The 56,665-nt window shown below is 60.7% G+C and carries 53 protein-coding genes and 1 pseudogene (1 of these 54 cut by a window edge); 32 read left to right on the forward strand and 22 right to left on the reverse strand.

Going from position 1 to position 56,665, the window contains the following annotated elements; genetic code table 11:
- Positions 1-189: 189 nt before the first annotated feature.
- Positions 190-552 (forward strand): annotated as a pseudogene (locus LCF40_RS15140) (transposase); the annotation flags it as partial.
- A 28-nt stretch (positions 553-580) separates the two neighbouring features.
- Positions 581-724 carry a hypothetical protein gene (locus tag LCF40_RS15145; protein ID WP_224829080.1) on the forward strand — a complete coding sequence of 48 codons (144 nt, stop codon included), beginning with the start codon at positions 581-583 and terminating at the stop codon, positions 722-724.
- A 9-nt stretch (positions 725-733) separates the two neighbouring features.
- Here LCF40_RS15145 and LCF40_RS15150 read toward each other — a convergent pair whose 3' ends face one another.
- The gene (locus tag LCF40_RS15150) at positions 734-1,780 is read right to left on the reverse strand and encodes a hypothetical protein (protein ID WP_224829081.1); all 1,047 of its coding nucleotides are present in this window, start codon (positions 1,778-1,780) and stop codon (positions 734-736) included.
- A 214-nt stretch (positions 1,781-1,994) separates the two neighbouring features.
- Between LCF40_RS15150 and LCF40_RS15155 the strand changes: the two genes are divergently transcribed.
- The 5 genes from LCF40_RS15155 to LCF40_RS15175 all read left to right on the forward strand — a co-directional run bounded on the left by LCF40_RS15155 (position 1,995) and on the right by LCF40_RS15175 (position 5,165).
- Positions 1,995-2,453 (forward strand): RDD family protein, encoded by a 459-nt coding sequence (locus tag LCF40_RS15155; RefSeq protein WP_224829082.1) that lies wholly within the window; start codon positions 1,995-1,997, stop codon positions 2,451-2,453.
- 167 nt (positions 2,454-2,620) lie between these two features.
- A complete protein-coding gene (locus tag LCF40_RS15160) occupies positions 2,621-2,839 on the forward strand; it encodes a zinc ribbon domain-containing protein (protein WP_114577124.1) in 219 nt (72 codons plus the stop codon).
- On the forward strand, positions 2,839-3,000 hold the full coding sequence (locus LCF40_RS15165) for a DUF8143 family protein (RefSeq protein WP_224829083.1): 162 nt from the start codon (positions 2,839-2,841) through the stop codon (positions 2,998-3,000). Before LCF40_RS15160 ends, LCF40_RS15165 begins: the two co-directional genes overlap by 1 nt.
- Before the next feature lie 179 nt (positions 3,001-3,179).
- The gene (locus tag LCF40_RS15170; protein ID WP_224829084.1) at positions 3,180-4,838 is read left to right on the forward strand and encodes a potassium channel family protein; all 1,659 of its coding nucleotides are present in this window, start codon (positions 3,180-3,182) and stop codon (positions 4,836-4,838) included.
- A gap of 90 nt (positions 4,839-4,928) precedes the next feature.
- Entirely contained in the window at positions 4,929-5,165 is a 237-nt protein-coding gene (locus LCF40_RS15175; protein ID WP_157972364.1) for a hypothetical protein, read from the forward strand.
- Between the two features lie 107 nt (positions 5,166-5,272).
- On the opposite strand, the gene LCF40_RS15180 is transcribed toward LCF40_RS15175, so the two are convergent.
- Both LCF40_RS15180 and LCF40_RS15185 read right to left on the reverse strand, forming a co-directional pair.
- Positions 5,273-5,965, reverse strand: coding sequence for a helix-turn-helix domain-containing protein (locus tag LCF40_RS15180; RefSeq protein WP_224829085.1), 693 nt, complete (start codon positions 5,963-5,965; stop codon positions 5,273-5,275).
- A gap of 457 nt (positions 5,966-6,422) precedes the next feature.
- Entirely contained in the window at positions 6,423-7,532 is a 1,110-nt protein-coding gene (locus LCF40_RS15185; protein ID WP_224829086.1) for an SPFH domain-containing protein, read from the reverse strand.
- 319 nt (positions 7,533-7,851) lie between these two features.
- Here LCF40_RS15185 and LCF40_RS15190 point away from each other — a divergent pair, with 319 nt between their 5' ends.
- Complete coding sequence (locus LCF40_RS15190) at positions 7,852-8,418, forward strand: DUF4870 domain-containing protein (protein ID WP_198667892.1); 567 nt, start codon at positions 7,852-7,854, stop codon at positions 8,416-8,418.
- A gap of 100 nt (positions 8,419-8,518) precedes the next feature.
- Here the strand turns inward: LCF40_RS15190 and LCF40_RS15195 are convergent, their stop codons facing one another.
- Entirely contained in the window at positions 8,519-9,559 is a 1,041-nt protein-coding gene (locus LCF40_RS15195) for an N-acetyltransferase DgcN family protein (RefSeq protein ID WP_224829087.1), read from the reverse strand.
- Positions 9,560-9,778: 219 nt separating this feature from the next.
- Here LCF40_RS15195 and LCF40_RS15200 point away from each other — a divergent pair, with 219 nt between their 5' ends.
- The 6 genes from LCF40_RS15200 (at position 9,779) to LCF40_RS15225 (ending at position 15,251) form a co-directional block, all read left to right on the forward strand.
- Positions 9,779-10,789 carry a PLP-dependent cysteine synthase family protein gene (locus tag LCF40_RS15200; RefSeq protein ID WP_224829088.1) on the forward strand — a complete coding sequence of 337 codons (1,011 nt, stop codon included), beginning with the start codon at positions 9,779-9,781 and terminating at the stop codon, positions 10,787-10,789.
- Positions 10,789-11,457: an aspartate/glutamate racemase family protein gene (locus LCF40_RS15205; RefSeq protein WP_224829089.1), complete on the forward strand. Its 669-nt coding sequence runs from the start codon at positions 10,789-10,791 to the stop codon at positions 11,455-11,457. Before LCF40_RS15200 ends, LCF40_RS15205 begins: the two co-directional genes overlap by 1 nt.
- Positions 11,458-12,010: 553 nt before the next feature.
- Entirely contained in the window at positions 12,011-12,817 is an 807-nt protein-coding gene (locus LCF40_RS15210; protein WP_224829090.1) for an oxygen-binding di-iron domain-containing protein, read from the forward strand.
- 82 nt (positions 12,818-12,899) lie between these two features.
- Positions 12,900-13,562 carry an oxygen-binding di-iron domain-containing protein gene (locus LCF40_RS15215; RefSeq protein WP_263623721.1) on the forward strand — a complete coding sequence of 221 codons (663 nt, stop codon included), beginning with the start codon at positions 12,900-12,902 and terminating at the stop codon, positions 13,560-13,562.
- Between the two features lie 199 nt (positions 13,563-13,761).
- Positions 13,762-14,877: an amidohydrolase family protein gene (locus LCF40_RS15220; protein WP_224829092.1), complete on the forward strand. Its 1,116-nt coding sequence runs from the start codon at positions 13,762-13,764 to the stop codon at positions 14,875-14,877.
- A complete protein-coding gene (locus LCF40_RS15225; RefSeq protein ID WP_224829093.1) occupies positions 14,874-15,251 on the forward strand; it encodes a Rieske (2Fe-2S) protein in 378 nt (125 codons plus the stop codon). The genes LCF40_RS15220 and LCF40_RS15225 overlap by 4 nt, the downstream gene beginning before the upstream one ends.
- Before the next feature lie 98 nt (positions 15,252-15,349).
- Here the strand turns inward: LCF40_RS15225 and LCF40_RS15230 are convergent, their stop codons facing one another.
- From LCF40_RS15230 to LCF40_RS15240, 3 genes are all read right to left on the reverse strand, one after another.
- Complete coding sequence (locus LCF40_RS15230; RefSeq protein ID WP_224829094.1) at positions 15,350-15,559, reverse strand: hypothetical protein; 210 nt, start codon at positions 15,557-15,559, stop codon at positions 15,350-15,352.
- A gap of 290 nt (positions 15,560-15,849) precedes the next feature.
- Positions 15,850-17,193, reverse strand: coding sequence for an NAD(P)H-dependent oxidoreductase (locus tag LCF40_RS15235; RefSeq protein WP_224829095.1), 1,344 nt, complete (start codon positions 17,191-17,193; stop codon positions 15,850-15,852).
- An 86-nt stretch (positions 17,194-17,279) separates the two neighbouring features.
- Positions 17,280-18,293, reverse strand: coding sequence for an aldo/keto reductase (locus LCF40_RS15240; protein WP_224829096.1), 1,014 nt, complete (start codon positions 18,291-18,293; stop codon positions 17,280-17,282).
- Positions 18,294-18,445: 152 nt separating this feature from the next.
- On the opposite strand from LCF40_RS15240, the gene LCF40_RS15245 reads away from it, so the two are divergent.
- Both LCF40_RS15245 and LCF40_RS15250 read left to right on the forward strand, forming a co-directional pair.
- A complete protein-coding gene (locus tag LCF40_RS15245) occupies positions 18,446-19,546 on the forward strand; it encodes a zinc-dependent alcohol dehydrogenase (RefSeq protein WP_224829097.1) in 1,101 nt (366 codons plus the stop codon).
- 51 nt (positions 19,547-19,597) lie between these two features.
- Positions 19,598-20,050: a PPC domain-containing DNA-binding protein gene (locus LCF40_RS15250; RefSeq protein ID WP_224829098.1), complete on the forward strand. Its 453-nt coding sequence runs from the start codon at positions 19,598-19,600 to the stop codon at positions 20,048-20,050.
- A gap of 55 nt (positions 20,051-20,105) precedes the next feature.
- On the opposite strand, the gene LCF40_RS15255 is transcribed toward LCF40_RS15250, so the two are convergent.
- The 3 genes from LCF40_RS15255 to LCF40_RS15265 form a co-directional block, all read right to left on the reverse strand.
- Entirely contained in the window at positions 20,106-21,041 is a 936-nt protein-coding gene (locus tag LCF40_RS15255) for a 3-hydroxyacyl-CoA dehydrogenase family protein (RefSeq protein ID WP_224829099.1), read from the reverse strand.
- A gap of 120 nt (positions 21,042-21,161) precedes the next feature.
- A complete protein-coding gene (locus LCF40_RS15260; protein ID WP_224829100.1) occupies positions 21,162-21,578 on the reverse strand; it encodes a VOC family protein in 417 nt (138 codons plus the stop codon).
- Between the two features lie 167 nt (positions 21,579-21,745).
- Complete coding sequence (locus tag LCF40_RS15265) at positions 21,746-22,945, reverse strand: mandelate racemase/muconate lactonizing enzyme family protein (RefSeq protein ID WP_224829101.1); 1,200 nt, start codon at positions 22,943-22,945, stop codon at positions 21,746-21,748.
- A 297-nt stretch (positions 22,946-23,242) separates the two neighbouring features.
- On the opposite strand from LCF40_RS15265, the gene LCF40_RS15270 reads away from it, so the two are divergent.
- Positions 23,243-24,430: an iron-containing alcohol dehydrogenase gene (locus LCF40_RS15270; protein ID WP_224829102.1), complete on the forward strand. Its 1,188-nt coding sequence runs from the start codon at positions 23,243-23,245 to the stop codon at positions 24,428-24,430.
- 72 nt (positions 24,431-24,502) lie between these two features.
- On the opposite strand, the gene LCF40_RS15275 is transcribed toward LCF40_RS15270, so the two are convergent.
- From LCF40_RS15275 to LCF40_RS15285, 3 genes are all read right to left on the reverse strand, one after another.
- Complete coding sequence (locus LCF40_RS15275; protein ID WP_224829103.1) at positions 24,503-25,393, reverse strand: NAD-dependent epimerase/dehydratase family protein; 891 nt, start codon at positions 25,391-25,393, stop codon at positions 24,503-24,505.
- A gap of 106 nt (positions 25,394-25,499) precedes the next feature.
- Entirely contained in the window at positions 25,500-26,636 is a 1,137-nt protein-coding gene (gene dgoD / locus LCF40_RS15280; protein ID WP_224829104.1) for a galactonate dehydratase, read from the reverse strand.
- A gap of 311 nt (positions 26,637-26,947) precedes the next feature.
- Positions 26,948-27,712, reverse strand: a complete 765-nt coding sequence (locus LCF40_RS15285; protein ID WP_224829105.1) for an IclR family transcriptional regulator — start codon at positions 27,710-27,712, stop codon at positions 26,948-26,950.
- 437 nt (positions 27,713-28,149) lie between these two features.
- Here LCF40_RS15285 and dgoD (LCF40_RS15290) point away from each other — a divergent pair, with 437 nt between their 5' ends.
- Positions 28,150-29,286 (forward strand): galactonate dehydratase, encoded by a 1,137-nt coding sequence (dgoD, locus tag LCF40_RS15290; RefSeq protein ID WP_224829106.1) that lies wholly within the window; start codon positions 28,150-28,152, stop codon positions 29,284-29,286.
- A 164-nt stretch (positions 29,287-29,450) separates the two neighbouring features.
- Here dgoD (LCF40_RS15290) and LCF40_RS15295 read toward each other — a convergent pair whose 3' ends face one another.
- A complete protein-coding gene (locus LCF40_RS15295; RefSeq protein ID WP_157972365.1) occupies positions 29,451-30,128 on the reverse strand; it encodes an RraA family protein in 678 nt (225 codons plus the stop codon).
- A 105-nt stretch (positions 30,129-30,233) separates the two neighbouring features.
- On the opposite strand from LCF40_RS15295, the gene LCF40_RS15300 reads away from it, so the two are divergent.
- Positions 30,234-31,505, forward strand: a complete 1,272-nt coding sequence (locus tag LCF40_RS15300) for a mandelate racemase/muconate lactonizing enzyme family protein (protein ID WP_114577149.1) — start codon at positions 30,234-30,236, stop codon at positions 31,503-31,505.
- Positions 31,506-32,015: 510 nt separating this feature from the next.
- Positions 32,016-33,008: a D-2-hydroxyacid dehydrogenase gene (locus LCF40_RS15305; RefSeq protein WP_224829107.1), complete on the forward strand. Its 993-nt coding sequence runs from the start codon at positions 32,016-32,018 to the stop codon at positions 33,006-33,008.
- 11 nt (positions 33,009-33,019) lie between these two features.
- Here LCF40_RS15305 and LCF40_RS15310 read toward each other — a convergent pair whose 3' ends face one another.
- On the reverse strand, positions 33,020-34,405 hold the full coding sequence (locus tag LCF40_RS15310) for a sulfatase-like hydrolase/transferase (protein WP_224829108.1): 1,386 nt from the start codon (positions 34,403-34,405) through the stop codon (positions 33,020-33,022).
- Positions 34,406-34,681: 276 nt separating this feature from the next.
- Here LCF40_RS15310 and LCF40_RS15315 point away from each other — a divergent pair, with 276 nt between their 5' ends.
- From LCF40_RS15315 to LCF40_RS15330, 4 genes are all read left to right on the forward strand, one after another.
- Positions 34,682-36,289 carry an ABC transporter substrate-binding protein gene (locus LCF40_RS15315; protein WP_224829109.1) on the forward strand — a complete coding sequence of 536 codons (1,608 nt, stop codon included), beginning with the start codon at positions 34,682-34,684 and terminating at the stop codon, positions 36,287-36,289.
- A gap of 67 nt (positions 36,290-36,356) precedes the next feature.
- Positions 36,357-37,304 (forward strand): carbohydrate ABC transporter permease, encoded by a 948-nt coding sequence (locus LCF40_RS15320; RefSeq protein WP_224829110.1) that lies wholly within the window; start codon positions 36,357-36,359, stop codon positions 37,302-37,304.
- Entirely contained in the window at positions 37,304-38,161 is an 858-nt protein-coding gene (locus LCF40_RS15325; RefSeq protein ID WP_224829111.1) for a carbohydrate ABC transporter permease, read from the forward strand. The genes LCF40_RS15320 and LCF40_RS15325 overlap by 1 nt, the downstream gene beginning before the upstream one ends.
- A 155-nt stretch (positions 38,162-38,316) precedes the next feature.
- Positions 38,317-39,465: an ABC transporter ATP-binding protein gene (locus LCF40_RS15330; protein ID WP_224829112.1), complete on the forward strand. Its 1,149-nt coding sequence runs from the start codon at positions 38,317-38,319 to the stop codon at positions 39,463-39,465.
- A gap of 351 nt (positions 39,466-39,816) precedes the next feature.
- On the opposite strand, the gene LCF40_RS15335 is transcribed toward LCF40_RS15330, so the two are convergent.
- Both LCF40_RS15335 and LCF40_RS15340 read right to left on the reverse strand, forming a co-directional pair.
- Positions 39,817-40,671, reverse strand: a complete 855-nt coding sequence (locus tag LCF40_RS15335) for an MBL fold metallo-hydrolase (protein ID WP_224829113.1) — start codon at positions 40,669-40,671, stop codon at positions 39,817-39,819.
- Between the two features lie 97 nt (positions 40,672-40,768).
- A complete protein-coding gene (locus LCF40_RS15340) occupies positions 40,769-41,197 on the reverse strand; it encodes a DUF7522 family protein (RefSeq protein WP_224829114.1) in 429 nt (142 codons plus the stop codon).
- A 239-nt stretch (positions 41,198-41,436) separates the two neighbouring features.
- Between LCF40_RS15340 and LCF40_RS15345 the strand changes: the two genes are divergently transcribed.
- From LCF40_RS15345 to LCF40_RS15360, 4 genes are all read left to right on the forward strand, one after another.
- Positions 41,437-41,784: a winged helix-turn-helix domain-containing protein gene (locus LCF40_RS15345; protein WP_114577157.1), complete on the forward strand. Its 348-nt coding sequence runs from the start codon at positions 41,437-41,439 to the stop codon at positions 41,782-41,784.
- Positions 41,785-41,993: 209 nt separating this feature from the next.
- On the forward strand, positions 41,994-42,698 hold the full coding sequence (locus tag LCF40_RS15350) for a DUF4013 domain-containing protein (protein WP_224829115.1): 705 nt from the start codon (positions 41,994-41,996) through the stop codon (positions 42,696-42,698).
- A 227-nt stretch (positions 42,699-42,925) separates the two neighbouring features.
- The gene (locus LCF40_RS15355) at positions 42,926-43,729 is read left to right on the forward strand and encodes an E3 ubiquitin ligase family protein (RefSeq protein WP_224829116.1); all 804 of its coding nucleotides are present in this window, start codon (positions 42,926-42,928) and stop codon (positions 43,727-43,729) included.
- 562 nt (positions 43,730-44,291) lie between these two features.
- Positions 44,292-44,540, forward strand: coding sequence for a hypothetical protein (locus LCF40_RS15360; RefSeq protein ID WP_224829117.1), 249 nt, complete (start codon positions 44,292-44,294; stop codon positions 44,538-44,540).
- Between the two features lie 11 nt (positions 44,541-44,551).
- On the opposite strand, the gene LCF40_RS15365 is transcribed toward LCF40_RS15360, so the two are convergent.
- The 4 genes from LCF40_RS15365 to LCF40_RS15380 all read right to left on the reverse strand — a co-directional run bounded on the left by LCF40_RS15365 (position 44,552) and on the right by LCF40_RS15380 (position 49,284).
- Positions 44,552-45,979, reverse strand: coding sequence for an endo-1,4-beta-xylanase (locus LCF40_RS15365; protein ID WP_224829118.1), 1,428 nt, complete (start codon positions 45,977-45,979; stop codon positions 44,552-44,554).
- Between the two features lie 349 nt (positions 45,980-46,328).
- The gene (locus tag LCF40_RS15370) at positions 46,329-47,414 is read right to left on the reverse strand and encodes a metal ABC transporter permease (protein WP_224829119.1); all 1,086 of its coding nucleotides are present in this window, start codon (positions 47,412-47,414) and stop codon (positions 46,329-46,331) included.
- Complete coding sequence (locus LCF40_RS15375) at positions 47,411-48,235, reverse strand: metal ABC transporter ATP-binding protein (protein ID WP_380682580.1); 825 nt, start codon at positions 48,233-48,235, stop codon at positions 47,411-47,413. The genes LCF40_RS15370 and LCF40_RS15375 overlap by 4 nt, the downstream gene beginning before the upstream one ends.
- On the reverse strand, positions 48,232-49,284 hold the full coding sequence (locus LCF40_RS15380; RefSeq protein ID WP_345777856.1) for a metal ABC transporter substrate-binding protein: 1,053 nt from the start codon (positions 49,282-49,284) through the stop codon (positions 48,232-48,234). The genes LCF40_RS15375 and LCF40_RS15380 overlap by 4 nt, the downstream gene beginning before the upstream one ends.
- Positions 49,285-49,646: 362 nt before the next feature.
- Here LCF40_RS15380 and gyrB point away from each other — a divergent pair, with 362 nt between their 5' ends.
- Positions 49,647-51,578 (forward strand): DNA topoisomerase (ATP-hydrolyzing) subunit B, encoded by a 1,932-nt coding sequence (gene gyrB / locus LCF40_RS15385; protein ID WP_224829121.1) that lies wholly within the window; start codon positions 49,647-49,649, stop codon positions 51,576-51,578.
- A gap of 140 nt (positions 51,579-51,718) precedes the next feature.
- Here gyrB and LCF40_RS15390 read toward each other — a convergent pair whose 3' ends face one another.
- Positions 51,719-53,950: a DUF3604 domain-containing protein gene (locus LCF40_RS15390; RefSeq protein WP_224829122.1), complete on the reverse strand. Its 2,232-nt coding sequence runs from the start codon at positions 53,948-53,950 to the stop codon at positions 51,719-51,721.
- A gap of 319 nt (positions 53,951-54,269) precedes the next feature.
- Here LCF40_RS15390 and LCF40_RS23445 point away from each other — a divergent pair, with 319 nt between their 5' ends.
- The 3 genes from LCF40_RS23445 to LCF40_RS15405 form a co-directional block, all read left to right on the forward strand.
- Complete coding sequence (locus LCF40_RS23445; RefSeq protein WP_224829123.1) at positions 54,270-55,472, forward strand: ABC transporter substrate-binding protein; 1,203 nt, start codon at positions 54,270-54,272, stop codon at positions 55,470-55,472.
- Positions 55,469-56,311: an ABC transporter permease gene (locus LCF40_RS15400; protein WP_224829124.1), complete on the forward strand. Its 843-nt coding sequence runs from the start codon at positions 55,469-55,471 to the stop codon at positions 56,309-56,311. Before LCF40_RS23445 ends, LCF40_RS15400 begins: the two co-directional genes overlap by 4 nt.
- A gap of 177 nt (positions 56,312-56,488) precedes the next feature.
- Positions 56,489-56,665, forward strand: partial view of an ABC transporter ATP-binding protein gene (locus LCF40_RS15405; protein WP_224829125.1) — the start only. Its footprint extends 645 nt past the window's final position; the window shows 177 of its 822 coding nt (coding positions 1-177); it begins with the start codon at positions 56,489-56,491; the stop codon falls past the right edge of the window.

Here is a 56,665-nt window from a genome sequence, read left to right on the forward strand (position 1 = left end):
GACGTATCTCTTGGTTCTGGGTCTATTTGCTCGCATCAGGTTGAGCTTGCGCAGTCTACACACCCCTTTCCAGTGCCCCTCGCAGTGGTCTCGCTCTCCCCAGCTTTATCAACTCAGAACGCAACAGGTATTTCCCGTATTTCTCGTAAGAGTTCTCGGCGTGGTGGGGATTCTCATCTTCACACTCTGCAATTCACCGAACGACTCGCCTGTACTGCCGAGGAATACGGTATCTCGATAGAGGTTCGGTCGGAAGCGTGGACGAGTCAGGAGTGTCCACAGTGCGGTTCGACAGACCGAACGACACGGCATCAAGACACGCTCACCTGTCCGTGTGGGTTCGAAGGTCACGCCGACCTTACAGCGTCAGAAACGTTCCTGAAGCGGCATACAGAAAAAGCAGTCAGGCCGATGGCACGGCCCGTGCGGTTCGAGTGGGACGACCACGAATGGTCGGGGAGACCACACCCTCACGAAAGTCCCGAAGAACAGCGCACAGACTCGAGTACCGTCCACCGCGACGGGAATGTTGCCTTCGAGGAATCGGCATAGCCGAGACTCCCACGGAGGAAACCCCGTCGTGAACGACGGGGAGGATGTCATAGCCGGACGACCAACGCGGCCCTCGTCGTCGGGGGGAACGGCCGCCGCCGCGGGCGCCAGTGCGAGCGCCGCGAGCTGTGCCGGCGCCGGCGCGGCCGGTGGCGGCGGTGGGACGTGCTGATACGGCTGACTACGAGGACGGAGATCCGTCCTCGGGACCGGTGACCCCGGCGAGATAGCCGAAAAACGCCTTCTTGCGGGCGGTGTTGGAGTCCCACCGGACCGGTAGTGACTGGTAGCCGTGCCAGTAGTCGTTGTGACCGGGATCGAAATACCCCCACGAGGCTCCCGACTCGATGGCGGCGTCCAGATTACTGACCGAGCCGAACCCGAAGTGGTCGTCCTCGTTAAACACGATCGGCAGGGGCTCGTAGGACGGCCGATCCCGTACCTCGGCGACCATCTCGCGGATCCGAGCCGGGTCATCGACGCCGTTGCCGTGCAACAGGACGACGTCCGAGGCGGCGACGACGTCGTCCGGTGGCACCGTTCCGCCACTGAAACTCGTCCCGACCGGGTAGCTGAATCCATCCCGTTCGATGGTACGGACGCGCTCGATCAGCTCGGCGACCCGTCCGACGTCGATGACGTCGTGGTCGTAGTGGATATCGCACTCGTTGGCCACCTCGATCACGACGTTCGTGTATCCCTCGTCGAGGAGCCACTCGATGGCGTTGTCGACGGCGTTCGTTACCGCCGTCTCGTCTTCCAGCACGTCATCCTGGCCGAAGTAGAACAGCCCGAGGATCACGACCATGCCCAGCCGGTCCGCCCGGTCGAGCACCCGCCGCAACCGGCCGAGCCAGTCGGGTTTCAGGCTGCCGTCTGGCCGATAGGCCGAGACGATCCAGGGCTGGTCGCTCGAGTAGCCCTCCGGGCTGCCACACTGCAGATTGATGGTGACCGCCCGCAGTCCGTGGGCGTACCACTCCGGCATCGCGGCCAGAAACTCGCCGACGTTTCGCTCGGGATCCCAGGTGTCCGTGTCCGGATACGCCCAGTTGTCGACCGTCTCCGGGTTCGCATCGTCGAACAGGGCCTGAATCATTCGAGAGTTGAACAGGCGACCCTCGATCGATCGTCCCTCGTGGGTCCGTCCCTCGTAGGTCGGCGCGTCGTTGATCGTGACCGTCTCGTCCTCGATCCCGACTCGCGTGTGGCGGCCAGATCCGAACATACGTTCCGTCTCCCCGGGACCGCTGTATAGTTGTGGTCGGCCCGAGCACGGACTCGCCACGAGCGTCTCGTCGACACGTGCGTGGTCGACGCGAGGGAAGGCACCGATGGGCGGAGAACCGGCCAGCATCGATCGCAGCGCTCGCCGGGCGGTTTCAGGCCGAGAAACTCCGCCAGCGGGTTTTCCCCGTCGTCCTCCCAATCGCGAACTGCCAATGGACGGAACTGATGACTCGACGCAGTGTGGAGTCGGCATCCGGGGCGTCGCGATGGCGATCGATACAGTCGTCTGGTTCCTGCTCTTCATCGCCGCCATCACCCTCGTCGGACTCATCGCCGGCCAGTCGGAAACCAGCGCGAACGGCGTCAATACGGAACTCGGCGGCAGCCTTGCCCTCGTGGCGCTGGTCCTCTGGCTCGGGTTGTCGGTCGGCTACCACACGCTCCTCGAGTGGCGCTTCGGCAAAACGATCGGCAAATATCTCGTCAGAGTCCGGGTGACGGCCAGCGACGGGTCGGCGCCGTCGTTGCGGGCGTCGTTTGTCCGGAACGTCCTGCGGCTCGTCGACTGGCTGCCCGCGTTCTACCTCGTGGGCATCGGGGCGCTCGTCCTCTCGGAGCAGCCGACGCGACTCGGCGACCGCCTCGGGAACACGCGCGTCGTCCGCCCGTAGCCGGCCGCGGGGAGTCGAGGAGTCCGGAGAGGCCGTCCGTCTCGTCGAGCCGATGGCTCTCGATCACGGCGAGGAGTGGGTCGGAGGAAGCGGACGCCTGCTCGTTTCTCTTTCCGGGCCAGTAACGTTGCCCCAACCGTTTTATACATGTCATCGAATGTTGGTGTATGGGTTCCGAAGTCGGCGGCGAGCGAGGGTGTCCCAAGTGTGGCCACACGGAGACGGACGTCGGCGAGATCTCCACGACCGGCGGCGGGCTCTCGAAGATGTTCGACGTTCAGACGAACAGCTTCGAGGTGGTGTCGTGTACGAACTGCGGGTATTCGGAACTGTACCGGAACGCCACGTCCGGGTCGAGCGATATCGTCGACGTCTTTCTCGGGTGATGGCGGGTGCAGTGTTGGTCCTGTTCGGCGCCGTCGCGATCATCGCGCCCCTCGGCCTGTACCTGCTCGTCCGCGCCGAACACGACGACCGCGAGACGATGGGTCGCGAGGACGCCGAGCGCGTCGCGCGCAGGGACACGCCTGAGGACCAGTACGACTGAGCGCGGAGGGCGACACACTGCGTACCGTGTGCTGAGACCGAGCGGGCGATTCTCGACACCGACATCCGGACGATCCGGAAGTGACCGGAGAGTCCGTCTGCTACCGTTTCAGAGAGGTCTCAGGAACAGGCCGTCGTTTAATGGAGTCCGGCTGTCTTGGTGTGATCGGAGGCCACTGAATGCGCGAACTGCGGAACATCGAGGGGGTACATCCACGGGATCTCACGAACCGACAGCGACTGTTACTGGGGTTCGTGATCGGTCTCGTCTCGGTCGTCCTCGTGTTGTCGATCACCTACAACTGGGGAATGAGAACGCTCGAGGACCGTCCCCAGTCCATTTTCCGATCGGTTCAGGTAGTGGTCCAGGCGTTGACGACGACGGGGTTCGGGGGGGATGCGGGCTGGACGTCGCCGGGGATGAACGTGTTGATGACGATAATTCAGGTGAGCGGTGTCGTCATCGGGTTCGTCACGCTGCGCGTCCTGATCATCCCCTTGTACGAACGAACGCCACTGAACCTTGACGATCGGCTCACGAGCAAGTCCGACCACGTCGTCATCGCGGAGTACCGGCGTGACACCGACCTCCTCCTTGAGGAACTCGAGGAGCTCGGCATCGACTACGCGCTCATCGAGTCGGACGAGGAGGAAGCCAAGCGCCTCTCGGACGACGGCTATCAGGCGATCAAGGGAGACCCCGAGGAGCGAGACGACCTCGATCGTGCGACGATCGAGCGAGCGTCGCTGCTCATCACCGACGCCGGCGACAACACCGCGAGCATCGTCCTGACCGCACTGGAAGCAAACGAGGACCTGCGCGTGATCAGTTTCACGGAGTCGACGCGCCGCGAGCGGGCGCTTGCGGAACTCGGCGTCGACCGAAGCATCCCTCCCCACGCGCTGATCGGCCGGCGGCTGGCGGAGAAAGCGACGCTCCCGGTCACGATCGACGAGCGGTCGGATGCGGACGATATCGACGTCCGTGAGATACTCGTCCGGCGGGATAGCCCGCTCCACGGCGCCAGGGTCGACGAGTCGCCGATCACGGCCCACCCGGATCTGACGCTGGTCGCCGGCTGGTTCGACGGCGAGTTGCGTCTCCCGCTCGCAGCCGACGACGAACTCACGCCGAACACGGTCCTGGTCGTCGCCGGACCCGAAAGCGAGATCGACGACGTGGCAAACGAGATCGCGGGCGGTCGCTCCCGGCGCATCGAGCGGTCCTCGACCGTCATCGTTGCCGGCTTCGGGGAAGGGGGCACCGCAGCCCTCGAGGCGCTTCCGGAAGACGTCTCGGTGACGACCATCGACGATTCGGCCGACCGGACGCCCGACATCGTCGGCGACGTGACCGAGCCCGAAACGCTTCACGACGCCGGTATCGAGGAGGCCTCGGCACTCATCGTGACCGTCGACGACGACTCGACGGCCCTGCTGACGATCGCTATCGCCCGCTCGCTGTCGAGCGAGGTGGAGATCCTCGTGCGTGTAAACGACACGGAGAAAGTGAGACCGGCGTTTCGAGCGGGTGCCGACTACGTCCTTGCCATTCAGCGAGTCTCGGCTCGACTGGTCGCGACGGAGGTCCACGGCGAACGAGTCATGGATCCGACGAGCCAGATCCGTCTCGTTCGGGCCGAGGGCGCTCCGTTCGCCGGGCAGCGACTGGAAGAGGCTCGCCGCAACACCGAGCGTGGATGGACCGTGATCGGCCTCTCGCGCGGTGGCACCGTCCACACTGACGAGCGAACCACCATCGAGGCCGACGACGACGTGTTCGTTGCGGGCAGCGACGCGGCGATCCAGGAGTTCGAGCGAACGGTCGACACTCCTTGATCCGAGACCGGACGGCTTCGGCGCGAGAGACGGGTCGCCGGCACGTACAGGCACCACGTTCTCCCCGCCGACTCCCGAACCATCGTGTGGATGACTCCGTCCGACACGGGAGATCGCGCCGAGGCGCACGTGCTGATGGAGTGGTCGTTGTGGGACCAGCGGGACGACGAGCTGACCGGTCGCCGCGTCAGGGTCGTCCCCCACGATGGTCCCCAGGGAGCGTGGAAGGCGATCCTCGAAATGCAACCCCACGCCGAGTGCTGGGTCGAGCGGGCCACGATCGGGTACGGGGACTCGATGGAGGAGTTCGTGGTCGACGATCCCTAGAGAGCGGTTTCACACCGCACGGACAGCGAGTCCCCCTTCGGGTCGGCGGGGTTCTCGTGGCCCTCCGCCGTCTCCCGGGAGAACGAAACGCGAGCGGGGCAGTGTCGTCAGCGAGCCGCCCGTTCAGTCGTGGCGCCGCCCCGGCCGGCCTCGCCGATCTGCTCGCTGGCGAGGACCTTGTTCGCTCGCCGGAGGCGCTCGGAGAGCGCCTGATGGGAGATCCCGAGTCCGGCAGCGAGGTCCTCCAGCGAGATCCGGCGGGGAACGTCGTAGTAGCCCCGCTCGTAGGCCTCGTTGATCGCCTCCTCCTGGGCGTCGGTAAGCGCCGCGGTCGCATCCAGGTCGGCGTTGCGGCCCGCCTCGACCATCCGTCTGACGTCGACGGTGATCCCCTGCTCCTCGAGTTCGCCCACGGCCGCAGAGAGGCGGTCCCGCTCGGGGAACAGGAGGCGGACCGTCCAGTTGCTGGCCGAACACTGCGCGTCGAGGATCGTCCCGTCGTTCGAGACGATCGCCGAGTACAGCTCACCGATCCCCGAAGCGTACTCGACCCGGTAGAGCCACTCGCCGTCGTCTCCCTCGGCCAGAAGGCAGTCGAACCGCTCGACCGACGGATCGCCCGAGAGGGCGCCCTCGATCTCGGCTTTGGGCTCGCCGGCGATCCAGACCAGCGGCATCGTCTGCTTTGGTCCCTCGGCGACGACGCTTTTGATCCGCATCTCGAGGTCGGGCAGGGCCTCGAACGTCTCTGCGAGCGCGACGTCGCCGGAGGTAAGGGCGAGTTCGGTGACGGTCGTCACGCCGTCTCACCCCGGGTTCGGAGCGGCCGATACGCGAGCGACACGCCGTGACTGCCGGCTAGTTGGGTATGAGTCATGGGGAAAGCGGATAGGTGCCGGGCCGACACCGCGTGGCCACCCGGATCGATCCTGTCTTTCGATACACCACCCGCTCGGTTGCCTTGTGGCCTTGACTTGTCCGACAGTTTACGTCGGGTCCGATAGTCTGCATCGGGGACACCGAGACCCCGCCGCTCTCGGATCCGAACGGTAGCGTCGACGACACGCCAGAAACCGGAGCGTGGCTGAAACGGGATGGAACGGGCACCACGACGCCTGGACGTACCGAAAGCGGCGGAGTCGACGGTGAGACGCCGGACCAGCTCCCGACGCACGGTCCACACGCCCCAGCCAGCGCCGAGGGTCGACCCCATCGCGAACACCGGTCGTCCGCGGTGCCGGACGCCCGCCGTCCCGGCTACTCGCCGTCGCGAGAGGCCGCGTCGGCGGGGCCGGTCGGTCCGGGCGCGTCCACGCCCTCCTTGACCGCCTGGGCCTGTTGTTCGAGTTCCTCTAGGTCCATCTCGGCTTCCGCGTCGATCTCGCCGATGATCTCGGCGATGTCGTCGAGCCCGATCAGCTCGCGGGTCTCCGCGTCGAACTCGAGGCTCTCCAGACTTCCGTCGCCCTCCGCGACGTCGCTACCGGTGAGGTGTTTGCCGTAGCGCCCGACCATCGAGGTCAGCTCCTGGGGCAGGACGAACGTCGTCGATTCCGACCGGCCGATCTCCCGCAAGGTGTCCATCCCCTGGTCGATGATCGCGCGCTCGCCCATCGATTCGGCGGATTTGGCCCGGAGAACGGTCGAGATCGCATCCCCCTGGGCCTCTAAGATCTGGCTCTGTTTTTCACCCTGGGCGCGGATGATGTTCGACTGCTTGTTCCCCTCGGCGCGCTCGACGGCGCTGCGGCGTTCGCCCTGGGCCTCAAGGATCGTCGCGCGCCGACTCCGCTCGGCGGAGGTCTGTCGTTCCATCGCACGCGTGACCTCCTGGGAGGGGGTGACCTCCCGGACCTCGACGGCCTCGACCCGGATGCCCCACTCGTCGGTCGGCTCGTCGAGTTCCTTGCGAATTCGGGCGTTTATGTGCCCGCGCCGGCTGAGCGTCTCGTCGAGCTCCATGTCGCCGAGCACCGCACGAAGGGTCGTCTGTGCAAGGTTCGACACCGCGCGCTTGTAGTCGTCAACCTCGAGAAACGCCCGTTTGGCGTCCATGACCCGGATATAGATGACGGCGTCGGCGGTGACCGGCGAGTTGTCCCGCGTGATCGCCTCCTGGCTCGGGACGTCGAGCGTCTGGGTCCGGACGTCGAAGCGGTGGACCGTCGAGACGAACGGCGGCACGACGTTCAGGCCCGGCTCGAGGAGCTTGCGGTACTCCCCGAAGACGGTGAGCGCACCGCGCTCGTAGGCGTCGACGAACGTCACCGTCTGCCAGACGGTGATGACAGCGAGGAGGAGGACGAGCGTGCCGACGCCGACGGCCAACTCCGCACTCTGTAACGGAAGGGGTATCACGTCAATCATTACCGCTAAAGAAAGGTCTCAGATAGATAACTCTTCGCCCCGTCTCGGGACCGGGACGCGGATTGGCTGAATCGAGGTGCTAAGCCCCCTTCCTCAGCGAGCGCCGACCGAACGGGAGGCGCGAGTAGGGCGGGGTAGTTCACATCTCGCGTGGGCGCTCGCGAGTAGACGACTGCCGGGCGCGAGGCAGGCCTCCGTGGCCAGCCGGCGACGCTGACCGTGAGGACACCACCAAGAGCAGCCGATGAGCCTTCTTCGACAGAACCGGGCACAACTATCGTTATATTGTGTGGGAACGTACAGTGTTCGAGGGATACCAATGGGAACCGATCCAAACGATTCAATCGATAGCGAGGACGACTCGCTCAATGACGACGACCCGATCGATGACGACGACGATCTCGAGGTCGAGACCGGCGGGTTCACGGACACCGGCGAGAGTGATTTCACCGAGTCCGGGGATGACCCGACCCGGGAGCGCTCGACGGTCGTCGGCACTGAAACCGGCCTAGACGAGAACGTGGCCGGGGCACTGAGCTATCTGCTCGGGCCCCTGACCGGGATCCTGTTTTACGTCTTGGAAGACGAGAACCCGTTCGTACGGTTTCACGCCGCCCAGAGCACGATCCTGTTCGGCGGCCTATTTGTGGTCGGGATCGTCCTCTCGATGACGACCGCGGTGTTCGCGATCATTCCGGTGCTCGGGTGGCTGATCTCGGCGGTCCTCGGGCTCGCCCTGCTCTTGATTACGCCCCTTGGATTCGTCGTGTGGCTGTTCCTGATGTACAATGCCTACACCGGAAACGAGTACGAAGTGCCATACGTGGGGCCGTACGCCCGGCGATACGCCCCCAGCGAAGCGGATCCCCTCGAGTCGGAGTTCTAGGGAAAGGGCTTGGCGGCCCCGAGACGGGGCCGAAAGGCGCTCGATTTAAGCAGCCGATCGATTCTCCGGACCGGACGAGAGCGGATCGTCGGTCCGGACCTCACTCGAGGGCGTCCAGCAGGGGTTCCGGACCGTAGCGGATGACGTCGGTGGCCGGCGCGCCGATCCGGTCTGCGTACTCCGCGACGGCGGTTCGGGCGGCGGCCTCCTCGTCGATGTCGGAGGTGTCGAGGGCGCCCCCGAGGACCTCGGTCGGGCTAATGGGGTCGGCGATCGAAGTATACCACTCGACGTACCGATCGGCCGCGGGCAGCGGAACCGGCTCGAAGTTGTGATAACTCTCCCTGGTCGCGTCGTGACAGAGCACGAGATAGTCGGGTCTGGCTCCGTGGAGCAGGGCGATCGAGTCCGCGGCAAAGGCCGGATGGACGATCGACGCCTGGCCCTCGACGACGAGAAGGTCGTGGTCCGCACCGATCTCGACCACCAGTTGTTCGGCCGCGCCGGCGGCGAAATCGGCCTGGACGCGGTCGATGGCGATCCCACGGCCGGTGATCGCGATCCCGGTCTGGCCGGTCGCGACGACGCCGGTCGAGATCCCTCGCTCGCGGGCGGCGGCGGCGAGTTCCATCGTCGTCGTCATCTTGCCGACCGCACAGTCGGTGCCGACGGTGAGGACGACCGTCGCATCGACCTCCTCGGCGATCCCGCTCGCGACCGGGAGCTCCGAGGGAGGTTCTCTGAGTTCGTGGATCGTCGCGTCGTACTCGGCCGCGAGGGCCGCGAACTCCGGGTCCTCGCTCAACTGGTCGTGCAGCCCGGAGACGACGTCACAGCCGCGCTCGAGCGCCCGCACGATGTCGGCGCGCCACCGGTCGTCGATCCCGCCGCCGACCGGCGCGACGCCGATCAACAGCGCGTCTACGGGCTCGGCGACGTCGTCCATCGTCGCCCGAATCGGCGCGTCCGGAAGGTCGGGAAACGACTCGCGGGTCCGAGAGCCGGCGTGGTCGTGGGCGAGGACGGCCGCGATCTCGTAGTCGCCGTAGCGCATCACCCCCTCCATCGTCTTGCCGTTGTCGGGGTAGCCGCCGTGTGCGAGGATCGCTATCCGATCGCCGAATCGCGAGGCTGGGGCCATAGCGGACACTCGCCGCGCCCGCATGTCAGTGTTGTCCGGGCGTCGGCCGGTCGGAGGGTGCGAGCGGCCGTCGGCGCGTCCCCGCGGCGTCGGCGAGGGCTTGCCTGCGAAGCGCGAACGCTATTGTTCACGGACGTCCATTGACGAGATCATGGACGAGTTCTTGGGAGAGTGCCCACCGGTGGTCGCCATCGGTCGTCAGCGCACGGAGCGACCCCGATGACGGACGCGGATCCACTCGCCGACGGCAATCTCACGACGGCCGAAGGTGTCGGCTCAGCCGATCGGGCCGGAAAGGCCGACGGGCCGCCGTTTCCAATGGCGGATCCCGTCCTCGGGCAGATCGGGGGAACGCCCCTAGTCCCTCATCCGGCCGACGACGTGCTCTGTAAGATGGAGCGCCAGTCGCCGACGCTCTCGCACAAAGACCGACTCGCCGTGGGGATGCTCCTCGCTCTGAAGGATCGCGGCGAGTTGGCCGACGGCCAGCGGGTCGTCGAGGCCTCCTCGGGGAACATGGCCGGCGGCGTCGCACTGGCCTGTAACCGGCTCGGCCATCCCTGTACCATTGTGAGCCCCGAGACGGCCAGCCCGATCAAGATGGGGTTCGTCAGGGCCCTCGGCGCCGAGTTGATCCAGGTTCCGGCGGTTCCCCACGACGACGAGGACTACTACCAGAAACAGGCCGCCAGACGCGCCGACGACGCCGACGCCCTCTATCTGAACCAGTACGAGCGGGCGTTGAACCGCGAGGTCCATGCCGCCTGGACCGGGCCCGAACTGTGGGCCCAGATAGAGGATCGGGAAGTGAGCCACGTCGTCGCGGCGACCGGCTCGGGAGGGACGATCTCGGGGATCGGCGCGTATCTGAGCACGCAGGACGACTCGATCCGCATCGTCGGCGTCGATGCCGAGCACTCGAACGTCAGCCGGGATTTCTACGGCCAGGAGCGAGAGGAGTACGAGACCGAGATCGAGGGGTTGGGCCAGTACCGGACGACCGAGGCGATCGAGTTCGACGCGATCGACGAGATGGTGTCGGTCGCCGACGACGACGCCGTCGCCCGTGCGAAGTCGGAGGCCGCCGACCACGGCCTGTTGCTCGGCCTCTCAAGCGGGGCGGTGCTGGAGGTCGCCCGCTCGATCACGGCCGAGGACGACGATGCCCGCGTCGTCGCGGTCGTCCACGACGGCGCCGAACAGTACTTCCACCAGGTCGAGGGCTGGTGATGCTCGGCGTCCTGGGCGGGGTCGGCCCCGCCGCGACGGTGAACTTCCTCGAGACCCTGCTCGCGGTCACCCCCGCCGAACGCGACCAGGATCACGTCGAGTCGATCGTCTACAACGACCCGACGATTCCCGACCGGACCGAGGCGATCCGGGGGACCGACGACGTCGGCGACCAGTTGGTCGAAAACGCGAGGGCCCTCGATTCGATGGGCGTCGATTCGATCGTGATCGCGAGCAACCTCACCCACTACTGGTACGACGACGTCGCCGAAGCGGTGGACGCGGAGGTCCGCCACATGATCCGGACGACGTGTGAGACCATCGCCGAACGCGGGTACGACCGCGTCGGGGTGCTCTCGACGACGACCGCCCGCGACGTCGGCCTCTACGAGGAGTTCCTGGACGGGGTCGAGGTGGCCTATCCCGAGCCGATGGAGCCGCTGATGGACGCGATCTATCGCTACAAGGCCGGCGAGAAGCGGGCGGCCCAGTCGTCGATCGCAGGGCTCGTCGAGGCGTTCGCGTCGGAGGTGGATGCCGTCGTCCTGGGCTGTACGGAGTTCTCGGCCATGAAGTGGTCTCTGCCGGTAGCGACGATCGATCCCGTGGAAGTCGTCGCACGGGACGTGGTTCACGAGTTCGCTTCCGAACCGGTCGAGTGGCGATGAATCCCATCTGAAGGTGAACGTGTCCACGAACTACTTCGGCGAGGGACCCGAACCGTGGATAGTCCGATCGGTGAGAACGTAGGGTGGAGTAGTTCACTTGAGCACGCCAGAACCGATACTTAATTTGAGATGAAGGAGAAATAATAAGAATAAATATATAATTTTTCCAGGTTTGAAGGTAGCGGGAGAGAGGCGCTATAGTTTATTATATAGATAGGTTAGGAAATCTAATAAGACTGAGTCGTTCGTCCCTGCTCTGTAGCACAATGTGGGCCCATGTATCGAAGATCTATCTGCCAGAGGACGTATTTGTTGAGCGTAATCACCGAGAGTAGTGAGTCCTTTTCGTTCGATTTGAAAAGTACATAACAGTGTATCGGATTGATACATACTCTTTCATATATAGAAATATTTTGAATAAGATTGGATACCTATACTATGTGGAGTACCGTCTTCCATACGTCGGAGGTTACGGATCTCGCAGCCGATCCCCTATTATGTGTCCTGCTGCCGACGTTGACTTTTTATGGTCTTCAGACCACTCTCTAACAGTATGAATCGAGAAATCGCTCCAGGTATTCACTGGATTTACGAGGCGGGATCGGATCGAACAGAGCAGTTCGAGCTGGCTGAGCGGAAACCAGATTGGTACGAGTCGGGGCGAGAAGCGTACGTTCCACAATGCGCTTACCTCGTCGAAGGGGACAACGAGACGCTCCTATTCGACACGCTATCCCCTGCCAGTACTGACCAAATCCTCGATGCGATCGACGAACTCGTCGGAACCCGTGGTTTAGACTACCTCGTAGTCTCCCATCCAGACGTCCCCCACGCAGGAAACACGTATGCTATCCTTGAGGAGCATTCCGAGACCACCTTAGTTGCACCGGCGTACGGCAATGATCACGAACTCTACAAACTCGACGAAAGTCTTCAGGTAGCTGAGGGTGATTCGATCGACCTCGGTAATCGTGTAGCGGAGTTTCACGAGGCGACGTTCCTCGATGCGCCAGTATCCGTCTGGATGACCGAGCAAAAGACCGAGACGCTCTTTCCCGTTGATTGGATGGGATTCCCCCACTTAGACGAGGAGTCCTTGCTTTTCGTTGACGAACTCGACGGAACGTTCGATGCGAGCCGCCTCGTCGAATTCCACGGACGCGTCCTGTTCTGGTACCAGTACGTAGATGTGGAGAAAACGAACGCGGAGATCGACAACCTCATCGAGAAATTCGATCCGGAAATCATTGCTCCTGCACACGGTCTGGTTATTCGTGAAAACGCATCGGAGTACATGGAATTGATGAAGGACGTGACCCAAACCATCGACAACCAGGGTCGGATTGGAACGTTGGGATGAGATCATGACCGTGTCAGTAACACCGACCGTCAAATGGGTAGCCCAGTGTTACGATCATAACGAGAAACACGAGCACGTCTCATTGTATCTCCTTGAGGAAGGTGATGACGTTGTTCTCGTCGATTCTGGTTCGTTCTACCATCGCGAGAAAATCACGAGTGAAATTGAAGTTGCAACCGACGGGAGTGGCCTTGACGCGATTATTCTGTCGCACTCCGATTATCCGCATGCCGGAAACGTTCGCTCGCTCGGTGGAGACACTAAAGGGATCGAACTCGTTGCATCTTCAGGTTCGCCGGAACAACAAGGTCTGCCGGATGCGAGAAAATGCAGTATTGGCGACCGACTGAACGTGAAAGGACGAACCCTCAGCTTCATTGACCCACCGTTGGCCGACCGCTCGCATACGACTTGGATCTATGACCATAGCGACGGCGTCCTCTTTACCGCGGACGGCTTCGGAAACTACCACGAGCCGAATCAATGCGGCTTTATTTCCAGTGATTTTGATGAAATGATTCCGGCGGAAGAGATCTATGAATACCATCGTGACAATCTCGTGTGGCTCCGCTATGTCGACCCAGAGAAAATCGAGAAGGCCCTCGACAGTATCTTTACGGAATTTACTATAAATGCAGTTGCTCCGGTCCACGGCAATCCGATCACAGGTAAGGACGTGGACGTGTATCTGAGTCGTCTATATGAGACGTTGTCTCGGATAGCGGCCGAGTACGATGTCGGTTGAGATTCAAGGCCCGTGTCGATCAGAATTGAGTGGAATCGGCTATCTTGATGAATACGTGCTTACAGGTAGAAGAGGGGTGATGTCAGGGATATCCTCGACTGACACGGCCTCTGCAGCCAGCAGGCGGACGGTCTCTGGGCGTTGATCGGCCGTCCGGGACACCGTAATCTTTTATTCCCAGCTTGTGGTATTCAATGGCATGCCGACGCAGACTGCGGTCCGGTCAGTCGAGGATCTGAACACGACAGTAGTGGACGCAGATTTCCATCTAACGGAAGGGATCGAAGAGATCCGGCCGTACGTAGACGGGCCGATGGAGAAGATGCTGGTCGGGAGCAGTAGCTACAGCGGCGGCGTCAACCCGTATCCGTCGTCGGGGGACCTGCATCCGTCGGTCGTCACTGGCCGGACGCGGGTGTTCAACGAGGAGAAGCTCGCGACGCCGGCGGATGTACGCGAGGGTATGGACCTTCTGGGGATCGATCGGGTCTCGCTAGATCCCGGAATCCAGCTTGCGCTCGGAATGGTCCACCACGACCAGGTGGCGGCCGCGCTCGCGACCGCCTACAACGAGTACCTGCTCGATACGTTTCTCAGTGAGGATGACGGCCTCTACGGGTCGGCCGTCGTTGCTCCACAGCGCCCCGACCTCGCCGCCGAGGAGATCGATGACCGCGCCGACGAATCGAGCGTTGCCGCGGTGTTCCTGCCCAGCGGCGGTGTGAACCCACCACTGGGCGACCGGCGGTACGACCCGATATATGACGCGTGTGAGCGCGCGGACCTTCCGCTATTGTTGCACAACGTCTCGGGCGGAGCGATAACCAGTTTTCCGATCCAACACCAAGCGTTCGGCCGTCACATGCCGACTCACGTGGTGTCACACCCGATGCAACACATGGTCAATCTCACCCACATGCTCACCACTGGCGTCCCGGAACGGTTCCCTGACCTCCGAATCGTCTTTCAGGAGGCGGGACTCGGCTGGGTACCCTACCTCGTGAACCGACTGGATTACGAGTACTACGGCCAGCGTCAGGACGCTCCAGTCCTGAAACGCCCGCCCAGCGAGTACGTCGACGAGCAATGTTACTTCACGAGCCAGCCGGTTGAGGGCATGGACAAGCCGGGCTACGTGGCACAGGTGATCCGTCTCATGGGCGGCGAACACAACCTCATGTTCGCTTCGGACTATCCCCATCACGACTTCGATCACGCCGATGACCTCCTCAGGCAGTTGACCGGCGAATTCGACCGCAAGGCGATCGAAGCGATATTTGGCGGGACGGCCACGGAGGTGTACCGGTTCCGATGACCACCGACGAAACCGAACGCGGGCCGACCCGCCACTACGTCGTCGACGAAGCTGATCTCGATGACGGGGACCGCGTGCTCGTCGAGATAGAAGGCCGAGAGATCGGGGTCTTCAACGTTGACGGCGACCTGTACGCGCTCGCCAACCACTGTGTCCACATGGGTGGTCCCGTCTGCGAGGGCCGGCTCATGGGCTATTTCACGGCTGATGATGACGGCGACCTTCGCTACGAACGCGATGGGGAAATCCTCGCCTGCCCTTGGCATGGGTGGGAGTTCGACGTCGAGACGGGAGAGCATATCGCGGGGTCAAAATACCGGCTCCCGACATACGATGTCACCGTCGAGGACGGCGAAGTCTATGTCCTTGCCTGACAGACTCGTCTCCCGAACTCCCGCTCGAACAGGTCCGCAGAGTTTCGCGTGACTGTGCAAGCCGGACCAGGGCGCCGGCGATGTATGGGTTTGGAGCGTCACTCACCCTCTTCGAGCCAGTTTCGGATGGTTGACTCGAACGTCTCGGCGGTGGTCTCGAAGATCGAGTATCCCGCCCGGTGACGGCGGTGTCCGACCTCGAGTACCGGCGCCCCGTCGACCCGGACCTCCCAGCTATCGGCCGGTTCGGGGTCGAAACAGACGAACGTGACGTCGACGCCGTACTCGTCTTCGAGGCGGTCGACCACCTCGTGTTTCAGCGACCCGTCACTGAACCGCGGCGGCCGGTAGGGGCGGAGATCGTGTCGCTCAAACTCGGCGGCCGCGCGTCGCCACCAGCGCGGTCGCTCATCCTCGTCATCGAATGCCTGTCGGTTCTTGGGGTCAACTATCGTCGATCACCGGCGCTGAGTTCGGCCGGTCCTGATATAATGTTTGGGTCGCATCACAACGCCCTATAAAGTACGATAGAACTGACTCCGTGAGGACGGAGTCTCCGTTATTGACATCCGCCCGCGTCTGGAGGCGCCGAGGGATGTCAATGAGATACCGAGCTTGGGTTCTCCCGGAGCTTCTTGATGAACGAGTCCTCGAGTTCGACGTCATCATAGGTCAGAACGTCGTCCTGATCGATACTGGAGGTTACAGTCGCGCCGTCGAGTAGTTCGAACGGGACATACCCGCACTCGCGGGCTCGTTCCGCCGCTTCCAGCGTCCCATAAGTGGTGTATCCCCCGCCCCCGTCGAGTTCTGTCCCGGGCTCGAGCGGTCGCTTAGCTGCACCCACGACCTCCGCGTAGCGCCCGCGGGGGGCGCCAGTCGGCTCGTTTCTCAGCATCGCGTTCGCAACGCTCACCGGTGTCTCGATTCCAGGCAGATGGTGGGGGCGATAGAAGAACACGTACTCACCGTCGCTTGCGACGTAGAACCCGTGGCCACGGTTCTGGGAGAAATATTCCTGTACGGCCTGGTTGGGCGTCCTCGCGACGACGAACATGCTCCAACTCAAATCGAGTTCCGTCGTCGAGCCGTCGGAGTAAAGCGAACTGATCGCCTCAACGGTGTTCGTTTGGTCGAGGACCCCACCGTCTTCCTTCAGACGAAGCGTTTCGGGCACTTCGTGGGCTTCGAGGGTTCGAAGGTGCATTCCCGGGACATCGGGTTCGAGACCGACCGCGTTCGCGAGCGCACAGCTTTCGACGGCGATCTTCGTCCCGTCCAGAAAGGAATTGTACATCCGCGGATTGAGGTCGTGTTCGTCGATAAACTCGTCATCGTACCCCCATCGCTCGAACACGTCGTCGGGCGTCCCGAAGCGATACTCGTCGACGTACATCGACCCGCGTCCGGCGGCCACAATGTCCATTCCGATCGTGCGTGCCCAATCGCACAGTTCGACCATCAGGGCCGGCTGGTCGCCATAGGCCAACGAATACGTCACATCCTGCTCATCCGCGAGGGTAGCAAGCGCCGGGCCCACGACGGTGTCAGCCTCAACGGTGGCGTTTATGACGTGTTTCCCCTCAGCGAGCGCCGCGTACGCGTGTCGTGCGCCGACGTCGGGAACACCTGTCGCCTCGACGACGACGTTGACGTCGGTCTCGGCGAGCAGACGCCCATCAGAGAGGATCACACGCTCTCCCCGTTTGATGGCGCGGTCGGCCTCCTCAACCGTTTCGGCCTCGATAACGGCCTCGTTGACGCCTGCCTCGGTGAATGTATCCGACGCTTTCTTCGGTTCGATATCGGCGATCGCAGCGACGGTCATGCCGGGGGCGCACTCGATCTGATCAGCCAGTTTCGTTCCGAACAGTCCGGCCCCAACGATGCCGACGCGGATGGGATCGTCGAGGGCCTTCAGCTTCGTGGGTAGGTTCAACATGAGTATGGGGTGAAGCAGTCTTCGTGGTCGTTGTGCTACGTAACCGGTTTCGGGAGACGGGCGAGTTCGGAGGGACGTGATCGGTTCTACCCGGGAAGGGTGAACTCCTTTGCTGTAGTCAGCCGGTCGACCTGCTCGTCCGACAACGCCACCTCGCTCGCGTCGAGGTTCTCCTCGAGCTGTTCGACCGTCCGGGCGCCGACAATCGGCGCCGTGATGTCGGCATGGTGGGTCTGCCAGGCTAGCGCGACCTGTGCGGGCGACGCCTCGACCTCGTCAGCGACATCCAGCAGGACGTCGAGCGCATCGAAGTTCTCCTCGGTCAGGTAATTCTCCTCGAAGCGGGCGTCGACGGATGCAGTCGAGCTCTCCGCCGTGGACTCGCGAGTGTATTTCCCCGTCAGGAACCCCCACGCGAGCGGGCTCCACGGCACGACTCCAAGGCCGTATTCGCGACACATCGGTAGATAGTTCGGCTCGATTTCCCGATCAACGAGGTTGTATCGAGGTTGTGTGACGGTAAACGGTTCGAATCCCTCACGGCGAGCGATCTCGTTGGCCCGGACGATCTTCCACGCGTCGGGTTTTCCCGAGGAGAGCCCGAGGTAGTTCACTTTCCCGGACTCGACTAGCCCGTCCAGCGTGCGCATGACTTCGATCGCGGGCGTCCGGTCGTCCCAGCGGTGACAGTAGAGGAGGTCGATGTAGTCTGTGCCGAGCCGATCAAGACAGACGTCGATCTGGTTGCGCACGTGTTTCCGGTTTAACCCGCGACCATTGGGGTCGTCTCCTCGGCGGGGGCGGTGGATCTTGGTCGCGATCACGAACTCCTCGCGGTCGCGTTCCTCGAGCCAGTTGCCGATCCACTCCTCGGCACGCCCGTCGCCGTACTTGTCGGCCGTATCGATGAAGTTCCCCCCGTAGTCGGCATACGTATCGAGGAGCTCGTACGCACGTTCCTCGTCGACTTCGATGATTCCCTCGTCGGAGTCGTACCGTTCTTCGCCGTCGATCAATCGGCGTCCGAACCGCCACGTTCCGAACGACAGTTCGCTGACTTCGATGCCGGTCCGTCCGAGCGAGACGGTATCTAACGCCATACGTGTGGCATCAAACGGCAGAGTATTAAAACTACGTAGCGCGGCAATCACCACGATTGGAGGTTCTGTTCCGTTCACGCCGTTCGACCGGGAGTAGCGTTATATGGGTGGTCCAAGAGATAATGGATGACATGCACTCACGAAGTTTGGTTATGGACGAACCAGGGACGCTCTCGGTTCGCGAGTTCGACGTCCCCGAAGTGGGCCCGAACGAGGTTCTCATCGAGGTAGAGTTGTGTGGCGTCTGTGGGACTGACGTCCATATGAACGAGGGCGGAATGCCTCTAGATTTTCCCGTCATTCCAGGTCACGAGTTCGCCGGGCGAATCGTCGAGACGGGAGAGGCTGTCACCACTGACTTCGCCGGTGTCGCTATTGAGGTAGGTGACGCGGTGACCGTCTGTCCGGGACGGGCCTGCGGAGAGTGTTGGTACTGCAACAACGTTCCCGCCCGCCCAACCGCCTGCCTCGATCGCACCGTCTACGGGTTCACCAGTATCGACCGTGAACCCACTCTCCGTGGCGGCATGAGCGAGTATGTTCTCATCGAGGGGAACGCCGATTTCTTCCGACTTCCGGACGATCTGGACATCGATTACGGCGCGCTCGTCGAACCCCTCGCGGTGGCGTCCTACGCTCTCGAACAGAGTTTCCAATCCGGCCTCCCGTTTGCCCGCGAGGGCTACGGCCCCGGACAGAGCGTCGCCGTCCAAGGCACCGGCCCGATCGGCCTACTGACGGTCGCTACGGCACACGCCACCGGCGCCAGCGAGATCATCGCCATCGACATGGTAGAAAAGCGCCTCGAATTGGCTCGGAAGTTCGGCGCTACACGGACCGTCAACATCAGGGATTACGACGACGACGAGGCTCTGATCGAGGCAGTACGAGCGAAAGGAAACGACGGGATCGGTCCGGACGTCGTCGTCGAGGCCGTGGGCCACCCGAGTGCGTTCGAACAGGGACTCAGGATGCCCCGAAACGGTGGCACACTCGTAGAGGTGGGTCACTTCGCGGATGCGGGGACCGCTGAGATCAACCCCACGTGGATCGTTCAGAACGACATCTCGGTCGAGAGCAGTTACGTATACCCACCTGCGCAGTTCCGGACCAGCCTCTCGTTGCTCCAGGGTTACCGTGACGACCTGCCGTTTCTCGAGTTGTTCGACTATCGTGTGGATCTCTCGGAAGCCGAGAGCGCCTTCGAGGCACAAGCGACCGGCGACTCCTACCGCGCTACCGTTCACCCCTGAGATCACGACGACCCAAACGAATATAACGATGCGTGCATATTCGGGTGACTGATGCGCTCATTCGAAGGCAATGACGGACACGTCATCCTCCAGCTTCAACCGGGCGATAAAGCCCTCGAGTCGATCACGGAGACGATCGATGACCACGAAATCGATACGGGAGTCGTCGTTTCGGGAATCGGATCGTTGAACAAGCTCCACGTCCACTACGTGGTCCCCTACGAGGAGTTCCCGGAGTTCGCCGAGGACAACGACGACGTCGATGAGTACCTCCACGAAGAAGGGGCCTGGGAGGTCGGATCGCTGCAAGGTGCGATCGCCGACGGTGAACCACATCTCCACATTACGGCGTTCGAGGCCGAAAGCGGGCGGATGATCGCGGGTCACCTCGAACCGGATTCGGTGGTCCACGCACTCATGGAGATCGTGATTCGTCCAATCGAGGGCCCCGAGTTAGCGCGCCGACCCGAAGAGATGGGAATCCCGATGCTCCAGTCGCGGTAGGTCACGACCGGTCGAGTTGAGTGAATCATCTATCGATTTCACCGGCAACGACCGCTCAGCCGTCTTCCTCCAGCGCCCGTGCGACTTCGATGAGGCGGTCGTCTCGTTGCCGCTGGACGTCCTCGGGAGACTCGTTGTAACTGAAAAATCCCGCTCCCTTCTCGACGCCGCCGCGGCCCTCCGCGAGATAGTCGTCGAAAAGGTCCGAGACCGTCTCGGCGTTCGAGAGTTCGGGGATGAGATCGTCACCGACCGTTTTGAAGAGTTCCAAACCAGCGATGTCGACCGTCTCGAAGGGGCCGATGACGGCCGTTCTACGGGCGTATCCGTCTCGGATGGCCGTATTGACGTCCTCAACCGACGCAACACCCTCTTCGACGATGTGTGCACATTCCCTAAGGACGGCAAACTGGACACGGTTCCAAACGAACCCGGGGACGTCACGGTGGACGATGATCGGCTTGCGCCCGACGGCCTCGACGAACGCGGCGAGCCGATCGACGGTTTCCTCCGACGTTGATTCGCCCCGAATAACCTCGACTGTCGGTAGCAGGTACGGTGGAAAGAGCCAGTGACAACCGACGACTCGATCGGCAAAAGGGAAGCCGGCCGCGATCTCCGTGATCGGGATCCCGGACGTGTTGGTCGCGAGGATCGCGTTCGACGGAGCAGCGGCGGCAACGGTCTCGAACACCTCCCGTTTCGTCTCGAGGTCTTCGGCGACCGTCTCGAGGACGATCTCGGACTCGGCGACCCCCTCCGGGGCGTCGAGGGTGAATGTAACGCCGTCGAGAACGACCTCGGGGGACGCCTCCATCATGCCACGGTCGTTCAGGAAACGGACCGTCTCTCGGATTCGACTGCGAGCATCGTCGAGATTCGACTGGCGGTGGTCGATGAGTGTGACGGGAAGGTCAGCCGAGCGGAAATGGACGACGAAACCAGCACCCATCTGACCCGCACCGATCACACTGAGTTGTAAGTCTTGCATCCAGTGTCCGAACTCGGAGCTAGCGAACTTATAATGTGATGATGCTCCACCTCGATACGGAACTCCAGGCCAACCCTCTCTTGGGTACCTGAGGAGAGACGGGGTTGCCGACGGCGGGCATCACGGCGTGTCCGTCTCAGCGAGCTCGACGAGTTCGATCGGGAGACCAGGGGTGGAATCCGGTTCGACGAACGCTCGAACGTATGGCCCGAGCCCCTCGACCGGTTGGTCATCGAACATCGGATAGCCGGCGTTCGCAAGCGACGCTATTGCCTCCTCGATATCGGAGACGATGACGGCGAGATGATACGGCGATACGTCGAGTAACTCGTCGAGCAACTCGTCAAGGTACGTTCCGCGCTCATCGCGGGCGACTACCTCGACCCGAAACGACGACCATTCGACGAATGCGACGTTAACCGCGCCGCCCACAGTTGTCGTCTCACCGACAGTCCCGTCGAGGGCATCCCGGTAGAACCGGATCGTTCGATCGTACTCGGTGGTGACGTGACCGACGTGGTGTAATCCCGAAAGCATACCGGGCTAGCACAGTAGCCCCATCACCAAGTGTTTTCCCTCGAATTCCGAGCTCCGGACATGGACCAAAACTGGCGTATCGCGGTGGTGTAGGGTGTCTCGTCACTGTTCCGCTGAACCGGGAGAGTACAGCCCTCAACTCTGGCGTTCGGACGTTTCGGTCCCAATCACTGAGCCGGGTCGAACAGAGTCTCGCCCTCGACCATACGATCCTCGACGACGTCGAGGTCGAGGTCAACCCCGAGCCCGGCCTTGTCGGGCACGGCTATGCAGCCGTCTTCGATGATCGAGTCCGAGCCCGCAACTAAATCAGCCCACCAGTCTACGTCTCGAGCGTGGTACTCCATGGCGAGGAAATTTGAGGCAGCGGCGGCGACGTGGGCCGACGCCATCGTCCCGATCGGCGAGGAGACGTTGTGTAGTGCCAGCGGGACGTAATATGCCTTGGCCAGATCGGCCATCTTCTTCGTCTCGAGCATCCCACCGGTCTTGGGAACGTCGGGGTGAAGTATATCGAGCCCCTGGTTTTCGATCAGCCGTCGGGCACCTTCGACGCGATAAACGTTCTCACCGGCAGCGATCGTCGTATCGGTGCTGTGCGTAACCTGAATCTGGACGTCGTGGTTCTCGGGGGGGACGGTGTCCTCGAGCCACCACACTGGATACGGCTCGATCGCCTTGGCCAGCCGTCGTATACTGTCGCCCGTCCAGCTCCAGTGACAGTCGAAGGCGACGTCGGCGCGGTCGCCGACGCGTTCCGTTACGGCTTCGACGATATCCGTTCGATACTCGATTGCACGCGCGTTCAGATGCTTGTTTCGTTGGTCGAGCTCGTAGCGGTCAGTTGCATCCAGATCGAACTTCAGGGCGTCGAAGCCGTCTTCAACGACGTCCTCGGCAGCGTCGGCATACGATTCTGGAGAGTAAGGATCGTAGTCATCCGTGACGTTTGTCCGCCGGAGGTGCTCGCCAGCGTGACTATCACAGTAGACTCGAACCTCGTCGCGGTGTTTCCCCCCTAAGAGCTGGTAGGCTGGCACGTCGAGTACCTTCCCCGCGAGATCGTGAAGCGCGATATCGATCCCCGAGATCGCCGTCACTGCGATACCGTTCATCGCGCCGTAGTGGGCGAGTTGATCGAACAGTTCAGTACAGCGCGCGTCGATGTCGGTTGGATTCTTCCCGATGACGACGTCCTTGGCGTATTCGATGTAGGCGTCGGCCTTCGGCCCGAGTACTGCTTCTCCGGTTCCGGTTATGCCTGCGTCCGAGTACACTCTCACGAGCGTCCATTCGAAGTTCCCGGCGACTTTCGTCGTCTGGATGTCCGTAATCTCTATGTCACGCTGATCGCTAATGCGCACCATGGGTAGATCACCCATAGTGGTCTAATAAAACTACCGTACGATGTCGCTCCTGCTGCAATTCTTCTAGCCTCGACATCGGTCTCGGAAAACGGGTCACGACGACTCCGTCAGCGTCTAATCCCTACTATGGGGGCAAGACAACGATCTATTGTACTACCATCTCTCATCCAATACGACGCCCACTGAAATCCGTGCTATTTACTATCTAGCAGCCGTAGCCTCTGCTGAATACTCACCATGGAACTAGAGTATCCGACGCCAGCTCAGGGACCACGAGTACTGGTCTCGCCGTCCCGAATGGTCGTCGGACGTGGCGCAGTGGAACAGGTCGGTGATTATACGACTCTATACGGCGATACGGCGCTCGTCGTCGCTACTCCGGAGATTTACGATATCCACGGGGAGACAGTCATAGCCGAACTCGAAGCGAACGGTATCGAAGTAGTACCGTTTGTCGACGTTCGTTCGGATCCGACTGTGGCGAACGTCGAAGATGCCTACAGCCGCTGGGAGACAGAAGGTTGTGAAGTAATCGTCACACTCGGTGGTGGCTCCTCGATTGACGTGGGTAAGGCCATCGGCGTGCTGGCGGCGAACGAGGGGAGTATCCGCTCGTTCGCTGTAGATGAGGCGGGCTATGGAGGAGTTCCGAACCCGACACCACCACTAATCGCAGTCAATACGACAGCGGGCACGGGTAGCGAGGCGACGCAAACGATCGTCTTGACCGATACCGAAACCACGACGAAATTCATTATCGTCTCAGAACATGTAGTCCCCGAGGTGGCCATTGAGGATCCAGTTCTCACCCTTTCGCTCCCCAAGAGCCATACAGCCTTTACCGGGATCGATGCCTTGACTCACGCCATCGAGGCGTTCGTTTCGGTGAAGACCTACAGCGTTCCGGACGACTACGCGCGCGCCGCGATCCGCCGAATCGCTCGGTCGTTCCCTACTGCGTGGGCGAACGGGGACGATATCGATGCACGCACGGACATGATGATCGGCCAGTTACAGGCTGGGCAGGCGTTCACGAATGCTTCCGTAGCCTTGGTCCACGGCATGGCACGCCCTCTCGGCGCACAGCTCCATATCCCTCATGGTCTCGCAAACGCGCTGCTTTTGCCCTACGTCATGAAATTCTCTGCGATAGGGGCGCCCGAGAAGTACGCTGAAATCGCACGCATCTTCAACGTCGCGGATGAAGCAGACTCTGATCGCAAGGCTGCAATGGAGGCAGCAGATGCGGTCCGCGAACTGTGTACGGATGTCGGATTGGCGACGTACCTCGACGACTTCGGCGAGGTACCCGGCCGCGAGGAGTTCCTCGATGTGATCCCGGAAATGGCCCAGGACGCGATCGATTCCGGATCACCGGCGAACAATCCACGCAAGCCAACGAAGTCAGAGATCGAGTCACTGTTTGTCGAGGTGTATGATGACGCACTGGCGTCCGATAGCCCGCGTCGTTGCCGAGCCAATTAAGCGAGTATCCCGCCACCTCATAAACCGAAAATAGATGTTCTAGTGTCTATTCGACACGGTGTTGTTTTTGAGTTATATATCCCGCCAGGAGTGAACGGGCTCCCAGCCGAGCAGTTCGGTCGCCTTCTCGGTCGTGACGAGGCTCTCGTGGCCCGAAAACGGGCGCCGTATCTCCGCTCCGGGGTGGAACTCCTCGATCAGCTCTTCGGTCGGAACGTTCGTGCTCGTATCGGCGGCGGACGCCCAGAACGTTTCGTGGCCTTCGAACTCTGCTTCCACGGTTCGTACGGCGAGCCGGGCTGCATCGTCCGCGTGGATGTAGGCGAAGAGGTCGTCACTTGGGCCGTCGGGATCCCACCCTTCCCGAAGAGCAGGGAGGGAGCGATCCGTTTCGGCGTACCGGTCTCGCAGCGAATCCGTCGCGCCCACGTAGGGGAAACGGATCGTCGCGATCGTCTCCGGCTCGCCCGAAAGCCGACCAAAGCCGTCGGCGATCTCCTCCGTTACGCGCTTTCCGAGCGCGTAGGGATCACGGGGTGTAGTGGGGTGGGCTTCGTCCACCGGGAGGTATTCGATCTCGGGCGGGACGTCCTGGAAGTTGAAGCCGAGGGCGTTGATGCTCGAAGCCAAGCAAGCCGCCTCCAGACCGAGCGCGGAAGCGGCCTCGAGGACGTGAAAGGACGTCATGGCGTTGCTCGCGAAGGTCTCGGCGCCCGGGTGGTTCAACGGCGTTCTGATCGTCCCCATGTGGATCACGGCGTCCGCATCGACGTGGGCCAGCGCCCCGTAGACGTCCCCGGAATCGAGGACGTCCGTCTCGACGTACTCGTTCGCGTTCGATTCACCCGACGGGCGGACGCGATCTAGGTTCGCGGTCCGGTAACCGGCGTTGCTCGCGTTCGCGATAATGCTGCTCCCGATGAGGCCGCTGCCCCCGGTGACGGCAATGGTGTCGAGCGCCATATACTCTTCCTGGGGAGAACCCTATTAAAATTCAGCGTCGCCCCATGTGGGACGTTCATTCGACCGTTGCGGACTCCGGCTCTCCCGGTACACCCGGCATCGGTCCTTACCACTCGGTGACGCTCCCGTCATCGCGACGCATCACCGGCGCGTCCCAGGCGTCCTCCGTCGCCATTTCCCGGACGAAATCCTCGTCCATATCGATCCCCAGCCCCGGCTCTTCGGGGAGGTCGATGTACCCACCCTCGTCGTAGTCGAAAACGGTCATGTCCGAAAGGTAGTTCGGAGTGCCCTCTTGGTGGACGATCTGTTCCTGAATGATCGCGTTGGGTGTGCAGGCACAGAGCTGCACGCAAGCCGCGAGCGCGACCGCGCTCAAGGGGGAATGTGGGGCGACCGCTGCATCGTACGTCTCCGCCATTGTTGCGATCTTTCGGGTTTCGGTGATTCCCCCTGCGTGCGCGACGTCAGGCTGGACGACGTCGATCACACCGTCCTCCAGCAGTGATCGATATTCCCAGCGGGAGAACATCCGCTCGCCCGTGGCAATGGGAATGGTAGTGTGTTGGGCAATCTCCGGGAGGAGGTGGTTCTTCTCCGGGACGACCAGTTCCTCGTAGAACAGCGGGTCGAACTCCTCGAGTTCCGAGACGAGGCGTTTGGCCATCTGTTTCGAGGGCCGGCCGTGGAAGTCAAGCATGATGTCGACCTCGTCGCCGACAGCTGTACGGGCCGCCCCAACCATCTCCCTGACGAAATCGAGCGACACACGATTGTCGAGATGTTCCCAGTTGACCCGGGGCCCGTTCTTGATCGCGGTAAACCCGCTCTCGACGCGCTCGCGAGCGGCCTCGGCCATCTCGTCGGGAGTGCTCCCACTGAAGTGTGCGTACAGCCGGATTCGTTCGCGGGCCTTTCCGCCGAGCAGCTCGTAGACTGGCACCCCCAGAGCCTTGCCCTTGATGTCCCACAGCGCGTGATCGATGCCCGAGAGCGCGCTCATGAGGATCGGCCCTCCACGGTAGAACCCGCTACGGTACATCTTCGACCAGTGATCCTCGATCGGGAAGGGGTCCTCACCGACGATATAGGTCTCCAGAAGCTTCTCGACCGCGGCCGCGGCCGTCTGGGCCCGACCTTCGACTACGGGCTCCCCCCAGCCGACGATTCCGTCGCTGGTTTCGACTTTGAGGAGGAGCGATCTCGGGGGGACTTCGAACAGTTCGTAATCGGTGACACGCATATTCGATAGTCAGTAGTAGCCAGCATATATAGTTACGTCATATCAATACGCATAACACCGCTTCTGCTAGTGAATCGAGTGACGCCAACGACGGGTACGGAATCAACACGAGTCCTCGTTCGCCACCCAAGCGACGCTTGAACGTCGCTATCTTTATGAACCGATCCCCTAACTCCAGTACAGCGAGGGTGATAGCGATGAGGTGGACTCGAACGAATCCTCGATAGGCAGATCGGCGTTCGCTCTGGATGTTATAGGCGACGGACGGGGTGATCGAAGCGGAGGCGTGGCGAATCGATGAGGATCCACGATCACTCGTTGTCGGCGAGTCTCCGTTCGATGTCTCGGGCAGTAGTTCCCAGGGTCATCGCGAGGTCTTGTCTCATTCTTGGCGTGGACAGGCGATCCGGCGGTCCAGCGACATAGATCGACCCGAGAACGGTATCCGAGGAACTGATGGGTGTGGCGATGGAGTGGTAGCTTCGCTGTTGTTCCCCACATTCAAAGGCGACCCCACGATCGCGAATTACCTCCAGCTGCTCAATTAGCTCGGCTCGATCAGTAATCGTATCCTCAGTCAACTGGGGGAGTTCGTTTCGGTCCAGAATTTTGCCTCTCCGTTCTTCGGATAACTGTGAAAGAATCGCTTTTCCGGCCGCACTCGCGTGCAGATGATGGGAATTGATGAACGTGATGTCGTTCTTGGACGCGTAGTTACCCCGTATGCGAAAGAGATCGATCCCTCGGTCGTTCTCTTCGATAAACAACCCGACCACATCCCCTGTGGCCCTCGCTAACTGCTCTACGTTGGTCTGGCCGACTCGATAGAGTCTGTATTCTCTCAACGTCGCGTCGTTCAATTCTACGAATTTTGCACCAAGGTCGTACGTGCTCCCGTCTTTTTTCACATATCCGATGTCGCGAAGCGTCGCGAGATGTTTATATACTGTGCTTTTCGGCATGCCGAGATCTTGGGCGAGATCCGTGACCCCTCCCCCGTTCAACCGCACAAGTCCGTCCAGTACTTGGAAGGACGTTTGAGTCGTTTTATTTTTCTGTGGATCAATCGTTCCCATGATCTATGGTACCATTACGGTTGGAGGGGTAAAAAACTGTTCATACCCTGTGGACACCCTCCTCACGTAATTGTACCAGCACAGACACCACCAGGGCGTCCGTTCATATAGTGTGGACAGCATGGTGATCTCACGAACCACCATGATCAATAGTCTTCTCGGATAGAACGACAAGTGGATCGTTCCACGGGTCGTTTCGATTTGAATCACAGTCATATGCTTGTAATGGTGTGGCTACAGAGTTCCGTTCAGATCATAACTTCGGCGAGGATACGGCTTCGTTGGGAGTGTTACCGGTTGGTATGCGGAAAGAGACCCGGAATTCGCTTCATCTGGAACGGGTGGGTGATCTCCATCCACCATGTGTGAATAATAATGATATCCAGTTTCCGGATGCGACCGTTTATACACTGTGAGTGAGTACCTGCCATCCACGTATGGAAGTAACCGATTACGAACTGTTCGAGATCCCCCCGGGATTGCTCTTTCTCAAACTGACCACGAGCGATGGCGAGACTGGGTGGGGAGAACCGACGAATCTCCCGTATTCACGGACCGTGAAGGCCGCGACCACGGAGGTGATGGAGAAGTATCTCCTCGGTGAGGATCCACTCCGGATCGGGGATCACTGGCAAGCGATGTATCGCGGCGGATATCATCGAGACGGCCCGATACTGATGAGCGCCATCGCGGGCATCGAACAGGCGCTGTGGGACATCAAAGGCAACCACTACGGTGCCCCCGTGTACGAGTTCCTTGGCGGTCAGTGTCGGGATCGGGTCCGTGTCTACCAGCGTATTGGCGGGGACCGACCGGAACACATCGCGTCGGAGGCCGAACGGGCAGTCGAAGAGGGGTTCTCCGCCGTAAAGATCGACGCCACCGAGAGATTAGCCCATATTGACGCACCGGCGGTCACGGATCACGTCCGCCAGCGCGTCGAAGCCGTCCAAGAGGCGGTCGGCGACGAGGTCGGTGTCTGTGTCGATTTCCGTGGCCGCGCGTCGAAGACGATGGCACGGCGACTGGTAACCCATCTCGAGCCCTACGACCTGTTGTTCGTCGAAGAACCGCTCCGTCCCGAAGACATCGCTTCGTTTCCGGATCTGGCGAGACATACGGCTACCCCGCTCGCGATCGGCGAGCGGCTGTATTCTCGGTGGGACTTCAAGCCGCTACTCGATACGGAACTCGTCGACGTCGTCCAACCGGACATCTCCCGAGCGGGGGGGATCTCCGAGAGTATGCGGATCGCCCAGATGGCAGAGACTTCGGGCGCGGCAGTCTCTCAGATCCGCCCGCGGAGTCCGCTCGCGCTTGCGGCGACGATCCAGGTCAGTGCCAGCATCCCGAACCATCTCATCCATGATTATGGCTTCCCGGGTCAAGAAGAGGTACACGACTACTTCGACTACTCGGCGTTCTCACTGGAGGACGGCTACGTCAACATTCCCGACGGCCCGGGGTTGAACGTCGACATCGATGAGGACCGCGTCCGTGAGTTGGACGCAATTGAGGTTGATCAGCCGTACCCCCTTCGACGCCACCCCGATGGCAGCGTCGCCGAGTTCTAATGGTATCGGTTCGCTTCAGATGGACGACCCATCGAGCGTCGGTTCCAGACGCGAAGCGGACCGGTGGGTTCGTGACTGGATCGTTCATGTCACTACGGCTGCGAACCCGCGTATTTCGTTTCGACAACCAACAACGGCTACACAATGCCGGAACGGAGCGACGCTTACAGCGTTTCGTAGCGGTCCCAGACTTCGTAGACGGAATCGCCTGAGCGAATGTCCTCACGGACGTGCTCTTCGAGTTCCATTTCCTCTTCGCCCCGCTCGATCACGTCATCGACGATCTCTGGCGGGATGACGGCGATCGATTCGTAGTCCGCCAGAACGACGTCGCCGGGGGAGATGGTTACGCCCTCGATCTCGACCGGGACTTCCGTTTCACGCAGGCTCACTCGCCCGAACGATTCGATCGAGCTGTGCCCCTCTGACCAGACGGGAAACCCATGATCCTCGATCATCCGGGAGTCGCGGGTTGCTCCATCGATGAGGGCGCCAGCGGCGCCTCGTTCCTGGGCGATGGTGCTGAGGAGTTCTCCCCACATACCGGACTTCGTGTCGTCGGGCGCTGCTCGGATGACGAAGTCCCCCTCACTGATCTCCTCGAGGTACTGTAACCCGAGTTCATCGCGAGGATCGTCGCCACGTTTCTCTTCATAGCCGATCTCGACGTATTGAGAGGTGTAGGCCGTTCCTACCGCTGGTTCTCGACTCCAGAGGGCGCGGATGCGCTTACACGGGATGACGTTATCGTCGATCCCCATCTCGTCGGTGATATCGTTGACCATCGCGCTGTGCAGGCCCTGTAGCCGATCCCGTTGGGTCTCCGTGAGACTCGTTGTCATCATATACCGTGTAGATGACCACCCATATATTCTTTCCGTTGGCAGCGATCTGCCCGTTCGCCGACACCCAAATCGTTATATAAGACTTGATCCACTGTCGAGGATATGGGAATCGACTTTACTTCCCGCCGAGAGCGAGAACCGGGCTTACTGATCGACTACTCCGAGACGACCGGCGACCTCGATGTCGAACGCGCGCCCGGACCGCGCGATCTCGAGATCACGGACATCCAGACGACGATGGTCGATGGAAACTACGACTGGACCCTCGTCCGCATCTACACCGATGCGGGCATCGTCGGCACGGGTGAGGCGTACTGGGGATCGGGCGTTCCACCGATCATCGAGTCGGCGAAGCCGTATCTCCTCGGTGAGAATCCCTTGGATATCGATCGCCTGTATACACACCTGATCCAGCGGTTCTCTGGGGAAGGATCACTGGCAGGTTCAGTCGTCACCGCAGTCTCGGGCCTTGAAATCGCACTTCACGACTTGGCGGGCAAGGTGCTCGACGTGCCGGCCTATCAGCTGCTCGGTGGCAAGTACCGCGATCACGTCCGTGTTTACTGTGACACCCACGCGGGTTCTCACGGCGCCGAGTCAGACACGGCGGAGTACCGGGACGAACACTCGCCTGAAGCGTACGCTCAGGCCGCGAAAGGAGTCGTCGATGACGGCTTCGACGCCCTGAAGTTCGATCTCGACGTCCCGAGCGAGTACGACAAGGATCGGATGAATCGTCATCTCCGCGATCCGGAACTACGCCACAAAGTCGACATCGTCGAGGCAGCCACTGAGGCCGTCGACGACGACATCGACGTCGCCTTCGACTGTCACTGGAGCTGGACGGGCGACAGCGCGTCGCGACTGGCGGAAGCCATCGAACCCTACGACGTTTTTTGGCTCGAAGATCCCGTCCCCCCGGAAAACCACGACGTTCAACGGACCGTTACCCGGAGCACCTCGACGACAGTCGCCGCCGGCGAAAACGTGTATCGAACACATGGCTTCCGGCGGCTCATCGAGGAGGAAGCCGTCGACGTGATCCAACCCGACCTTCCCAAGATGGGAGGGATGCGCGAGACGATGAAGATCGCTAACAAGGCCGAAACCTACTACATTCCCTTCGCGCTCCACAACGTCTCCTCGCCGATCGGGACGATGGCCGGCGCGCACACTGCCTGTGCCTGTCCCAACTTCCTCGCGCTCGAGTACCACGCCCGTGCAGTCGACTGGTGGGCCGATCTCGTGAATGAACCGATCATCGAGGATGGATACATCCAGGTTCCCGAACGCCCAGGGATCGGGCTGACACTCGATCTCGATGTCGTCGAGGACCGCATGGTTGAGGGCGAGACGCTCTTCGACGAGTCGTGATGAGATCTCCGTGGGATGATACCTCGTCTGCTCGCCCGCAGAATCACACGACCGGACGACCATGACATCCTCCCCGGCGTGGAGTGATTAGCGCAATGGATGAATACGCATCACAGGCTCCAGCTCAAAGCGCTTCTCACCACGAGTGGATTTCCCGATTAAACAAGCCTCCGAGCGTCGCTGAGAACTAAATCGCCACGTTCCTTCTGGATATTCAGGTGTTGCAGTGACCACTCAACGCCGGGGTTTCCTCGCGCTGGGAGTCTCGGCTAGAGTGGTCTGCGCAACGTTTGACCATCCCTTCACGGAGACCGGGACCGACGGGATGACGAGACGAAGTTTACAGATCTGGAACGCTCAAAGGTTACGCCCATCACTCAACGGCGGGACTCTCTCGCTGTTTAAGGTAGCACCGAGGCGAACATCCCCGTCGTGGCCACGGGAGAGAAGAGGTGAAACGCAGATGTCAATTATAGGAGGTTTGAAATGTGGTGGGGTTCATGAAGAGGTATGAACGGTGATCCTGACATCGTCGTCCTTCGTGGGGAAGCCCACGGCATCCCGATCTCCGAGTATGCCACCGCCCTTCGCGAGCGGCTTCCGGAGTACGACATCGAACATGCAAAAACACCCCAGCAAGAACGGGAGCTCGTCGTCGACGCCCCGATCATTACTGGCGGGAGCATCACCGAGGAACTCCTTGATCGGGCTGAGAAGGCCCGCCTGTACGCGGCCGGCGGTGCCGGGGTCGGCCCAGCCACAGTGAGACCGTGCATAGAACGCGGGCTTACCGTTACGAATGCGTCGATCCATGGCCCGAACATCGCCGAGTACGTGCTCGGGACAATGCTTGGATTTTCGAGGAACCTGTATGAGGGGATGCGGCGCAACCAACGCCGAGAGTGGCGTCACTTTCAGGCACGAGACTTCACGGATAGTACCGTCACGGTAGTCGGTCTTGGCGCGATTGGGACGGCGATTGTCCAGCGGCTGTCGGGCTTTGAGGTGGAGACGATCGGGGTCCGATACACGCCCGAGAAGGGCGGCCCGACCGACGAGGTGGTCGGATTCGAGACCGACGCACTCCATGAGGCACTCGCTCGGACGGACTATCTCGCGCTCGCCTGTCCACTGACCGAGACCACACGTGGGCTCATCGATGCGGAGGCGCTGTCGGTTCTGCCCCCAGACGCCGTTCTCGTCAACATCTCGAGGGGGCAACTCGTCGAGACGGACGCGCTCGTCTCGGCGATCAGACAGAACCAGCTCCGGGGCGCCGCACTGGACGTAACCGATCCGGAACCGCTCCCCGAGGATCACCCGCTGTGGAACTTCGAGAACGTACTCGTCACGCCCCACATGTCGGGGCATACACCCGACTACTGGGTGCGGTGTGCGGAGCTCCTCACGCGGAACGTCCGACGGATCGAGGAGACCGGTGAGTTCGACGACTTGGAAAACACCGTCGAACTTACTTCCGACGGCGAGGTAGTGTTCACGTAGTCGTCGCGGACTCAGTATCCGGCTCCCTCGTACTCGAGGTTCGGATTCGGACCGTATCCGAGTTCGTCGCGTCGATCTCGGAAGCGATCGACAGCATCGGTGTATTCCGGATCGTCGATGAAGTTTCGTGTTTCGGATGAATCGCGCTCGAGGTCCCAGAGTATCTCCGGCAGCTCCTCACCGTAGTACTGGTACTTCAGATGATCCTGCTTGATCATCAAGTTCTGCCCATCGAACTGACTGACCGTCTCGTTTTGCCAGTCATCCTCGACCCCCTCTATGAGCGGGACGAGACTACGACTATCGAGTCCATCAGGAATCGGCAGGCCGGCCAGCTCGGCGAGTGTCGCGTATAGATCACACAGATTGACGTTCTTCTCGACCCGTCCAGAATCAAAGCGCTCGGGCCATCGGATGACAAGCGGAACGCGGACGCTTGCCTCGTAGAACTTCTTTTTCTCCCATACTCCGTGTTCTCCCAGCATCTCGCCGTGATCCGAGGTATAGACGATTATCCACTCTTCGAGGTTCTCGCCAGCGGCCTCCAGAGCAGCCATGATCCGCCCGAAGTAGTCGTCCACAGTTTCGACCATCCCGTAGTAGGCCGCTGTCGCCCGGCGCAACTCTCGTTCGGACGCGTCTACTCCCGGTTCAACGGTATATTTTCGGAGGAAAGAGTGATCAGGTGGCTCCTCGAGATATGGATCAACCCGATTGAGATAGTATTCGAACTTGTCCTGGGTTGTAAAGAATGGGAAATGGGGCTGGATGAGACTGACCTTCAGCAACAACGGCCGCTCATCGGCCCGCTGTCGGTCGTAGTACGGACTATTGAAATACTGGGAGATGTACTGCTCCGTACCCTCGACCGAGCGTCGGTCCTGCACCTGCACACGTGAGTCACCGACCCCCGCACGCCTGACCTCTTTCGAGTAGGACCACTTCCACTCGCTGCCCGGGTCGTAGTCCTTCTCCCATCGGTCGAAGGCATCCGGGTCTTTCTTCTCGAGGTACTTGTGATGGAGCGGCCGCTTCATCGGGGTCGGTCCAAGGCGCTTGCGCCATCCTTGCATCTGATCCCAGCCTTGATGGTGGAGTTTTCCCGCGCAGGTCGTCATATACCCGTATTCCGCGAAGTGACGGGAGAAGGTGTAGTATTCGGGGTCAAGATCATCCCAACCGAGACAGCCACACGTCCTGGGCAGTTCGCCGGCCATTAACGATTGGCGGGCCGGGACGCACACGGGCGATGGCGTGTAAGCGTTAGTGAAGACGGTCCCTGTCTCCGCGAGTGAGTCGATCGTCGGCGTTCGGACGGTGTCGTCGCCGGCGTACCCCAGTACATCCGGCCGGTGCTCGTCGTCCATCAAGAACAGTATATTCGGTCGGTCCGGCATAGGTACCGCATAGCGCCGTCGCTTAAAAAAACTCCGGCAGAATCAACGCGAATCCGAATCGCGTACCCTCTCCGGCCAACTACAATTTTGCTTCTGATCCTGATTCTAAACCGGTCCCGAGGATCCGCTCTCTATTCAAGATGTCAATACAAATGGATTGAGGATTATCGATTGTTACGCCTGCTCAACGATTGATTGGTATCTTCCAGTAGGTGAGACTCCGAAGTAGCCACATATCCTAGAAAAGATTTATTACCTTCTACGCAATCCTTCCAGATGGACATGGTAGATAATGACAGCCGAGACCGTATCGTATCACGCCGACCCTATCTCAAGCTGGTAGGTGCTGGTCTGGCGACGGGGCTCGCCGGTTGTGTCGGAGGGGATGGTGGGAACGGCAACGGGAACGGTAACGGCAACGGAAACGGAAATGGCAACGGTGGGAACGGTAACGGCAACGGTAACGGTGGGAACGGGAACGGCAACGGAAACGGAAATGGCAACGGTGGGAACGGTAACGGCAACGGAAACGGTGGGAACGGCAACGGTAACGGCAACGGCGGGAACGACAGCAACGAGAGTATGGACATAGAGGGCCAGAGTTTCTCCTTCTGGAGCGTCGACTGGTCCCAGTCCGAGGCCGCCGAAACCTACGTCGACGACACAGTCGAACAGTTCGAGAGCGATTCAGGTGCTACGGTCAACATACGGAAAGCCGAGAACCCAGCTGGAAACCAACAGGTATGGGTACAATCGTTCGAGAACAACGATTACCCGCACGTCTTTGAGGCGGGCGCAAACGTTGGGACCATGATCGACATGGGCGTCGTCAAATCCGTTGACGACTACATCGACTTCTTTAGTGACGAGTTCCGTGAACAGTTCGAACCGTGGCTAGAGCCGTCCGCGGCGCAGTTCAGGGGTACTGAAATGTCTCGAACAGTGTTGCCAATGTTCGGTGATGCGCGGTCTCCGATGGTCGCACGACGGTCGGTTTTCGAAGAGACACCGGGACTGTCCCCCGACGACTTCCCGCCGGAATCGTATGACGAATACATTGAGATGGCCACCACGCTCCAAGAGGACGGCCCGGTCGACTTCGGGACCCTGATCTTTGGCGCGGGCGGAGACATCCTTGACAACATGCTCCCAGTGATGGCCTATCACGAGGGCGGACCCATCGACGGCGCGATCTACACCGAGGACTGGGAAAGCGTCAACTTCTCCAACGACGCCTGGAAGGAAGCATTTACGAAATATTGTGAGGTCTACACCGAACATGAACTCTCACCCCCCTCTACGCCGAGCGCGGAGGACGAGCAGGTAGGGGCGTTGCTGCGCGAGCAACGAATCGGAATGGCGTGGCACGAACTATTCACTTTCCCGAACATCAGAGACCAAATTCCCGACCTCATTGACGACCTGATGTACGGGACGATGTGGGGATCCGAGGAGTACCCCGATGCTATCGCCCGGGGCAATCTTTCGGGTTTCTGTTTCACTACCCCTCCGGACGGCGAAGACGCAGAGGAATGGGAACAAGCCCAGCGCGCCGCTGCCCAGTACCTCGAACAAACCTATGGGTCCGTCGAGTACCAAGTTCGAGCGGCCCAAGACTACGGGCGTCTCCCGCTCCGCGAGGATTCCTGGGATGAAACCGAATCCACTGCCGAAGAGAACAACAACGTCGTCATTCCGACGATGTTCGAAATGCTCTCGACGATCCGTGACACCGAATTCTTCGGGCAGAACCACCCCCGGAACACTGCCGTCGTCTATACCGACGTGCCGCCGACCCTACAGGAGGCACTCACCGGTGACGTCTCTCCAGAGGAGGCGATGGAGAACGCTCAACAGGCCGCAGAAGAGCGGTTGAGTAGCTGAAGAGACCCGCTTTCGCCCTTGGTCGAACCGCAACAACTAATACCCGTGTCAATCTTACCCATACAATATGAGCGTTTCATCAGTGTACCAGACGTATAAGAGCCAACTGTTCAATCGGTACCAGTCCGCGGGAACAACGTTCAGAGAAAACAGATTCGAGTATCTGCTGGTGATGCCGGCGTTGATACTGATCGGTCTGCTCCTTTGGGTGCCCTTCATACGAGGCGTTTACATGTCACTTTTTAACTGGCCACTGCTCGGCGAGAACGAGTGGATCGGGCTGGGCAACTACGAATTCCTGTTCGGTTGGGAGCCGTTCTGGACGTCGGTAAGAGTGACCCTGATCTATAGCATTAATACAGTAATCCACATGGTGCTAGGTGTCGTCGCCGCACTGCTGGTGTATCATATGAGAGGCATCCCAAAAAAGCTGACCAGTGGGGCCTTTCTCATCTCGTATGCGATGCCGCCCGTCGTGACGGGCACTCTCTGGCTATATCTGGTTGATCCCGAGTTCGGCCCGATCATGACGCTGCTGGTTGATATCGGGATCCTTTCCGATCCGATATTCTGGAAATCGAGCGGGACCGCAGCCTTAGTCGTCGTCACCCTTGTGGCCGGCTGGACGTTCTGGCCGTTCGTCTTCCTAATCGTCCTCGCCAGCCGGGAAGGAATATCCAAAACGCAGTACGAGGTCGCGAGGATGTACGGCGCCAGTCGACTCCAGCAAACCCTGAAGATTACGCTCCCACAGTTGAAGTCGGCGATTCTCGTCGCGGTGAGCCTCAGACTCATCTGGAACTTGGCGAAGGTATCACAGCCGTTCCAGATGACCACGGGTGGCCCGGGGTACGAAACGTCCGTACTCGGATTACTACTGTACAGGGACGCGTACTTCGCCGGTCAGATGGGTCGAGCGTACTCGGTAGGGATCATACTGCTCCTTATTACACTCGGGGCAGTAATGATCTTCCTCCGTGAATTCGAGCGCCAGAGCGGGGAGGTGGAGTTCTAATGAGCACCGCCTCTCGGAGAGCTCAACTGTCGGTATCCGATATCCTCTACAAGCTGTTGTTCTATTCGACGCTAGGAATGTTCCTGCTTATGGTTCTCGTCCCACTCATCCTGGTTATTTCGGCGTCCTTTCGGCCCCTGGTCGAGATCTATGCGACGGACGTCTACCTGATCCCAAAAGAGCCCACGATCCAACCCTGGATCGACGGTTACGAGGATCTCAAGCCAAACCTACTCAACAGCCTATATATCGCGACCGGGACGGTCACCATTGCCCTGGTCGTCGCGATTCCCGGGGCGTACGCGTACGCCCGGACATCGTTCCCGTGGAAGAAACCGCTGTTCTACATCATCATTCTATCGCTGCTGTTTCCCCATGTGCTGCTCGTGATTCCGATCACGGATCTCTGGTACGACTTCGGTCTCTACAACACCTTACCCGGAGTATGGCTCGGCCATCAGACGTTCGTCGTTCCGTTCGCGATCTGGATCATGCGGGACTTCTTTCAGAAGATGCCGAGCAATCTCGAAGAAGCAGCCCAAATCTACGGCTGCACACAGTGGAGTGCGTTCGTCCGGGTCGTGCTACCGCTTGCGAAACCAGCGATCATCGCCGTGCTCTTTCTGGCCTTCCTGAACGGCTGGAACGACTTCCTGTTCGCGAACATGGTGACCGACAGCAGGGGACCGCAACCAGCAGTCGTCCAGCTTTACCAGACGATCAACGGCGGGAGCGGCGAGGCGACTGACTGGCAGCTGCTCATGTCGGAGTCGTTGATCATCGGCCTGCCGCCCGTCACCCTCTACCTGTTCGCACGGCGGTATATCTCCGAAGCGTTCGCCGTCAGCGCTTCGTAGCCGATCTGCTTCCATTTGTTTCAGGTGATACTCATCCGCTCTTTCAGGTGAATCCGCTACGAGTCCAGAACGCGCTGGGTGGTTTTTTCCTTCGAAGTTTGGAAAGAAGAAATCCAATAAGTATAACCCCCCATGAGGGGATGTACCAATGGGATATGAGTTCATCACGAGACTCGCAAGAGATCAGTCCGGCAGAACAAACCCAAGAGCCGGCGCACTATATCGACATTAACGGTCTTCGAAAAACGTTCTCCAACGGCACTGTCGTTGCGGTGGATGACTTCAACCTTGATATAGAAGAAGACGAGTTCGTCGTCTTCCTAGGTCCCTCTGGGTGTGGGAAAACGACGACGCTACGGTGTATCTCGGGACTCGAACTCCCTGACGAGGGGGAGGTCATCCTCAACGGGAGAGACGTCACGTTTGACAAGCCAAAAGACCGGGATTTGGCGTTCGTCTTCCAGAATATCACGCTGTTTCCTCATATGACCGTCAGAGAGAACATACGGTTCGGTCTGGATATGAAGACGGACCTCTCGAAAGACGAAAAGAAACGGAAGGTTGAGGAAACCGCCGAGCTCTTGGACATCGCAGAAACGCTCGATCGTCAACCGACCGCTCTCTCCGGCGGACAACAACAGCGTGTGAGTATCGGCAGGGCAATGGTGATGGAACCAACTGCATTCCTCCTAGACGAGCCCTTCGCCAACTTGGACGCGAACCTCCGTGACCGAATGCAGACCGAGATCAAGCGCCTCCAGCGTGAACTCGGGAAGTCGATGATCTTCGTTACTCACGACCAAGAGGAAGCGATGACGTTAGGAGATAAGATCGTCATCATGGAGGACGGGGAGATCCAGCAAGTGGGGACGCCGTACGAGATCTACAATCAACCGAAGAACCTGTTCATCGCGAAATTTATCGGCTCACCGTCAACGAATATATTTGAGGGAACCGCCAAGATCAACGGTGAAGAAATATATATTGAAACCGATGATTTTGAAGTTAGGCTCCCAAACGTCCGGGCCTCGGAGTTTGCAGCTTCAAATGGTGATATGGTGTTTTTAGGTATTAGACCCGAGTACATGCACGTCGTGCCCAAATCAGAAGGAATCTTCAACGCCGAGATCGATGTAAAGGAACTACATGGGGAACACGACGCAATCTACTTCACCGTAGGTGAGACGCCATTTACGGTAACAGAACCCCAAGGACAGGTTCAGGACACTGAACGCGTGAAAGGGGTTGACTTCGACACCGACAAAATCTGGCTGTTCAACGAGAGAGAAGAACGCATTCATTAGCAGAACTCACATCAGTGAAGAATAACAAGATATTACTTGTACTATAGCTATCATATTTCTTAGACAAACTTGTGATCTTAGCAAAGGAGAGGCTTGTCAACAAATTCGGCGGTCTGAAGCTCAATAACTGAACTAGTTGAAGACCATATTTGCACTATATATCAGATTCTATATCAACAACTTTTTTAGATATTTTCCTAATGCAGAAACAGACGCGGATATCCGGCTATAGTTTACTGGAGTGTCCATATTTAAAATGATTTTCAATACAGGATATGTGTGACATCCTCCCGCACCTTGAGTGGTCACTGCAACACCTAAATATCCAGAGGGAACGTGGCGATCTAGTTCTCAGCCGTCGTCGAGATGCGTCGGGGTGACGACACCGGGCCGATCGAGCCTGAGACGGTCCCCGACTTCGACCTCCTCGATGGCGTATGGGTACTCGAACGTCGTCGCCGCCGCCTTCAGCGCGCCGGGGTCTGCCTGAATCGACCGCCAGCGACGCCAGTGAGTGGGTACGAGTCGGTCGATACCGACGGCGTTGGCGGCGTCGATCACGTCCTGGGCGTCGTTGTAGAGTTTTCGTCGGACGACCTCGCCGTCGTCACCCAGCCGGCGGGCGGTGGTTCCGTACGAGACCATTCCGAGATCCACGTCGAACTCGTCACCGACCGCGTCGAGCGCCTCGCAGGGACGGTTGTCGCCGCCGTGGAAGACCGTCCCCTCCGGCGTCTCGATGACGTAGGTGACGCTGCCCGCGGCGTCGGGGTCGTTCCCGCCGCGAACGTGGACGGTCAGTTCCCCGACCGCGACGCTGTCGCCGGGTTCGACGGCGACCTGGCTCTCCTCGGGAACGTCGCTCACATCGTGGATGTCGTAGCACTCGGCCGGGGCGTGGACGGCACCACCGTGGTCTAGCAGCGGGCCGAACGAGGGCGGCCAGAAGTGGTCGCGGTGGTCGTGGGTACAGAACACGGCATCACACTCCTCGGCCCATCCCGGCTCCATCGGGACGGGAGGCATCCGTGCGATGTACTCGCGGTCCCGTTCGGTGCTGAAGTACGGATCGATGTAGACGGTCGTCTCCGGCGTCCGGATGGCCCACCCGGTGACGCCGAGAAACCACAGCGAGACGCTCTCAACCTCGACACCCTCCAGCTCCTCGCGAATCCACCACTCGCCCCAGTCGCTGGTGATCGTCATCGACACACCCGCCGAGTCGTCCCGTCGGTCTCCCCGCGTCGGGTCATAGAACAGCAGTTCGTACGGCTGGGCCTAAAGGTTCCGACGACAGCGATCCTCACCGAGACTGTTCGCCCCACGCCGGCGCGCCGTCGAGACCCGACAGCGCATGGTCTCGAAGGTGTGGCACGCAGAGCTCGACGAACGTCGTGAGATTGGCCGCAGCCGAGGGTTCATACCCGAAGATAACGCCCCGTTCGTCGGGCTGGTTGAAATGGAGGAGGATCAACTCGTCGAAGAGGTGAAGCGAACAGTAGAACGAGCCGACGTCGAAGAGCCGTTCTCGGTCGGTATTGCCGCGAGCCTCGTCCCTGAACGCCTGCACGACGTCCTCGCTGTTGGTATCCCAGTTTTCGACCTGTTCGTACACCGCCGTCTCGCCATACAGGAACCGCCACCCCTCCGGGTCGTACTCGACCACCATATGGAGCGTGTCGCCGGTCTCCTCAAGCAGAAACTCGATCAGGTCAGCCTCATTGTCACTCATACGCCATCCCCTCGGTGGCGTTCGTCGGCCCAATGCGACGGCCCGTTTCGAGAAAACCCATGTCGTATAGTGAAAGTATAACCATCAAAAAGGTATCGTTCTCTGAAAAAACGGGCGGCCGAGCGCCGGCCACCAGTCGACCGGGAACGAGCGAGTCTCCGTCGAACGGATCCGGAGACGACGTTCGGATGCCGGAGCTAGTCAGAAGACGTATCACTCGGAACGAGGTAGTGGCTGGTATGAAACTGCGCCAGCCGACGGATTTCCTGATCCTCGAGGCGCTCGAAGAGAGAGGGCGCAACGTCGCGACGAACCTGCAGGCTCACACGGGCAAGAGCCGCCAGAACATCAACACCCGGCTGCCCGTGTTAGCGGACTACGGGCTGATCAGGAAGATCGGGCCCGCCGAACGCTCGGGCCTCTATGAGATCACCCCGAATGGAAAGGCCGCCCTGATCCACCGAGAGAAGTACGGCGAGGTAGACGACTTCGAGGCACTGCTCGAGGGGCCGACTGCGGAGATCGACGACCAGGCCGGCGCCGCCGGGTTCGCACGCTGCGAGTCCGAGGACGGCGACTCGGAGTAGCCTCCCGTCGTACACGTGGGGGCGACGCCGCGTCGAAGGCAATCCCTTCTGACGAGTATATTGATAGGAGATCGATATGAACCGGTGTGAGTTGGACCGTGTTTTCGGAGAGTAGAATCCCACAGACCCTCGAAACAGTTATCTCCTCTGAGAACCTATCAACTATAGCAAGAGTATGAGTCATCGACTCGTTCTCCCACCACACCACCATGCTTACCACAGCGTTCGAGTACCTCCGGACTAGCACCGACTGGGAGCGCACCGTCCTCATCGGCGGACTCCTCACCGTCTTCAGCTTCCTGCTGATCCCGGCGTTCGTCGTAATGGGATATCTCCTCGGCGTGTTCCGTGCGACGATGCACGGCGACACCGAACGGCCGCCCGTCTTCGACGACTGGGGAGCCCTGGCGGTCGACGGGCTGAAAGGCTACGTCATCGCCTTCGTCTACGGGTTGGTCCCTGCCGTCGTCCTCGGCGGGACGTTCGTCTTCGGGTTCGCCGGCCTCGCCTCCGGCAGCGACGCGGGCGCCCTGACCGGCGGGCTCGTCCTGCTTACCGGCGGTCTCCTCACCGCTGGCCTCTGGCTCGCAGTGGCCTACGTCCTTCCCGCCGCGCTCCTGAACTACGCCGAGACCGGTCGTCTCGGCGCGGGGTTCGCCGTCGGTGACATTACCCCGATGCTCACGAACCGGGCATACATGCGGGCGTTCGCCTACGCCCTCGTCGCTGGCGTCGCCTTCGGCGTCGTCGCCGGGCTCTTGAACATCGTCCCGGTGCTCGGGGCCATCGCGAGCGCGTTCGTCGGCTTCTACGTGGCCGTCACGGTCGCGTACATCTACGGGCGGACCTACGCCGAGATGCACGTCGTCGACGTCGCCGACGGGAACGCGATCGACGAGAACGCCGCGATCTGAGCGAGCGCTCCCGTCCTCGCTCGACTGGCTGCACCCTTTTGGAACTACCACACAATGACCACTCATGAGACGATCCACGGACCCACGACCGATCCACACGACCGAACTCGCCAGGAGATGCGCCCTCGAGGGACACCACCGTTCGCAGACTGGACGACGCGGCGAGGGCGGCGCGAGGAGAGCCTCGTGACCGGTCGACACGGCGATCAACGCGACGCCACCGGCCTATGATCGCAGTCGGCGTGACGCTGCCGACGGGACTCGGCCAGCTCGCGCTGCTCGCGGGCGCACTGGTCGGTGCCCTGGTCGCGTTCGGCTATGGACTCACGGAGCTACGGACGGCCTACCGAATGCACACGACGGCGGGCCACACCGTCGCGGACGTTGCCAACTACCCGGGACCGGTCGAGATCGAGGGCGTCGTCAGCGCGACGACCAAGGCGCTGGCCGCGCCGTTTACCGGCACCGACTGCGTTGTCTACGAGTACACGATCGAGGAGCTGCGCCGGGACAAAGACGGCGATCGGACGTGGAAGACGATCGATTCGGGCGAGAAACGAGTCCCGTTTCGCGTCGAGGACGACACCGGAAGCGTGCTGGTCGAGCCGGCCGGCGCGACCCTGCGCCTCGAGCACGAGCGCGTGGTCCGCTCACCGGTGGACGAGACGCCGCCCGCCGCGATCGGCGACTTCCTCTCGACGCTCGAGCTGGGCGGGTTCGGGATCGACCTCGGACGGGACCGCCGGTACATCGAACGCCGGATCGACGTCGGCGAGCCCGTCTACGTCTTCGGGCCGGCACGCCACGACCCGACCGCGAGCACGGCGGCCGGCGAGGTCAACGCGGTCATCGGCCACACACAGGAGAGGGGAGTCCGCGAGCGACTCGCCGATCGGCTCCTGGGTCGGACCCTGTTCGTGCTCGCCGACGGGAGCGAGACAGCGGCGCTGTCCCGGACCCTCAAAAGCGCCCTGGTCGCCGGACTTCTCGGCGTGTTCGTCCTCGTCGTCACCGGAGTCGTCCTCACGTAGCGAGAGAGAAGATCGACTGCACGAATCCATGCAGTCAAGTACCCCACCCTAACGCTCACCTACGGCTCGCGTTTGGTGACGGGGCTTGTCTTCGCGGTGGGCCAGCCGGTACTGGCGATGTAATTGACCGTCGCCTCGCGCTATGTGTCTTCGGGGCGTAAACCGTCTGAGAAGGGGTCAACAGCACTCTTAGCGGATCGCGTCGAAAACACACTCGAGTACCTGCCTCGAACTCGCACCCTCGGCTCGTTGCCTCCTCGGACGACCGTCTCGAATACGGGCCTCATGAGATGTCGGTGTCGGCAGCCGACCGGAACGATACTGGTGTCGGAGGTTCAGTCCATCCCTCTTCGCGTCTCCGTCGTTCCGTGAACCCGTATCGGCGTGAGTGTGATGCCCATTCAGGGCTGGGGAACATACTTATCCGGACTGGCCATCCAATCGCCTGGACTCGTATGCAGTGGATACCACTGACCGACAGGATACGCCGTCAGTAAGCGGTTCGCGCGACCGCCCGTTGGAGGGCCGTAGCGAGCTGCGATCGATGGCGTGGAGAGAACCCATGGACGATGCCGAACTACTCCGTCGAGAACGCCGTGCCGCACGTGAAGAGCTGGTCCGCAAGCGATCCCGCGACGATGAACAAACGGGACCAGCCACCACGGGAAGCCGACTACCGCTCATGCCCGACCGTGACGACAAGTTCCTCCGTCTAGCGTTGATGAGCGTCGACGAACTCGAGTTGCACGTCGAACGGCTCGACCGCGACCTGGTGGACCTCGAAAACGGATTCGACGAAATCGAGGAGTGACGTGAGTGCTGTTAGTTCGAACCCCTCCTCCCGGGCGGGGTGAGATCGACAGTGACGGTCTCGGTGTCATCGTCGATCGAGACGGTGGTCTCACCGGAGAGCTCCCCCTTCTCAGCGGTGATCTGATAGTCTCCTTTGAACCCACGCGTGGTGTACCGGCCGTCACAGCCGGTTTCGCCGCGCTCGTCGGTCCACCACTCCTCGAAGACGAGTTCCTGGAACTTCTCGCCGTGGGGCCGCACCGTCCAATCGTCGTTGTAGTATGCACCGGTGGGTCGCCAGTGGTCGCCGGCCCAGAAGCCCCAGGACATGACGCCTTCGACGGCCTCGTGGCTGAACGACGCCGTCAAGAAGTCCCGAAGGAAGTCGGTCTGCCACTCGACCAGCTCCTCGTTCTCACGACTCTCGATCTGGATGTCGAACTCGGTGATCAGGATCGGCAGACCGAGGTCGCCGTACATGTCGTAGGTTTCGAGCAGCTCCTTCGGGGGCGTCACGTTCCCGTTGGGCTGCTGGACGTGGCCCATGAAGCCGACCCCGTCGACGGGCGCCCCATCATCGAGGAGCCGTTCGACGAACTCGTAGTGCTGGTCGCGGAAGAAATCGCCGGCGACCGCACCCATCTCGTTCGTGTACAGCTCGCCGTCGGTCGCCTGGGCCCCCGCGTTCCACCACTCGAGGACGGCGTCCCAACCGAGGTCGGCCCCGTCCTCGGCGCGGAAATTGGGCTGCCAGATGGGGTGGTTGTGCATGTCCCACTCGGTGACCAAGTCTCCGACGTCGGTCGCGTGGTTCTGGATGCGCTCGGTGACGAGCTGGCGGAGTTCTTCGTCCGAGAGCGAGTCGGGGTTGTCGATCGACATGCCGCCGCCGCCGTCGGTGCCGTACTCCTCCCAGAGGAGATAGTGTCCGCGGGCCGGGATATCGTGTTCCTCGAGCCACTCGAGCGTCTCGATGGCGCCCTCCTTGCTGTCACCCCAGGGACCCAGGAAGGAGGGGTACTTCAGCCCGTTCTCGATGACGGCCTTGTTGAAGTCCTCGAGGAACGTCTCGCGGTAGCGCTCGTCATCCTCGCTGTCGCCGAGGATGTGACTCACCGAGACGGCACTCCCGAAGTCGAACGCGTGGTCGGCCATTGTGACGTCGACCGTGGCATCGTTCATCGGCTGGCCGCCAGGATTGCGGACCTCGACCTCGAAGTCCGTCTTCCGGATCTCCTCGATGCGTTCGTGGGCGGCCTCGCGCCATGGTGCGTCCTCGGAACGACCATCGTAGGTTACTGGGTCCTGCGCCGCTGCAGCCGGCATTCCTCCTGCTGCCGTGCCGACGCCAAGCGTTCCGAGTACACCGAGCGTCTGCAGGTACCCACGGCGATCGATCGACAGGGTGTCTCGTTGGCTCTCCGATCCGGACTCCGGACCCGAGTCGTTATTAGTCATGGATGTTTCCCACGGTTTCTGTAACTAATTCTTATGATTATTAATGCGTGGATACGAGACAGTGTTTCCGGGTCGGGAATAGACCCGTTTTGGTGTCCGTCTCGGATGCACGTGGACAACTATCGTCTCCGGTGGCTCCTCAAGCGGGTGTCTCTCGGGGTGATCGCCGCCGATCGCTCTCAGGGAGATCCGCCAGTAGTGGACTGTGAGAGCAGACCGCGTGGGAGTGGCGTGGTGGATTCGTAGAGCGTGAGGGGACAGTACGTTCGGAGTTGCTTCGGAGATATACTCCCACGGTGATCTCGTGGGCTTCCCACGCCCGCCAACGGGCGGTTCGTTGCTGGGACCATCAGTCATCCCCCGTCCCGGTGTTGACGTCTACGCTGTCGGCCTCAATGCTCCCCATGTCGGGCGTGGTCCGTTCACCCCGGATAGACTGGACCTTGCCCAGCGCGATGGCGCAGATGTAGATTCCCACGGCCACGAGGACGATGACCCCACCGGCCGTGACCCCGCCGTAGTAGGCGACGGCGATACCCAACAACACTGCGAGCTCCGCGAGGACGACCGAAACAACGAGCGATTCGGAGAAGCTTCGGGACACTTGGGTCGCGCCCGCGACTGGAACTACGAGCATCGCAGCGACGAGGATGACGCCCATGATCTGCATCGCGCCGACGACGACCATCGCCGTCAGCATCACCATCACCCGGTTGTACCAGTTGACGGGGATGCCGGAGACGGCGGCTGCGGTCTCGTCGAACGTCACGTACAGGAGCTGGTTGCGCGTCACGGCCACCGTCCCGACGATGACGGCAAACAGCACCAAGAGGATGGCCGCACTCTGGGGCGACACCGTCGAGAGGTTGCCAAAGAGAAACTGGTTGACGCCGACGGCGAGTCCGCCCGCATTGAGGCTGATGAGCGTCGTTCCCAGCGCGAACCCCGTCGACAGGACGATGGCCATCGAGACGTCGTTATAGGCGTCCGTGACTTCGGAGATGAGCTCGATGAAGAGCGCGGCGATCATCGCCACGACGACGGCGGTGAGATATGGTGATACTCCGAGGTCGATGACGGCGTTCAGGAACAGCCCGATGGCGACCCCGGCGAACGCGGTGTGAGCCAGCGCGTCTCCGATGAGTGCGAGCTGTCGGTGGACGAGGAACGTCCCGATGAGCGGCGCCATCACGCCGACACAGAGCCCAACGAGTATCGCCCGGTGCATGAACCGGTACCGCGGGTTCAGCATCTCCAGACCCGTCACGTAGTACACCCAGTCCATCAGCCAGTACCACTGGTCCAAAACCCACAGGAGGACGCCGAAGACGAGGTCGCCGACGGCGCCGAGCCAGCTTTGCAGCGAGAGCAAGAGCGACGGGTCTACGATGGCGAGCACGCTCGCTCCGAGCGTGGCCGCGACGTCCACGCTCATCCGTCGACCTCCCCGAGAAACCTCGCCTCGGTTCCAAACGCCCGTGCCAGCGCGTCGCTGTCGACGAACTCGTCGGTCGGGCCGTCGAAGTAGACCTCGCGGTTCAGGCAGACGACGCGGTCAGCGTGCTCGACGACCGCCCCGAGATCGTGTTCGATGAGGAGGACGGTGATACCCTCGGCGTTGAGCGCTGCCAGCAGGTCGTAGAAGGCGTCGACCGACTCGGCATCGACGCCGACGGTCGGCTCGTCCAGGACGAGCAGGTCGGCCTCGCTCGCCAGCGCCCGCGCGATGAACGCACGCTGGCGCTGGCCACCCGAGAGCTGTGTGACGCGCCGGTCGGCGAACCCGCTCATCCCGACGGTCGCGAGCGCGTCGTCAACGATGGTCCAGTCCGCGCTCGACAGGCGGCCAAACCCCACGTGTGGGAACCGCCCCATCTTCACGACCTCGCGAACGGTGATCGGCATCTCCTTCGTCGCGCTGGCTTGCTGGGCGACGTAGCCGACCCGCTCGCCGTCGTCGAAACGGGCGGCGCGCTCACCGAACAGATTGGCTGTACCCCTGTCAGGCTCACGCAGGCCCACCATCAGCTGCATCAGCGTCGACTTCCCAGAGCCGTTCGGCCCCACGATGGCGACGTACTCACCGGGGTCGATCGTCAGCGAGACGTCCTCGACCACGGGTGTTGCCGTGTAGCCGAAGGTGACCTCCGAAACGTCAATGACCGGCTCGGTCGCTGGGGCGTCCGACTCCATCGTGGTGGGCGTCTGCTCAGCTGTGCCGGCTGCGCTCCCGGAATCGGTGTCGTGTGTGCTCATATCGGTTCAAAATTTCGCCACTGTTCTAGCCAGTCCTCCGACGGAGCTGCGTCCTCGGGTGGTTTGTTGCCGAGGACGATCTCGAATGTCGGCATGTTGATGTTGTACGCGATCTCTTCATACCCCCAGTTCTCCGCGACCCAGTCTTCGCGGACGCCGGCGTATGGCGTCACGGGGAAGTACGCCTCCACAGCCGTCTCGCGGACGAGCTGCTGGGCCGGGCGTTGGGACTCAAAGACCCCGTTAGCGATGTACGTGATCTCGTTCTCTCGGATGATCTCCGCCGCTTCGCGTACGTCCTCGGGTTTGACGTCGTTGCTCGCCGCCAAGTTCGTCACTAACGGCCGCATCTGCACGCCGTAGCGCACTCCAATGTACTGGAACGCGTTGTGCGCGGCCAACTGGACGATATCGCGCGTGGATCGATCGAAGACGGCCTCGTAATCCGCGTCGATGCGGTCGAGCACATCGGTCTTGTACGCCTTGGCGTTCTCGTGGACGGTGTCGGCGTGCTCCGGGACGATCTCGGCGAATCCGTCGGCGATGTTATCGACGGATTGCTTCGCGCGTCGCGGATCCAGCCAGAAGTGGGGATCTTTCCCGCGATTCTCCCCCACCCCCTCCTCCTCGCGGTCGAGGGACGAGGCGAGATCCGCTAGATCGATGCCCTCCCGGACGTTGATGAGTGCCGTCTCGACGTCGTCGGCCGTGATCGTTTGGATGGCGCGGTCGGCCCAGGGTTGGAACTCGTCCCCGACGTGGATGAACGCGTCCGCCTCGATGATGCGCTGGGTGATATCAGCGTTGGGCTCCCACCCGTGGCCATGCAGTCCCGTCGGGACGAGGTTCTCTACCGTCAGCGGGGTCCCGTCGGCGATCTGCCGGCCGAAGTCGAAGAAGCTGAAAAACGAGGCCACGGCGACCGGCCCGTCGCTCCCATCGTCACTATCACTCCCGGTCTCTACCGGCGCGCTCGGCAGCGCCGTGCATCCGGCCACTCCCGCCAGCACCGCCACACCGCCTGTACGAAGCGCGTCCCGTCGCGTCACTGCTCGCCCGTCAGATATCTCGTGTGACATGGTTATCAAAACTCTGGATTAGCCGTATCTAATTCTCAATTTGCTACGCCCACATATATAGATTATGGACGTGGAAACGTGGCAGATGAGGTGAACGACCGCCAGAAGCGTACTGTCTTGTTCGCGTGGGTAGAGGCTGCTCTACACCTGTCGGCGGGAAGGCCGTGAGCAAGTATTGCTTCCGAACGACCCGACAGTGGGCCGGCTCCCTCTCGTTCACCGAAGCTCGGATGGTCTTTCGCCCGCGCGCCAGGGATCATCTTTCTCGCAGGCGTTCAGTCGGCCCCGTATAACTTATCTATTTGGGGAATAGACCCACTTTTAGGTAACGAATGGCTCAAGAAAACGATTACAGTGCCGGACATATCCAAGTATTAGAGGGATTAGAGGCCGTCCGTAAGCGGCCAGCGATGTACATCGGCTCACCCGACTCACAAGGACTGCACCACCTCGTATACGAAGTGGTGGATAACTCGATCGACGAAGCACTAGCTGGCTACTGTGACAATATCACCGTCTCAATCCACGATGATGGCTCAGTAAGTGTCGCTGATGATGGCCGGGGAATCCCCGTTGACACCCACGAAGAGTACGATCGGCCCGCTCTCGAAGTCATCATGACCGTCCTACACGCCGGCGGCAAATTCGACAACAAGTCCTACCAGGTTTCCGGTGGTCTCCATGGTGTCGGTGTCTCAGTCGTTAACGCCCTCTCGGAGCGTCTTGAAGCTGAGATCAAACGAGATGGTGGCGTCTTCCAGCACGCATTCGAATCCGGCGAACCCATTGGCGACATGAAACGGCTTCGTGACATGGCACCGGACGAACAAACGGGAACCAGGATCCAGTTTTGGCCCGATTCGGAGGTCTTCACGACCACGGAGTTCTCCTTTTCGACGCTCTCGAACCGGCTCCGGGAACTGGCCTTCCTCAATTCGGGAGTCGCGATCACCCTCTGGGATGAGCACAAGGATGCCGAAGAGAGCGACCCTGTCAGCGAAACCTACGAATACGACGGAGGCATCCGAGAGTTCGTCGAGTATCTGAATGAGACACGGTCAGTAATGCACAAGGACGAGATCTACTTGGAAGATACGGAGCAGAACGTCCAAGTCGAGATCGCGATGCAAGCCACTGAGGAACCCCAAGGCTCGATCCATGCCTTCGCGAACAACATCAACACCCGTGAAGGCGGCACCCACCTCACCGGGTTCAAGACCGCGCTAACACGGTGTGTCAACGACTACGCGGGCGAGAACGATCTGCTCTCGGATCTCGAGGAGAATCTCCAGGGCGAGGACATCCGGGAAGGCCTGACGGCAGTGATCTCGGTCAAACATCCCGACCCCCAGTTCGAGGGCCAGACGAAGACAAAACTCGCTAATGGCGAGGTACGAGGAGTCATTGAAAGTATCATACATGAAGGTGTTAGCACCTACTTCGAGGAACATCCCGATACTGCTCAGGCGATCGTGATGAAAGCCGTCGAAGCCGCGAAAGCACGGAAGGCCGCGAAGAAAGCCGAGGAGCTCACGCGCCGGAAGTCCGCGCTCGACTCAACGTCGCTGCCCGGAAAGCTGGCGGATTGCCAGACGAAAGATCCCGAGCGAGCCGAGTTGTTCATTGCGGAGGGGGATTCGGCAGGCGGGAGCGCCAAACAAGCTCGCGATCCCGAGTTTCAAGCAGTGCTCCCCATCCGGGGGAAGGTGCTCAACGTCGAGAAACACCGGTTGGACCGCATCCTCGAGAACGACCAGATCCGGAACATGATCACCGCGATCGGCGCGGGGATCGGTGACGAGTTCGACGTCGCCGACGTCCGCTACAAGAAGATCATCATGGCGACCGACGCCGACGTCGACGGCGCCCATATCCGGACGCTCTTGCTGACCTTCTTCTACCGGCACATGCGCCCGCTGCTCGAGGGCGGTTACGTCTACGCGACCCAGCCGCCGCTGTACCGCATTCGATATCGAGGGGAGACCTACGACGCGATGACCGACGCCGAACGCGACGAGATCGTTGAAGAGAAATGCAACGGCTCTCCGACCCGCGTCCAGCGGTTCAAAGGGCTCGGCGAGATGAACCCCGAACAGCTCTGGGAGACGACGATGAATCCCGAAAACCGCATCCTGAAACGGATCACCGTCGAGGACGCCGCCGCCGCCGACAAGATGTTTTCCGTGTTGATGGGCGACGCCGTCGGCCCGCGAAAACAGTTCATCAAGGATCACGCTCCGGAAGCCGAGTGGATCGACATATAGCCAAGTAAATTATTTTCCGTCTGAAAGCAGAAGCCACCGAGAGGAATCCTCCCGTGTCCGTGTTGGTCTCGGACACTACGCGCAGATTCACTACCAGCCGCACACGACCTTGTGCGGCTGGATTTCGTTAGCTATCCGTGTTATTCGATCGTCGCATAGATTGGCGAACTCCAGGCCATGCCACCATCTTCCTGAATGACCCGGGCGTAGTACGCATGTTCACCGGACGACTGGTCCGAGAGATCGAACTCGAGTTCGACATCCGTCTCGGTGGCTTCACCAACGCGCCGAACAGCAAGTTGGACGCCGAGATACTCCTCGATCTCGACGATCATCTCGTCATCGAGTTCATCGAGTTCGAACGTTTCGTCGAGGAAGGGCACGCTGAACGCCAGTTTGGCGTCGTCAGGCGCATCGAGATCGACTTTGATGCCAAGGTAGTTGCCCGAAATCGTGCTGTCCCACTCGATGGCGTTGCTCGAGACGCGAGTGATACCCTGATCTGGATGATCGAAGCCGAATTCGGTCGCGTCGTTGATGATCCCCTTCGAGAGTGAGAGCGAGCCGTCGGCCTGGAGAACCTTGTGTCGGTTCTTTGAACGGGCACCGCTCCAGGTGAACTCGAGGAGGTCGTTTCCATCGGTGAGGTCGACGGAGTCGATCATCTCCGCACCGTCGAAGAGATCGATGCGCTTGATCGGCGAGGTTCCGTAGGCCTCGACGGAGAACGGGGCGGCGGAATCGACCGTGACGTCCGCACCCATGTCGTTCCCGTCGAGGTCGACGTCGAGCAGCATTCGCTCGCCAGTCGTCCCGTACGCGCGTCGCTCCGAGAGCGACTCCCAGAGGGAATCTCGGTCTAACGCCTCCATTTTGGCACCCATCAGTCCGCCCTTCACGTTGAAATCGGCCGCCTGGAGGTTCGCCTTTTCGTCCACTTCGAACTGGCTGGTCGGCCGTGCAGCCCCGAGTCGGCCAGTGTGGTCGTCGCTTCCACAGCTGAAGCCGACCTTGTAGCCGCGCTCGATCGCTTCGTGGCCGAGCCACTCGAAGACGCCCCAGATGGAGTTGATCTCGACGAACGTCGTCAGATCGGTATCGATCGTGTCCGGATCGCGGAGCCGGGCGGGACGGCCACCCTGGTGTGGGAAGATCAGGACGTCATCGCGACCCTCGTAGTAGTCGTAGAGGTTTTCGATCGGGTAGACGCCCTCGTGTTTGTTGAATCCCTCACCGTCCTGCCAGCTCCCGCTGGCGACGAGTGGTTCGTCTACGTTCCGATAGTAGACGTTCTGGTCACCGCCGGAGACGGTGTTCGAAGACCACTCGTTTGCCAGCAGCGTCACGTGCTCGCCGGGTTCGTGGTAGGCTTCGATCGCGTCTTTGATCTCCTCCCAATAGTCTTCGTCGACCTGGAAGTCGTTTGCACAATGGGAGCTAAAGTCGAGCATCCCCTCGTTGCGTGCGAATTGGAAATACTCGTCGATAGTGCCAGTACCGACGGTCTTCCCCGACTGGCCGTGAATATCACCCCAGTAGATCGAGTGTTCGCTCTCGGGATCACAGCGAAGCGGGTTTGACGTCTGACTCCAGTCGCGATCGGCGTCGCTTACGGTGACGCGGTGGACGCCTTCAGAGCTGAATTCGACCGGGATAAACGTGACCGGTCCATCGGCGTCGACGGTGCCGACGAAATCGGCCTCGTCGTCCGAGAGCTCGACCTCGAGCGTACTCGAGAAGTCGCGGGCGGTGTTTCCGAAGTAATCGAGTGCACGCACGACGATCTCGGTCTGTTCGCCGGGCTGAACCACCGACGGCGCAAACACCTGTAGCGACGTCGGTTCGCCGGCGAAGATCTCGTACTCCAGTTCGTCGAGGGTGACGTAGTCGCCGGTTCCCTGCATGTCGATCTGGAACATGAAGTGGAACGCGGTTTCCGGAAACGACTGGATACGGTGGCCGGGGCTGCCCTCGGATCGATCACCGTACGTGATCGTGACTTCGTCGCCTTCCTCGAGGTAGCCGTCGTAGGTGTCGATAATGACGTTGTCGCCCCACGGTTTTGGATTCTGGTAGTAGCGGTCCCATCGTCCCTCGACGGTCGCCTCACCGGTGGTCGACACCGTACAGTAGTTCGGTTCCTCGGGTTCGTCGAACTGTGGTCGCCCCCAGTCGCTGGTCTGGTTGGTCGAGACCTTCATTCTCGTCCCGTCGTCGAACCCGAACTGGCCGACAGTGTACGTGATGGTCCAGGTTTCGTAGGCCCCGGCGGTCACCTCGTCGGTCGAGATATCGACGGTTCCATAGTGCTTCTCGATTTCTTCTTCCGGTGTTTCTTCTTCGCCGAACAGCTCTTGTATACTTCCACTCATTATCTTCTATTTCCGAATGTCCTTCCCGGACATTCCACTCGCTCGTGCCCGTCCCCTCATATTAAGCTTTCCACAACCGTCAACATAATCTCTCAATATGATGCGTATTACACCCTAAACCCGGATAGAACACCACATATTTGTTTTTAATCGGCCTCGATCGAAATTGTTGGACGTCACTTATCTACCCGATTGGACGGAGTAGTGGTGTTATTATGGAATAAGGGGGATAAGAACACATATGATTACAAAGATTGACCGAATCTATATGATTCATGCCCTCACAACGTTTTTACGGGACATATGCCACTGATGATTCGTGCCAACAGATCGCACCCCCTGCGCTGACGAACGAACCGACTCATCAATTGCAGCTGAAGATCGAACCACGGAACACTCCGAATCAACGCGGGATGATTCTCCGCGCGGACTCCCCACGCGCCGGCAGTTCTTCGGAGCAGTAGGCGCCACCGGGATCGGACTCACGGCTGGCTGCACCAGCTCGATCACTGGCGGCAGTTCGGACGAAACGATCACTGTCGGATACCAGCAGTTCGGTACCCCCTACTGGTCCGAACTCCTCGTCAAGAACGGCGAACTCGCCGAGCAGTACCTTCCAGACGGATACTCAGTCGAATGGCAGACTGCACTCCAGGGCTCGGTCATCGGGAACCGGATGGTGTCCGGAGAGAACGAAATCGGGTACAACGGCGATATGCCGACGATCATGGCGATCATCAATGAGGACACCCCGATCTCGATGACCGGTCTCTCGGCCTGGTCGTGGGGCCAACAGTGCAACCTCGTCATCACTCCCACGGACCGAGATTTCGATGGTCCACAAGACCTCGACGGGATGAACGTCGGCATCACGACCGGATCGTGTACGCACCGGTTCTGGCTGGACGTCGAGGAGCGAGAAGGGATCTCCGCGGAGATCACCGATACGGACATCAACACGATCCTTGCCGAGATCAGGGAAGGAAACCTTGACGCCGGACTGATGTGGGAACCGAATCCCAGCATGGCGGTCACCCAACAGGAGGAAGCGAACTGGTTCTTCACGGGTGCGAGGTACAACGACCCCGATATGGGTTCCGTCTCGATGACCGACGAGTTCATCGAGGAAAACGAGGACGCCGCAATCGCGTACATGAAAGCGGAGCTCGAGGCCAAACACATCTTCGAGGACGATCAAGAGCGAGCAGTTGAGCTCATCGGAGAGGAACCCGATCTCGAGGATTATGACGCAGAGACGATTGAAGCGTCCATCTACGAGCCTATCGACGCCAACGGGGAAGAGGTCAACAAGATGGAGTTCGCAACGGATATGCGTCAGATCGAACCGATCGACGTCCACATCAAGGAGACGGCCGCGAACTTCCTCGTCGACCAAGGTGAAATCGAACGAGCGCCGGAAGAGGACGATTTCAACTGGGATGTCCTCGACGCCGCGATCGAGGAACTGCAAGACGAAGGCGTCGACTGGGATCCGACTGACGAGGAGGTTACGACGGGATGAGCATTTCCGATTCAGTCGGCGAAAAATGGCTCGGGGTGTCCCAGCAGTTGCCATCGCTGCCGGCGCTGCCCCGGCCCGTCTACAAAGGCGCATCCATCCTGCTCTTTCTGGGGGCGTGGTGGCTGTTCGTCGCGATCGAGTTTCTCGGGTTTCGCTTGATACCGACCCCGGTCGAAACGATACGGGCACTCGTCGAGTCCATCCAAGGGGCCCCGCTCACCTCGGGCGGCCAGTCGTTGTATACCCACTCGTACTACACGATCATGCGCGTCGGACTCGGAATCGGACTCGGTATCTGTACCGCGATCCCGCTCGGGTTGCTGATCGGCTGGAGTAACGTGTTCGACAGATACCTCCTCCCCGCGTTCGAGGTCCTCCGACCGATTCCGCCCGTCGCATGGGTCCCGATCGCGCTGATCGGGTTCACGAGCGAGCTGATGAGCATCGTCTGGGTCGTCTTTGTCGGGGTCTTCTTCCCGATCCTGATCAACACGATCGACGGCGTCAAAGACATCGAGACCGATTACGTGCGTGCGATCTACAGTCTCGGCGGAAGCAGGATCGATCTCTTCAGACACGTCATTGTTCCATCGGCAATCTCGTCGATGGTCACGGGAACGGTGATCGGAATCGGAATCGGCTGGATCGCCGTCGTCGCTGCCGAAATGATCTCCGGAAACTACGGGGTTGGCTATGCGACATACCAGGCGTATCGCGTGATGGATACCCAGACCGTGGTCATCGGGATCATCATCCTCGGCGCCTACGGCGCGCTCTCGAGTGCGTTCGTCTCGCTGCTTGGGCGTCGACTGACTCCGTGGGAACGACTTGAGAGCTAAGACGATGTACACGCCAATTTCCCGGACACGCACGGGGTTGAACGCAAAATCGTCCGCCAGCCTCAGCCATCAACTGACTGCACAGTCCGTTTGCGAGCATGATGTGAGCGTCGGACCGGCAGAATCACGATGGAAACCGCCGGTATTGACCAGAACCATGACAGTCGAGTGTAAACGATGACTGGACAACAGCACGAAACGACGGAAGAAACCGGATCTACGGCCCAACAGGGATCGGTACTACTCGACGAGGTGACGAAGGTCTACGATCCGGACGGCGAACACGTCGTCGCCGTCGACGACGTGGATCTCAGGATCGACGCTGGTGAATTCATTACCGTGCTTGGCCCCTCA

Source organism: Saliphagus infecundisoli, from assembly GCF_020177375.1.
Lineage (GTDB): Archaea > Halobacteriota > Halobacteria > Halobacteriales > Natrialbaceae > Saliphagus > Saliphagus infecundisoli.

What these genes read in the sequence shown, in the direction of transcription:
- LCF40_RS15160 (WP_114577124.1), top strand. Translation starts at nt 2,621, where the DNA reads ATGGGTTCCGAAGTCGGCGGCGAGCGAGGGTGTCCCAAGTGTGGCCAC.
- LCF40_RS15315 (WP_224829109.1), top strand. Translation starts at nt 34,682, where the DNA reads ATGGACATGGTAGATAATGACAGCCGAGACCGTATCGTATCACGCCGA.
- LCF40_RS15270 (WP_224829102.1), top strand. Translation starts at nt 23,243, where the DNA reads ATGGTCGTCGGACGTGGCGCAGTGGAACAGGTCGGTGATTATACGACT.
- LCF40_RS15305 (WP_224829107.1), top strand. Translation starts at nt 32,016, where the DNA reads ATGAACGGTGATCCTGACATCGTCGTCCTTCGTGGGGAAGCCCACGGC.
- LCF40_RS15345 (WP_114577157.1), top strand. Translation starts at nt 41,437, where the DNA reads ATGAAACTGCGCCAGCCGACGGATTTCCTGATCCTCGAGGCGCTCGAA.
- gyrB (WP_224829121.1), top strand. Translation starts at nt 49,647, where the DNA reads ATGGCTCAAGAAAACGATTACAGTGCCGGACATATCCAAGTATTAGAG.
- LCF40_RS15350 (WP_224829115.1), top strand. Translation starts at nt 41,994, where the DNA reads ATGCTTACCACAGCGTTCGAGTACCTCCGGACTAGCACCGACTGGGAG.
- LCF40_RS15210 (WP_224829090.1), top strand. Translation starts at nt 12,011, where the DNA reads ATGAATCGAGAAATCGCTCCAGGTATTCACTGGATTTACGAGGCGGGA.
- LCF40_RS15370 (WP_224829119.1), bottom strand. Translation starts at nt 47,414, where the DNA reads ATGAGCGTGGACGTCGCGGCCACGCTCGGAGCGAGCGTGCTCGCCATC.
- LCF40_RS15390 (WP_224829122.1), bottom strand. Translation starts at nt 53,950, where the DNA reads ATGAGTGGAAGTATACAAGAGCTGTTCGGCGAAGAAGAAACACCGGAA.
- LCF40_RS15340 (WP_224829114.1), bottom strand. Translation starts at nt 41,197, where the DNA reads ATGAGTGACAATGAGGCTGACCTGATCGAGTTTCTGCTTGAGGAGACC.
- LCF40_RS15260 (WP_224829100.1), bottom strand. Translation starts at nt 21,578, where the DNA reads ATGCTTTCGGGATTACACCACGTCGGTCACGTCACCACCGAGTACGAT.
- LCF40_RS15300 (WP_114577149.1), top strand. Translation starts at nt 30,234, where the DNA reads ATGGGAATCGACTTTACTTCCCGCCGAGAGCGAGAACCGGGCTTACTG.
- LCF40_RS15250 (WP_224829098.1), top strand. Translation starts at nt 19,598, where the DNA reads ATGCGCTCATTCGAAGGCAATGACGGACACGTCATCCTCCAGCTTCAA.
- LCF40_RS15255 (WP_224829099.1), bottom strand. Translation starts at nt 21,041, where the DNA reads ATGCAAGACTTACAACTCAGTGTGATCGGTGCGGGTCAGATGGGTGCT.
- LCF40_RS15285 (WP_224829105.1), bottom strand. Translation starts at nt 27,712, where the DNA reads ATGGGAACGATTGATCCACAGAAAAATAAAACGACTCAAACGTCCTTC.
- LCF40_RS15220 (WP_224829092.1), top strand. Translation starts at nt 13,762, where the DNA reads ATGCCGACGCAGACTGCGGTCCGGTCAGTCGAGGATCTGAACACGACA.
- LCF40_RS15185 (WP_224829086.1), bottom strand. Translation starts at nt 7,532, where the DNA reads ATGATTGACGTGATACCCCTTCCGTTACAGAGTGCGGAGTTGGCCGTC.
- LCF40_RS15240 (WP_224829096.1), bottom strand. Translation starts at nt 18,293, where the DNA reads ATGGCGTTAGATACCGTCTCGCTCGGACGGACCGGCATCGAAGTCAGC.
- LCF40_RS15375 (WP_380682580.1), bottom strand. Translation starts at nt 48,235, where the DNA reads ATGAGCACACACGACACCGATTCCGGGAGCGCAGCCGGCACAGCTGAG.
- LCF40_RS15325 (WP_224829111.1), top strand. Translation starts at nt 37,304, where the DNA reads ATGAGCACCGCCTCTCGGAGAGCTCAACTGTCGGTATCCGATATCCTC.
- LCF40_RS15310 (WP_224829108.1), bottom strand. Translation starts at nt 34,405, where the DNA reads ATGCCGGACCGACCGAATATACTGTTCTTGATGGACGACGAGCACCGG.
- LCF40_RS15165 (WP_224829083.1), top strand. Translation starts at nt 2,839, where the DNA reads ATGGCGGGTGCAGTGTTGGTCCTGTTCGGCGCCGTCGCGATCATCGCG.
- LCF40_RS15200 (WP_224829088.1), top strand. Translation starts at nt 9,779, where the DNA reads ATGACGGACGCGGATCCACTCGCCGACGGCAATCTCACGACGGCCGAA.
- LCF40_RS15235 (WP_224829095.1), bottom strand. Translation starts at nt 17,193, where the DNA reads ATGTTGAACCTACCCACGAAGCTGAAGGCCCTCGACGATCCCATCCGC.
- LCF40_RS15400 (WP_224829124.1), top strand. Translation starts at nt 55,469, where the DNA reads ATGAGCATTTCCGATTCAGTCGGCGAAAAATGGCTCGGGGTGTCCCAG.
- LCF40_RS15320 (WP_224829110.1), top strand. Translation starts at nt 36,357, where the DNA reads ATGAGCGTTTCATCAGTGTACCAGACGTATAAGAGCCAACTGTTCAAT.
- LCF40_RS15190 (WP_198667892.1), top strand. Translation starts at nt 7,852, where the DNA reads ATGGGAACCGATCCAAACGATTCAATCGATAGCGAGGACGACTCGCTC.
- LCF40_RS15365 (WP_224829118.1), bottom strand. Translation starts at nt 45,979, where the DNA reads ATGACTAATAACGACTCGGGTCCGGAGTCCGGATCGGAGAGCCAACGA.
- LCF40_RS15205 (WP_224829089.1), top strand. Translation starts at nt 10,789, where the DNA reads ATGCTCGGCGTCCTGGGCGGGGTCGGCCCCGCCGCGACGGTGAACTTC.
- LCF40_RS15225 (WP_224829093.1), top strand. Translation starts at nt 14,874, where the DNA reads ATGACCACCGACGAAACCGAACGCGGGCCGACCCGCCACTACGTCGTC.
- LCF40_RS15330 (WP_224829112.1), top strand. Translation starts at nt 38,317, where the DNA reads ATGAGTTCATCACGAGACTCGCAAGAGATCAGTCCGGCAGAACAAACC.
- LCF40_RS15245 (WP_224829097.1), top strand. Translation starts at nt 18,446, where the DNA reads ATGGACGAACCAGGGACGCTCTCGGTTCGCGAGTTCGACGTCCCCGAA.
- LCF40_RS15360 (WP_224829117.1), top strand. Translation starts at nt 44,292, where the DNA reads ATGGACGATGCCGAACTACTCCGTCGAGAACGCCGTGCCGCACGTGAA.
- LCF40_RS15195 (WP_224829087.1), bottom strand. Translation starts at nt 9,559, where the DNA reads ATGGCCCCAGCCTCGCGATTCGGCGATCGGATAGCGATCCTCGCACAC.
- LCF40_RS15150 (WP_224829081.1), bottom strand. Translation starts at nt 1,780, where the DNA reads ATGTTCGGATCTGGCCGCCACACGCGAGTCGGGATCGAGGACGAGACG.
- dgoD (WP_224829104.1), bottom strand. Translation starts at nt 26,636, where the DNA reads ATGCGTGTCACCGATTACGAACTGTTCGAAGTCCCCCCGAGATCGCTC.
- LCF40_RS15355 (WP_224829116.1), top strand. Translation starts at nt 42,926, where the DNA reads ATGATCGCAGTCGGCGTGACGCTGCCGACGGGACTCGGCCAGCTCGCG.
- LCF40_RS15275 (WP_224829103.1), bottom strand. Translation starts at nt 25,393, where the DNA reads ATGGCGCTCGACACCATTGCCGTCACCGGGGGCAGCGGCCTCATCGGG.
- LCF40_RS15295 (WP_157972365.1), bottom strand. Translation starts at nt 30,128, where the DNA reads ATGACAACGAGTCTCACGGAGACCCAACGGGATCGGCTACAGGGCCTG.
- LCF40_RS15265 (WP_224829101.1), bottom strand. Translation starts at nt 22,945, where the DNA reads ATGGTGCGCATTAGCGATCAGCGTGACATAGAGATTACGGACATCCAG.
- dgoD (WP_224829106.1), top strand. Translation starts at nt 28,150, where the DNA reads ATGGAAGTAACCGATTACGAACTGTTCGAGATCCCCCCGGGATTGCTC.
- LCF40_RS15335 (WP_224829113.1), bottom strand. Translation starts at nt 40,671, where the DNA reads ATGACGATCACCAGCGACTGGGGCGAGTGGTGGATTCGCGAGGAGCTG.
- LCF40_RS15155 (WP_224829082.1), top strand. Translation starts at nt 1,995, where the DNA reads ATGGACGGAACTGATGACTCGACGCAGTGTGGAGTCGGCATCCGGGGC.
- LCF40_RS15175 (WP_157972364.1), top strand. Translation starts at nt 4,929, where the DNA reads ATGACTCCGTCCGACACGGGAGATCGCGCCGAGGCGCACGTGCTGATG.
- LCF40_RS15170 (WP_224829084.1), top strand. Translation starts at nt 3,180, where the DNA reads ATGCGCGAACTGCGGAACATCGAGGGGGTACATCCACGGGATCTCACG.